Annotated in this window: 54 protein-coding genes (1 of these 54 running past the window's edge); 19 read left to right on the plus strand and 35 right to left on the minus strand. The window is 65.6% G+C overall.

Translation table 11 applies throughout. The annotated features are described in order from the left end of the window. Window position 1: 1 nt before the first annotated feature. The 3 genes from HU738_RS21710 to HU738_RS21720 are packed head-to-tail and all read right to left on the minus strand — an operon-like array spanning window position 2 to window position 2,423. Window positions 2-586: a LysE family translocator gene (locus tag HU738_RS21710; RefSeq protein ID WP_186603977.1), complete on the minus strand. Its 585-nt coding sequence runs from the start codon at window positions 584-586 to the stop codon at window positions 2-4. A 49-nt stretch (window positions 587-635) separates the two neighbouring features. Further along, entirely contained in the window at window positions 636-1,466 is an 831-nt protein-coding gene (locus tag HU738_RS21715; protein ID WP_186603978.1) for an AraC family transcriptional regulator, read from the minus strand. Window positions 1,467-1,523: 57 nt separating this feature from the next. Further along, a complete protein-coding gene (locus HU738_RS21720; protein ID WP_186603979.1) occupies window positions 1,524-2,423 on the minus strand; it encodes a LysR family transcriptional regulator in 900 nt (299 codons plus the stop codon). Between the two features lie 102 nt (window positions 2,424-2,525). Here HU738_RS21720 and nfsB point away from each other — a divergent pair, with 102 nt between their 5' ends. Continuing rightward, complete coding sequence (gene nfsB, locus HU738_RS21725) at window positions 2,526-3,179, plus strand: oxygen-insensitive NAD(P)H nitroreductase (RefSeq protein WP_176508937.1); 654 nt, start codon at window positions 2,526-2,528, stop codon at window positions 3,177-3,179. 269 nt (window positions 3,180-3,448) lie between these two features. Here nfsB and HU738_RS21730 read toward each other — a convergent pair whose 3' ends face one another. Both HU738_RS21730 and HU738_RS21735 read right to left on the minus strand, forming a co-directional pair. After that, the gene (locus HU738_RS21730; protein WP_186603980.1) at window positions 3,449-4,603 is read right to left on the minus strand and encodes a cysteine desulfurase family protein; all 1,155 of its coding nucleotides are present in this window, start codon (window positions 4,601-4,603) and stop codon (window positions 3,449-3,451) included. Window positions 4,604-4,791: 188 nt separating this feature from the next. Beyond that, the gene (locus HU738_RS21735) at window positions 4,792-5,718 is read right to left on the minus strand and encodes a LysR family transcriptional regulator (RefSeq protein WP_176508935.1); all 927 of its coding nucleotides are present in this window, start codon (window positions 5,716-5,718) and stop codon (window positions 4,792-4,794) included. Window positions 5,719-5,856: 138 nt separating this feature from the next. Here HU738_RS21735 and HU738_RS21740 point away from each other — a divergent pair, with 138 nt between their 5' ends. Further along, window positions 5,857-7,086 carry an acyl-CoA dehydrogenase gene (locus HU738_RS21740; protein WP_176508934.1) on the plus strand — a complete coding sequence of 410 codons (1,230 nt, stop codon included), beginning with the start codon at window positions 5,857-5,859 and terminating at the stop codon, window positions 7,084-7,086. 72 nt (window positions 7,087-7,158) lie between these two features. Here the strand turns inward: HU738_RS21740 and HU738_RS21745 are convergent, their stop codons facing one another. The 7 genes from HU738_RS21745 to ribBA form a co-directional block, all read right to left on the minus strand. Then, window positions 7,159-8,193 carry a TerC family protein gene (locus HU738_RS21745; protein WP_186603981.1) on the minus strand — a complete coding sequence of 345 codons (1,035 nt, stop codon included), beginning with the start codon at window positions 8,191-8,193 and terminating at the stop codon, window positions 7,159-7,161. A gap of 159 nt (window positions 8,194-8,352) precedes the next feature. Continuing rightward, window positions 8,353-9,660, minus strand: coding sequence for a substrate-binding domain-containing protein (locus HU738_RS21750; RefSeq protein ID WP_186603982.1), 1,308 nt, complete (start codon window positions 9,658-9,660; stop codon window positions 8,353-8,355). Between the two features lie 84 nt (window positions 9,661-9,744). Then, window positions 9,745-10,893 (minus strand): ABC transporter ATP-binding protein, encoded by a 1,149-nt coding sequence (locus HU738_RS21755; protein WP_186603983.1) that lies wholly within the window; start codon window positions 10,891-10,893, stop codon window positions 9,745-9,747. 19 nt (window positions 10,894-10,912) lie between these two features. Then, window positions 10,913-11,722: an ABC transporter permease gene (locus HU738_RS21760; protein ID WP_027919924.1), complete on the minus strand. Its 810-nt coding sequence runs from the start codon at window positions 11,720-11,722 to the stop codon at window positions 10,913-10,915. A gap of 6 nt (window positions 11,723-11,728) precedes the next feature. Next, the gene (locus HU738_RS21765; RefSeq protein ID WP_186603984.1) at window positions 11,729-12,628 is read right to left on the minus strand and encodes an ABC transporter permease; all 900 of its coding nucleotides are present in this window, start codon (window positions 12,626-12,628) and stop codon (window positions 11,729-11,731) included. Next, complete coding sequence (locus HU738_RS21770) at window positions 12,625-13,650, minus strand: polyamine ABC transporter substrate-binding protein (RefSeq protein ID WP_186603985.1); 1,026 nt, start codon at window positions 13,648-13,650, stop codon at window positions 12,625-12,627. The genes HU738_RS21765 and HU738_RS21770 overlap by 4 nt, the downstream gene beginning before the upstream one ends. 234 nt (window positions 13,651-13,884) lie before the next feature. Beyond that, on the minus strand, window positions 13,885-15,006 hold the full coding sequence (gene ribBA / locus HU738_RS21775; protein ID WP_186603986.1) for a bifunctional 3,4-dihydroxy-2-butanone-4-phosphate synthase/GTP cyclohydrolase II: 1,122 nt from the start codon (window positions 15,004-15,006) through the stop codon (window positions 13,885-13,887). A gap of 78 nt (window positions 15,007-15,084) precedes the next feature. On the opposite strand from ribBA, the gene HU738_RS21780 reads away from it, so the two are divergent. Continuing rightward, window positions 15,085-15,378, plus strand: coding sequence for a DUF1330 domain-containing protein (locus tag HU738_RS21780; RefSeq protein WP_176508927.1), 294 nt, complete (start codon window positions 15,085-15,087; stop codon window positions 15,376-15,378). A gap of 53 nt (window positions 15,379-15,431) precedes the next feature. Here HU738_RS21780 and HU738_RS21785 read toward each other — a convergent pair whose 3' ends face one another. Both HU738_RS21785 and HU738_RS21790 read right to left on the minus strand, forming a co-directional pair. Further along, window positions 15,432-16,154 (minus strand): pirin family protein, encoded by a 723-nt coding sequence (locus HU738_RS21785; protein WP_186603987.1) that lies wholly within the window; start codon window positions 16,152-16,154, stop codon window positions 15,432-15,434. A 55-nt stretch (window positions 16,155-16,209) separates the two neighbouring features. Continuing rightward, window positions 16,210-17,229, minus strand: a complete 1,020-nt coding sequence (locus tag HU738_RS21790; protein WP_186603988.1) for an alpha/beta hydrolase — start codon at window positions 17,227-17,229, stop codon at window positions 16,210-16,212. 146 nt (window positions 17,230-17,375) lie between these two features. On the opposite strand from HU738_RS21790, the gene HU738_RS21795 reads away from it, so the two are divergent. Further along, window positions 17,376-18,260, plus strand: a complete 885-nt coding sequence (locus HU738_RS21795) for a LysR family transcriptional regulator (RefSeq protein WP_186603989.1) — start codon at window positions 17,376-17,378, stop codon at window positions 18,258-18,260. 85 nt (window positions 18,261-18,345) lie between these two features. Here HU738_RS21795 and HU738_RS21800 read toward each other — a convergent pair whose 3' ends face one another. Genes HU738_RS21800 through purU form a run of 6 tightly spaced genes read right to left on the minus strand, consistent with a single transcriptional unit; the run spans window position 18,346 to window position 25,159 of the window. Further along, window positions 18,346-18,939 carry an aminomethyltransferase family protein gene (locus tag HU738_RS21800; RefSeq protein WP_186603990.1) on the minus strand — a complete coding sequence of 198 codons (594 nt, stop codon included), beginning with the start codon at window positions 18,937-18,939 and terminating at the stop codon, window positions 18,346-18,348. 3 nt (window positions 18,940-18,942) lie between these two features. Then, on the minus strand, window positions 18,943-21,846 hold the full coding sequence (locus tag HU738_RS21805) for a 2Fe-2S iron-sulfur cluster-binding protein (protein ID WP_186603991.1): 2,904 nt from the start codon (window positions 21,844-21,846) through the stop codon (window positions 18,943-18,945). Continuing rightward, window positions 21,843-22,148: a sarcosine oxidase subunit delta gene (locus HU738_RS21810; protein WP_186603992.1), complete on the minus strand. Its 306-nt coding sequence runs from the start codon at window positions 22,146-22,148 to the stop codon at window positions 21,843-21,845. Before HU738_RS21810 ends, HU738_RS21805 begins: the two co-directional genes overlap by 4 nt. Before the next feature lie 13 nt (window positions 22,149-22,161). After that, complete coding sequence (locus tag HU738_RS21815) at window positions 22,162-23,403, minus strand: FAD-dependent oxidoreductase (protein WP_186603993.1); 1,242 nt, start codon at window positions 23,401-23,403, stop codon at window positions 22,162-22,164. Beyond that, the gene (gene folD / locus HU738_RS21820) at window positions 23,385-24,296 is read right to left on the minus strand and encodes a bifunctional methylenetetrahydrofolate dehydrogenase/methenyltetrahydrofolate cyclohydrolase FolD (protein ID WP_186603994.1); all 912 of its coding nucleotides are present in this window, start codon (window positions 24,294-24,296) and stop codon (window positions 23,385-23,387) included. The genes HU738_RS21815 and folD overlap by 19 nt, the downstream gene beginning before the upstream one ends. Further along, window positions 24,293-25,159 (minus strand): formyltetrahydrofolate deformylase, encoded by an 867-nt coding sequence (purU, locus tag HU738_RS21825; RefSeq protein ID WP_186603995.1) that lies wholly within the window; start codon window positions 25,157-25,159, stop codon window positions 24,293-24,295. Before purU ends, folD begins: the two co-directional genes overlap by 4 nt. Before the next feature lie 223 nt (window positions 25,160-25,382). On the opposite strand from purU, the gene HU738_RS21830 reads away from it, so the two are divergent. From HU738_RS21830 to HU738_RS21850, 5 genes are all read left to right on the plus strand, one after another. Beyond that, window positions 25,383-25,784 (plus strand): hypothetical protein, encoded by a 402-nt coding sequence (locus HU738_RS21830; protein WP_176508917.1) that lies wholly within the window; start codon window positions 25,383-25,385, stop codon window positions 25,782-25,784. Between the two features lie 88 nt (window positions 25,785-25,872). After that, complete coding sequence (locus HU738_RS21835) at window positions 25,873-26,094, plus strand: MbtH family protein (RefSeq protein ID WP_054887100.1); 222 nt, start codon at window positions 25,873-25,875, stop codon at window positions 26,092-26,094. Then, window positions 26,091-26,810: a thioesterase II family protein gene (locus HU738_RS21840; protein ID WP_186603996.1), complete on the plus strand. Its 720-nt coding sequence runs from the start codon at window positions 26,091-26,093 to the stop codon at window positions 26,808-26,810. Before HU738_RS21835 ends, HU738_RS21840 begins: the two co-directional genes overlap by 4 nt. A gap of 57 nt (window positions 26,811-26,867) precedes the next feature. After that, window positions 26,868-27,419 (plus strand): hydrolase, encoded by a 552-nt coding sequence (locus HU738_RS21845; protein ID WP_176508914.1) that lies wholly within the window; start codon window positions 26,868-26,870, stop codon window positions 27,417-27,419. 26 nt (window positions 27,420-27,445) lie between these two features. Further along, the gene (locus tag HU738_RS21850) at window positions 27,446-28,498 is read left to right on the plus strand and encodes a DUF1615 domain-containing protein (protein WP_186603997.1); all 1,053 of its coding nucleotides are present in this window, start codon (window positions 27,446-27,448) and stop codon (window positions 28,496-28,498) included. A gap of 30 nt (window positions 28,499-28,528) precedes the next feature. On the opposite strand, the gene HU738_RS21855 is transcribed toward HU738_RS21850, so the two are convergent. Beyond that, on the minus strand, window positions 28,529-29,440 hold the full coding sequence (locus HU738_RS21855) for a LysR family transcriptional regulator (protein ID WP_054887096.1): 912 nt from the start codon (window positions 29,438-29,440) through the stop codon (window positions 28,529-28,531). Window positions 29,441-29,534: 94 nt separating this feature from the next. Between HU738_RS21855 and HU738_RS21860 the strand changes: the two genes are divergently transcribed. The 5 genes from HU738_RS21860 to HU738_RS21880 all read left to right on the plus strand — a co-directional run bounded on the left by HU738_RS21860 (window position 29,535) and on the right by HU738_RS21880 (window position 35,113). After that, window positions 29,535-30,701: an MFS transporter gene (locus HU738_RS21860; protein ID WP_186603998.1), complete on the plus strand. Its 1,167-nt coding sequence runs from the start codon at window positions 29,535-29,537 to the stop codon at window positions 30,699-30,701. 65 nt (window positions 30,702-30,766) lie between these two features. Beyond that, a complete protein-coding gene (locus HU738_RS21865; RefSeq protein WP_186603999.1) occupies window positions 30,767-31,129 on the plus strand; it encodes a DUF6508 domain-containing protein in 363 nt (120 codons plus the stop codon). A gap of 77 nt (window positions 31,130-31,206) precedes the next feature. Beyond that, window positions 31,207-31,716, plus strand: coding sequence for a sigma-70 family RNA polymerase sigma factor (locus HU738_RS21870; protein WP_186604000.1), 510 nt, complete (start codon window positions 31,207-31,209; stop codon window positions 31,714-31,716). After that, complete coding sequence (locus HU738_RS21875; protein ID WP_186604001.1) at window positions 31,716-32,660, plus strand: FecR domain-containing protein; 945 nt, start codon at window positions 31,716-31,718, stop codon at window positions 32,658-32,660. The genes HU738_RS21870 and HU738_RS21875 overlap by 1 nt, the downstream gene beginning before the upstream one ends. A 65-nt stretch (window positions 32,661-32,725) precedes the next feature. Next, the gene (locus HU738_RS21880; RefSeq protein ID WP_186604002.1) at window positions 32,726-35,113 is read left to right on the plus strand and encodes a TonB-dependent receptor; all 2,388 of its coding nucleotides are present in this window, start codon (window positions 32,726-32,728) and stop codon (window positions 35,111-35,113) included. 23 nt (window positions 35,114-35,136) lie between these two features. On the opposite strand, the gene HU738_RS21885 is transcribed toward HU738_RS21880, so the two are convergent. Next, complete coding sequence (locus HU738_RS21885) at window positions 35,137-35,760, minus strand: glutathione S-transferase family protein (protein ID WP_186604003.1); 624 nt, start codon at window positions 35,758-35,760, stop codon at window positions 35,137-35,139. Window positions 35,761-35,891: 131 nt separating this feature from the next. On the opposite strand from HU738_RS21885, the gene HU738_RS21890 reads away from it, so the two are divergent. Together HU738_RS21890 and HU738_RS21895 are read left to right on the plus strand one after the other, a co-directional pair. Continuing rightward, a complete protein-coding gene (locus tag HU738_RS21890) occupies window positions 35,892-36,635 on the plus strand; it encodes a sulfite exporter TauE/SafE family protein (RefSeq protein ID WP_176508906.1) in 744 nt (247 codons plus the stop codon). 79 nt (window positions 36,636-36,714) lie between these two features. Then, window positions 36,715-37,440, plus strand: a complete 726-nt coding sequence (locus HU738_RS21895) for a hypothetical protein (RefSeq protein WP_186604004.1) — start codon at window positions 36,715-36,717, stop codon at window positions 37,438-37,440. Window positions 37,441-37,556: 116 nt separating this feature from the next. Here the strand turns inward: HU738_RS21895 and HU738_RS21900 are convergent, their stop codons facing one another. Next, complete coding sequence (locus HU738_RS21900) at window positions 37,557-37,994, minus strand: carboxymuconolactone decarboxylase family protein (RefSeq protein WP_186604005.1); 438 nt, start codon at window positions 37,992-37,994, stop codon at window positions 37,557-37,559. 200 nt (window positions 37,995-38,194) lie between these two features. Here HU738_RS21900 and HU738_RS21905 point away from each other — a divergent pair, with 200 nt between their 5' ends. Then, window positions 38,195-39,388, plus strand: a complete 1,194-nt coding sequence (locus HU738_RS21905; RefSeq protein WP_186604006.1) for a CynX/NimT family MFS transporter — start codon at window positions 38,195-38,197, stop codon at window positions 39,386-39,388. On the opposite strand, the gene pdxR is transcribed toward HU738_RS21905, so the two are convergent. From pdxR to glcD, 7 genes are all read right to left on the minus strand, one after another. Further along, on the minus strand, window positions 39,381-40,814 hold the full coding sequence (gene pdxR / locus HU738_RS21910) for a MocR-like pyridoxine biosynthesis transcription factor PdxR (protein ID WP_186604007.1): 1,434 nt from the start codon (window positions 40,812-40,814) through the stop codon (window positions 39,381-39,383). The two genes, HU738_RS21905 and pdxR, sit on opposite strands and share 8 nt — an antisense overlap. 39 nt (window positions 40,815-40,853) lie before the next feature. Further along, window positions 40,854-41,192, minus strand: a complete 339-nt coding sequence (locus HU738_RS21915; protein WP_186604008.1) for a hypothetical protein — start codon at window positions 41,190-41,192, stop codon at window positions 40,854-40,856. 168 nt (window positions 41,193-41,360) lie between these two features. Further along, window positions 41,361-43,529 carry a malate synthase G gene (locus tag HU738_RS21920; protein ID WP_186604009.1) on the minus strand — a complete coding sequence of 723 codons (2,169 nt, stop codon included), beginning with the start codon at window positions 43,527-43,529 and terminating at the stop codon, window positions 41,361-41,363. A 92-nt stretch (window positions 43,530-43,621) separates the two neighbouring features. Next, entirely contained in the window at window positions 43,622-44,020 is a 399-nt protein-coding gene (locus HU738_RS21925; RefSeq protein ID WP_186604010.1) for a heme-binding protein, read from the minus strand. Next, on the minus strand, window positions 44,013-45,248 hold the full coding sequence (glcF, locus tag HU738_RS21930) for a glycolate oxidase subunit GlcF (protein ID WP_176508898.1): 1,236 nt from the start codon (window positions 45,246-45,248) through the stop codon (window positions 44,013-44,015). Before glcF ends, HU738_RS21925 begins: the two co-directional genes overlap by 8 nt. Before the next feature lie 10 nt (window positions 45,249-45,258). Then, entirely contained in the window at window positions 45,259-46,311 is a 1,053-nt protein-coding gene (glcE, locus tag HU738_RS21935; RefSeq protein ID WP_186604011.1) for a glycolate oxidase subunit GlcE, read from the minus strand. Next, window positions 46,311-47,810, minus strand: coding sequence for a glycolate oxidase subunit GlcD (glcD, locus tag HU738_RS21940; protein ID WP_054887082.1), 1,500 nt, complete (start codon window positions 47,808-47,810; stop codon window positions 46,311-46,313). The genes glcE and glcD overlap by 1 nt, the downstream gene beginning before the upstream one ends. Before the next feature lie 195 nt (window positions 47,811-48,005). On the opposite strand from glcD, the gene glcC reads away from it, so the two are divergent. After that, window positions 48,006-48,770: a transcriptional regulator GlcC gene (gene glcC, locus HU738_RS21945; protein WP_186604012.1), complete on the plus strand. Its 765-nt coding sequence runs from the start codon at window positions 48,006-48,008 to the stop codon at window positions 48,768-48,770. 61 nt (window positions 48,771-48,831) lie between these two features. On the opposite strand, the gene HU738_RS21950 is transcribed toward glcC, so the two are convergent. The 4 genes from HU738_RS21950 to HU738_RS21965 all read right to left on the minus strand — a co-directional run bounded on the left by HU738_RS21950 (window position 48,832) and on the right by HU738_RS21965 (window position 52,221). Then, entirely contained in the window at window positions 48,832-50,064 is a 1,233-nt protein-coding gene (locus HU738_RS21950) for a M20/M25/M40 family metallo-hydrolase (protein WP_176508894.1), read from the minus strand. Window positions 50,065-50,186: 122 nt separating this feature from the next. Next, entirely contained in the window at window positions 50,187-50,504 is a 318-nt protein-coding gene (locus HU738_RS21955; protein WP_176508893.1) for a DUF2388 domain-containing protein, read from the minus strand. A 107-nt stretch (window positions 50,505-50,611) separates the two neighbouring features. Next, window positions 50,612-51,211: an ATPase gene (locus HU738_RS21960; protein ID WP_186604013.1), complete on the minus strand. Its 600-nt coding sequence runs from the start codon at window positions 51,209-51,211 to the stop codon at window positions 50,612-50,614. 101 nt (window positions 51,212-51,312) lie between these two features. Continuing rightward, window positions 51,313-52,221, minus strand: coding sequence for a LysR family transcriptional regulator (locus HU738_RS21965; RefSeq protein ID WP_054887186.1), 909 nt, complete (start codon window positions 52,219-52,221; stop codon window positions 51,313-51,315). Window positions 52,222-52,569: 348 nt separating this feature from the next. Here HU738_RS21965 and katG point away from each other — a divergent pair, with 348 nt between their 5' ends. Continuing rightward, window positions 52,570-54,825, plus strand: a complete 2,256-nt coding sequence (katG, locus tag HU738_RS21970; RefSeq protein ID WP_186604014.1) for a catalase/peroxidase HPI — start codon at window positions 52,570-52,572, stop codon at window positions 54,823-54,825. Window positions 54,826-54,872: 47 nt separating this feature from the next. On the opposite strand, the gene HU738_RS21975 is transcribed toward katG, so the two are convergent. Beyond that, on the minus strand, window positions 54,873-55,199 hold the end of the coding sequence (locus HU738_RS21975) for an AraC family transcriptional regulator (protein WP_186604015.1). Its footprint extends 579 nt past the window's final position; the window shows 327 of its 906 coding nt (coding positions 580-906); the start codon falls outside the window, past its right edge — the gene reads right to left on this strand; the stop codon is at window positions 54,873-54,875.

A 55,199-nucleotide genomic window follows, 5' to 3' on the forward strand; every position in this document is an offset into this window, starting at 1 on the left:
TTCAGTGAAGCACCGCAGCCCAGGCGGAAACCAGCAGCAACCCCGCCAACCCGCGGTTGAACCACAGCAACCGCCCTGGGGCCTGCAACCAGCGCGCACTGCCCACCCCCAACACGGCCCACACCGCCATGCACGGCACGGCTATCAACAGAAACACCAGGGCCAATTGCCACACCGGCAGCGTCGGCGCCGCAAACACGCCAATCACGGCCACCGCCATCATCCACACCTTCGGGTTGATCACCTGCAACGATGCCGCGCTGACTGCGCCGAACGGCTTGCCGCCTGCCGTATCCAGCGGCTCGCCGGCACTGCTCAGCATGCGCCAGGCCAGCCAGCTCAACCACAGCACCCCGGCCCAGCTCATCGCCTGCTGGGCGATTGGATGGCGCACCAGCACCTCACCCAGCCCCAGCCCGACCAGCAACACGATTATTGCCGCCGCACCGCAGGCCGCCAGGATCGGTGCCAGGCTTGCGCGCAGGCCTTGCCGGGCGCCGTGGGCGAGAATCAGCAGGTTGGTCGGCCCCGGGCTGATGCTCGAGACCAGCGCGAAAAGCATGAAAGGTAACAACGATTGCGACATGGGAACGGCTCCGAATGCTCAGGGCCCCATGGTCGCCAGTGACGGCTTGTCAGTCTGGAAGGTTTGAGCAGCGGCGTCGGTAGTCGGCCGGTGTCAGCCGATAGGCACGACGGAACCAGCGACCCAGGTGGCTCTGGTCGGCAAAGCCCAGGGCCATGGCCACCTCGGCAGGTGTCTGGCCGTAGGCAAGCAGGCGCCGGGCACGGGCCAGCCGCAGCTGGACCAGGTAGGCATGGGGCGCCAGGCCGAAAGCGGCCTTGAAGGCGCGGGTCAGGCGGAAACGGTCGACCCCACAGGCCTGGGCAACCTGCTCCAGGCCGATGTCCTGCTCGAAATTGGCATGCAGGAAGTCACGCGCCCGCTGTGCGGTCAGTGGCAAGCGCGGGTCGGGGTTGAGGCGCTTGCGCCAGTGCAGGTGGCTGGTCAGGGTGGCCAGCAGGGTGTCCATGGCCGTCTGGCGCACGATGCGCAACTCCTGGCCATGCACCGCCTGGAACGCCAGGGCGGTGGCATGGGCCAGGCGCTCGTCGTGGCACAAGGTGTCGGCGAAACGCGGCAGGCTGTCGCCGGGGGCCTGTTCGAACAGCGCCCGCAGCTCGGTGTCCAGCCAACTCGGTTCAAGGTACAGGGTCGAGTAGGTGAAGCCTTCGGCAGTCGGGGCGTGGCCGTCGTGAAGGTCGCCGGGTTCGAGCAGGAAGACTTGGCCTGCAGTGCTCTGGTGGCGAACCCGACGGCAGTTGAACTGCTGCACACCCTGCTCGGTGAAGCCGACCAGAAAGCTGTCGTGCCAGTGCGGGTCGTAGGCATGGCCGACAAAATGCGCGCGGACCGACTCGATGCCGGTGTCGGCGTCCTGCTTGAGGTCGATCCAGTTGCTCATGGCGCTGCGCTGCTGACGGGGAGGGCAGTTCACCATAGCGCAGGTGCGCCCGGCGGTTTAGAACAATTGTGCAGGCTGCAGTGCGGCAAAGCGCTCGCGCAGCCACAGGTGCAGTTGGGTCACTGCGGGCGACAACTGTTTGCGGTGCGGGCACACCAGCGTCACGGGCGTGGCTTCGCCCTGGTGGTCTGGCAACAGGACTTCCAGTTCGCCGGCGGCGATGTTGGCGCTGACGTCCAGCCACGACTTGTAGACGATGCCTTCGCCTTCCAGCGCCCAGCGCCGTACCACGTCGGCATCGTCGCTGACCAACGGCCCGCGCACCTGCACGGTGCGGTTGCCCAGCTGCCATTTGTCGTATACGCGGTTGTGCTGCAGGTACAGCAGGCAGTCATGTTGCTCCAGCTCCTCGGCTGTGCGAGGGCGGCCGCGGCGGGCCAGGTAGGCGGGGGATGCCACCACCACGCGACGGTTCCAGGGCGCCAGCGGCAGGGCGATGTAGTTGGCGTCCTGATTGAGGCCATAGCGGATGGCGATGTCCACCGGGTCACGGCTGAAATCGGCCATCTGGTCGGAAAGGAAGAAGCGCAGGCTCAACGCCGGGTGCTCGCGGCGAAACGCACTGAGCCAGGGCAGCAACAGGTTGCGGCCGATGTCCGAAGGCGCGGACACCTGCAACACCCCGCGCAAGGTACTGTGGCTGCCGTGCAGCTGTTCATGGCCCTGGCGCAGGGTGTCGAGCACGCGCTGGGCGGTGGGCAGGTAGAGTTCGCCCTCGGCGGTCAGGCGCAGGCTGCGGGTGGTGCGGGCGAACAGGCGCACATCGAGGTCGCGCTCCAGGCGCTTGATCGCGGCGGCCACTTGCCCGGGCAGCAGGTCCGCCTCATGGGCGGCGGCGGTGAAGCTGCCCAGGGCGCTGCTGCGCACGAACAGTTCGAGGTCGGTGATACGGAGCATTTTCACTCTACAAGGGAAAGTGTTGCTGCATTCTGCCGCTTTTTCTGGTTTGCAGGAAAGATAAGATGCGCGACAAATCCCTTCGTTTACTGGAGTTGCAGCATGGATACCGTCTCCCTGGCCAAGCGCCGTTACACCACCAAGGCCTACGATGCGGCCCGCAAGATTCCCCAGGCCACGGTCGATGCCTTGCTTGAACAGCTGCGTCACAGCCCGTCCTCGGTCAACTCGCAGCCTTGGCATTTCATCGTTGCCGACAGCGCCGAAGGCAAAGCCCGCCTGGCCAAGGCCACCGACGGCCGGTTTGCCTACAACTCGCCGAAGATTCTCGATGCTTCGCATGTGATCGTGTTCTGCACCCGCACCGACATGACCGAGGCGCACCTGAATGCCGTGCTTGAGCAGGAGCAGGCCGATGGCCGCTTCCGTGACGAACAGGCTCGGGCGGGGCAGAACCAGAGCCGTCGTGGCTATGTGGACCTGCACCGGTTTGATCAGAAAGACCTGCAGCATTGGATGGAGAAGCAGACCTATCTGGCTTTGGGCACCGCGCTGCTTGGTGCGGCGGCCCATGGCCTGGATGCCACGCCGATCGAAGGGTTCGACAGCAAGGTGCTGGATGCCGAGCTGGGGCTGCGTGAGCAGGGTTATAGCAGCGTGGTGATCTTGAGCCTCGGGTATCGCAGCGAAACCGACTTCAATGCCGGGTTGAACAAGTCGCGCCTGCCCGCCTCGACGGTGTTCACCTTCCTTTGAGGTCGGGGGCGTTGGGGTGTTCGCCGTGATCTCTGTAGCGCCTGCGAGATCGAGCGCCGCCCGCGCGGCGCATCGCGGATGAATCCGCTCCTACATCTGTTTCGGGCCAATCATTCCTGTGAGGTCACCGCTGTCCGCCTTGTTTGTAGGGCGTCCGTCATGCGCCAAGGCAGACACCTCAAACTGTAGGAGCGGATTTATCCGCGATGCGCCGCGCGGGCGGCGCTCGATTTCACAGGCGCTGAAAAACTTGTGGCATGCTCCAAGCCCTACCACAATGCCGCAGAAGCGGCCGTCAAAACCCGCCCGAACACCGCGATCGCCGTGTCCACCTCGGCTTCGCTGGTAAACCGCCCGATACTTATCCGCACACTCTGGCGTGCCCGCGCTTCATCCAGCCCCAGCGCCAACAGTACATGCGAAGCCGCGTTGCTTGCCGAGTTGCATGCCGAGGTGGTCGACAGCGCCAGCTCGCTGGCCAGGGCCATGCTGTTGAAGCCGTTGGCCTCGATGCACAGGTTGAGGGTGTGCGCAATCCGCTGCTGGGCGCAGCCATTGAGGCTCACTCCCGGCAAGGCCAGCAACCCTTCACGCAGGCGCCTGCCCAACTGCTCGATACGCTGGTGCTCGTTGTCACCCGGCTCACCGGCCAGGGCGAAGGCACTGCCCATGCCGACAATCTGGTGCGTCGGCAAGGTACCCGAGCGCAGCCCCCGTTCATGGCCGCCACCATGGATCTGCGCACGCATCGACTCTCGGGCGCGCGGCCCGACATAGAGTGCGCCGATGCCTTTTGGCCCATACACCTTGTGCGCCGAGAACGACATCAAGTCCACCGCCATCGCCTGCAGGTCGATGGCCAGCTTGCCGACAGCCTGGGCCGCATCCACATGCAGCAGGGCGCCATGGGCGCGCACCCGTTCGCCAATGGCCGCAAAATCGGTGACGGTGCCCAGTTCATTGTTCACGGCCATCAGCGACACCAGGCGGGTGTCGGCACGCAGGGCCGCCTGCACGGCGTAGGGCTGGATCAGGCCGTTGGCGTCCGGTGCCAGGCGCGTAACTGCCCAGCCCTGGCGTTCCAATTCCTTGACCGTATCCAGCACGGCCTTGTGTTCCAGCAGGCTGGTGATCAGATGGCCCGGCTGGGCCATGCCCTGGGCGATGCCCTTGAGCGCCAGGTTGTTGGACTCGGTGGCGCCTGATGTCCAGACGATGTCATCTGCCCGGGCGCCGACCCTTTCGGCCACTTGCCGACGGGCCTGCTCGACCACTTCGCGTGCGGCCTGGCCGTAGACGTGGCCACTCGATGCAGGGTTGCCGAAGTTAACCTGGCGACCGAGGCAGGTGAGCATGGTTTCGATGACCCGGTCATCGACCGGAGTGGTGGCGGCGTAGTCGAAATAGAGCGGGGTGCTAGGCATGGTGCGGGTCCGTGCAGTGTTGCCGTGGTGTCGGCAATCGTTGCATCAAGCCTACCCGCTGGCGTGAAAATGAATTTGCCTTTCATGCCGAATCAGCCGCTTTCAAGAGAATATTTTTCTCTATGCATAGATCATCGGGAAATTATTTTCGCCTGCGGGCCCATCGCGCCCGCACGGGCAGGAGCGCTTCAGGCAGGCTCCAGGGCACGCTCTTCTTCGGCCACCACGCGTTCGCACAGTTCGATGATCTGCTCACGCATCCAGCGGTTGGCCGGGTCCTGGTCAGTGCTTTCGTGCCAGTACAAGTGGGTCTCCAGCGGTGGTACCTCCACAGGCAGCGGCTGGAAACGCAGCTGGTGGCGGCGGGCAAAGCGCTCGGGCACGGTCATGACCATGTCGGTCTGCTGCAGCACCTGCGAAGCCATCAGGTAATGCTGCGAGCGCAGCGCGACCTTGCGTTGCACGCCCATCTTGCCCAGTGCCAGGTCGACGTAGCCCAGGCCGTTGCGGCGGCTGGAGATATGGATATGGGTCATGCCCAGGTAGTGGTCGAGCGTCAGCTTAGCATCGGCCAGCGGGTGGCCCTGGCGCAGCGCGCAGACATAACGGTCCTGCATCAGCTTGACGTGGCGCACCTGTGGGTCGGTGTTCAGCGGCGCGTCGACCGCGAAGTCCAGGCGACCGGCGGCCAGCTCCTTGGTGGTTTCGCGGCGTTTGCACAGGAAGCTTTCGATCAGCACCGCCGGGGCCAGGCGTCGCAGACGCTGGAACAGCGGCGGCAGGATCACGGCCTCGGTCAGGTCGGTCATGCTGATGCGGAACGTCTTGTTCGCCTGCTGCGGGTTGAAGATGCGGCTTTCCTGCACCGAGGTGCGCAGCAACGCCAGGGCATTGCGCACCGGGCCGATGATGTTCTGCGCCATGGGCGTTGGCACCATGCCTTGGGCGGTACGCACGAACAGCGGATCGTTGAAGGTTTCACGCAGCCGTGACAGGGCATTGGACACCGCCGGCTGGGTGATGCCGACGATTTGCCCGGCACGGGTCAGGTTGGCTTCGGTGTAGATCGCGTCGAAGACGATGAACAGGTTGAGGTCGACCTTGCTGAGGTTCATGGCGCCGCCCTTTGTTGGAATTATGGGCCGATCATATATCGGTTATGAATGTTTATACACGCGGAAAATAGACTAGGTAGATCGAGGCCCGCTGCTCTAGGCTCTGCCCATGTCTTTCGAACCGTGAAGGTAACCCCGATGGATTTCGCCTATTCGCCCAAGGTCCAGGCACTGCGTGAGCGCGTCAGCGCCTTCATGGAGGCTTATGTCTATCCCGCCGAGCCGGTGTTCGAGCGCCAGGTCGCCGAGGGCGACCGCTGGCAACCCACCGCGATCATGGAAGAACTCAAGGCCAGGGCCCGGGCCGAGGGTTTGTGGAACCTGTTCCTGCCGGAGTCGGAATATGGCGCCGGGCTGAGCAACCTGGAATACGCACCGCTGGCCGAGATCATGGGCCGTTCGCTGCTGGGCCCGGAACCGTTCAACTGCTCGGCACCCGACACCGGCAACATGGAGGTACTGGTGCGCTACGGCAGCGAGGCACAGAAGCGCCAGTGGCTGGAGCCGCTGTTGCGCGGCGAGATTCGCTCGGCATTCGCCATGACCGAACCGGACGTGGCGTCTTCGGACGCGACCAACATGGCCGCCACCGCCGTGCGTGAGGGCGACGAGTGGGTGATCAACGGGCGCAAGTGGTGGACCTCCGGGGCCTGCGACCCGCGCTGCAAGGTGATGATCTTCATGGGCTTGTCCAACCCTGATGGGCCGCGCCACCAGCAGCATTCGATGGTGCTGGTGCCGACCGATGCCCCGGGGGTGAAGATCGTCCGCCCGTTGCCGGTGTTCGGCTATGACGATGCACCGCATGGCCATGCCGAAGTGCTGTTCGAGAATGTGCGGGTGCCTTATGAAAACGTGGTCCTTGGCGAGGGGCGCGGTTTCGAGATCGCCCAGGGCCGCCTCGGCCCCGGCCGCATTCACCATTGCATGCGCTCGATCGGCATGGCCGAGCGCGCGCTGGAGCTGATGTGCAAGCGCGCGGTCGAGCGCACGGCCTTTGGCCGGCCGTTGGCGCGCCTGGGCGGCAACGTCGACAAGATCGCCGACTCGCGCATGGAGATCGACATGGCGCGGCTGCTGACGCTGAAGGCGGCGTACATGATGGACACCGTCGGCAACAAGGTCGCACGCAGCGAGATCGCGCAGATCAAGGTGGTGGCGCCTAACGTGGCGTTGAAGGTGATCGACCGGGCGATCCAGATGCATGGCGGGGCCGGAGTGAGTGGTGATTTCCCGCTGGCCTACATGTATGCCATGCAGCGGACGCTGCGCCTGGCTGACGGGCCGGATGAGGTACATCGGGCGGCGATTGGCAAGTACGAAATCGGCAAGTATGTGCCGGTGGAGATGTTGCGCGGCGGAAGGTGATGTAACCCTGTACCGGCCTCTTCGCGGCGTCGAACCGCCGTGAAAGGGCCGGTACAGGTAAACCTCGCACTTTCAACCGTGGCTCTCCTCCTGTTTGCTGGCCGCCTCAGGTTCGCTGGCGCTCGGGGCCTGGGCCTGCGCCCGCGTCTTGACCAACGAAACCACCACCCCACCCAGCAGCAACCCGAACGTCACCCCCAGCGACAGCAAGGCCGGCACCTTGCCGACCAGGCCGTGGTAGAAGATCTTGCAGCCAATGAAGATCAGCACCAGCGCCAGCGCATACTTGAGGTAGACGAACCGGTGCATCAGCGCCGACAGGGCGAAGTACAGCGAGCGCAAGCCGAGGATGGCGAAGATGTTCGAGGTGTAGACGATGAACGGGTCCTGGGTGATGGCGAAGATCGCCGGCACGCTGTCGACGGCAAACACCAGGTCGGCCAACTCGATCAGCACCAAGGCCAGGAACAGCGGCGTGGCGTAACGCAGGGCCTGGCTTTCGCCGGGCGGCGTCAGGCGCACGAAGAAGTGCGAACCATGAATTTGGTCGGTCACCCGCATGTGCCGCCGAACGAACCTCAGGATCGGATTGTTCGCCAGGTCCGGGTGGCTGTCCTCCTTCGACAGGGCCATCTTCACCCCGGTGAACAGCAGGAAGGCGCCGAAGATGTAGAGCACCCAGGCAAAATTCTGCACCAGCGCCGCGCCCACGCCGATCATGATCGCCCGCAGCAACACCACCCCGAGAATGCCCCAGAACAGCACCCGGTGCTGGTAACGGCGGGGGATGGCGAAGAAGCCGAAGATCATCGCCATGACGAACACGTTGTCCATCGACAGCGACTGTTCGACCAGGAAACCGGTGTAGAACTCCAGCGCCGACTGCGCGCCCAGCTCATGCCAGACCCACAGCCCGAACAGCACACCGACGCTGAAATAGCCCGAATACAGCAGCAGGCTCTCGCGCATTTCGATCTCGCGGTCCTGGCGGTGCAGCACGCCCAGGTCGAGCACCAGCAAAGCGATGACGATGGCCATGAACACCAGCCATAACCAGGTGCTGGTACCCAGAAACGGGGAGTTGAGGAATGTCTGCAGAGCTGTCATGAGCCCCTCCTTGAATGCCGACGTTGCCAGATGAAGATCGCAACAGTGATCCGACATCACGGCTCGGCAGCCGTCAGAGGGGCCCGGTATCACTTGGGTTTGAGCCTAGACCCGTTTCCCGGCGATGCCGAATGGCGAGCTGTTACATTTCTTTGCCTGTCAGTAGATCCAGACTTCCACCCGCCGGTTACGCAAGCGGCCTTGCTCCATGTCGTTACCGGCGATCGGCAGCTCATCGCCCATGCCGGTCACCTCCAGTACCTCGACGCCACCCCGTGCCAGTTCGCGGCGTACCGCCTGGGCGCGCAGTCGTGACAGCAGGGCGGCACGGCCGGGCGTTTCCTTGGGGTCGCCGAACCCCACCAGCACCGCCTTGCTTTGCAGCTTGCCGGCCTGGCGCAGGTAGTCGGTGACCCGCTGCACATCGCGCAGGGCCTTGTTGTCGAGGCTGGCGCTGCCTTCCTGGAAGCGGAAGTTGACGCTCAAGCGCTGCGCTTGCTGGGCCAGGCTGCGGTAGCGCGGCGGCATGCCGGCCTGCGCGGCTACCGGCTGGGCGATGACCTGCTGCGAGACGAAGCCCTGTTCGGCGACGATGGCCTGGCCGGCCGGGCTCTGGGCGAAATCTGCCAGCGCTCGGGCCTGGGGTTTGGCATTGGCTGGCAAGTAAAAGAACAGGCGGCGCGACAACGGGTAGTCTTCACTGGCCACCAGCTGGCGCTTGGGCAACATGGCTGGGGCATCGCCCTCGGCCACCGCCAGTACCTTGGCCCCGTGCACGGCTGCCAGGCTGCTGAAGCCGATGGCCTGGCGGTCGGCACCGACCCGCTCGGCCAGTGCTTCGCTAGACTCGAACCGCTGCGCCTGGTGAGCCAGTTCGCTCTGGTGCGGCTCCAGGACCAGCGCCTTGAAGGTCTCAAAGGTCCCGGAGCGGTCATCCCGCGCATACAGGTGGATGGCGCCGCCGGCCACGCCCAGTTGCTCCCAGCGCTGGATCTTCCCGGAGAAGATCTGCGCCAGTTGCTGGGTGGTCAGCTGCGGCAGCGGGTTGTCGGGGTGGACGATGACGGCCACGCCATCCAGGCCGATGACCTGCTCGGCGCTGGCCGAGCGCAGATCGCCCAGGGCCTTGAGTTGGCGCACTTCGGCGTCGCTGATGGGGCGCGAGGCCGCGGCCAGGTCGGCGTTGCCCTGGCCCAATGCGGCAAAGCCGGTGCTGGAGCCATGTGCAGCAATGTCGATACGCAGCGCCTGGCCCCGGGCATCGCGCGCGGTGATCACGGTCTCGTTCGGCACTGCGCCCGGCGACTGCTGTATCTGCGTCGCCTGTTGCGCCCACAGTTGCCCCTGTACCAGCGCAGGCAACAGTGCCGCGCCAATGGTATTGGAGCCTTGCACACGCAGATGGCCCGCTTCGGCCAGGGCCGTCAGCGGGAGCAGGGGAAGCAGCAGGAGCAGCAGGCGGAGCATGCCGGGCGACCTTGTGGCATAGCGTTGCCCGGCAGATTACGACAGAGGCGTGACCAAAATGTGACGGTCAGGCCGCCAGCCCGATCAATGCGCCCCGGCCGACTTGCTCAGGTCGCTCTCGGCCCACTCGGTATAGATACAGGCATCCGCCACCGCCCAGCGCACTTTTACCGTGTCGCCCGGCTGCATCGGCATCCCGGCGGCAGACAGTGCCTTCACCGTCAGTTCGGTGCCGCCCGCGGTCAGCACATGGCAGGTCTGGCTCTCACCCAGGAACAGCACCTCACCGACCTTGGCACTGACCTCGTTCCAGCCCGCAGGCAATGGCTCGCGCGCGGCCTGTTCGGCGGTCAGGGCCAAGGCTTTCTCCGGCCGCACCATGATCAATGCATCCTGCTGCGCGCTGAGGCCCGGGGTCAGGCGGATCGCTACCGGCTGGCCTTCGAAACTGCCCGCACCGTTGCTGCTGGCTTTGATGCGCAGGAAGTTGGAATTGCCCAGGAACGAGGCGACAAAGGCATTCGGCGGGTTCTGATAAAGGTCATAACCGGTACCCAGGCCCACGATCTTGCCATGGCTGAAGATGGCGATGCGCTGGGACAGGCGCATCGCCTCTTCCTGGTCATGGGTCACGTAGACGATGGTAATGCCCAGCCGGCGATGCAGCTGGCGCAGTTCGTCCTGCAGGTCTTCACGCAGCTTCTTGTCCAGCGCACCGAGCGGTTCGTCCATCAGCAGGATGCGTGGCTCGTACACCAGCGCCCGGGCAATCGCCACGCGCTGCTGTTGGCCACCGGACATCTGCGACGGCTTGCGATGGGCGAACTGCTCCAGCTGCACCAGCTTGAGCATGGCGTCGACACGCTTGCTGGTCTCGCTGGCGCTGAGCTTGCGGATGGCCAGCGGGAAGCCGATGTTGTCGCGCACGTTCAGGTGCGGGAACAGCGAGTAGCGCTGGAACACCATGCCGATGTCGCGCTTGTGCGGCGGCACATTGACCAGCGACTGGCCATCGACCAGGATTTCGCCGCTGCTCGGCGTTTCGAAGCCGGCCAGCATCGACAGCGTGGTGGACTTGCCGGAGCCACTGGAGCCGAGGAAGGTCAGGAACTCGCCGTCCTGGATCTCCAGGTCGAGGTTGTCCACGGCGGTGAAGTCGCCGTAGTGTTTGTTCAGGCCTCGCAGGCTGACCAGGGTCTTGCCGTGGGCGTTGTCTTTGATGACTGCACTCATTGTTGTTTTCTCCGCACGCTCAGGCGTTGACTTCGGTGCGCCGGCGCAAGGCGGCGGCAATGAACATGACAAGCAGCGACAGGCCGATCAGCAGGGTCGAGGCCACGGCGATCACCGGGCTCAGGTCCTGGCGCAGGGTGGTCCACATCTTCACCGGCAGGGTCTGCAGGTCGGGGCTGGCCATCATCACGCTCAGCACCACCTCGTCCCACGACACCAGGAAGGCGAACAGGCCACCGGCGATCATGCCCGGGCGAATCGCCGGGAAGGTCACCTTGAAGATCGCCTGCAGGCGCGAGGCGCCGCAGATCACGGCGGCATCCTCGATCGACTGGTCGAACAGCTTCAGCGAGTTGATGATCGAGATGATGGTGAAGGGCAGGGCGACGATCACATGGCTGACCACGAAGGCGAACAGCGTGCCGGTGTAGCCGAGCTTGAGGAACAGTGCGTACACCGCCACGGCGATGATCACCAGCGGCACGATCATCGGCATGGTGAACAGCCCGTAGAGCATTTCGCGGCCCGGGAAGCGGCCACGTACCAGGGCGAAGGCGGTGGGGAGGCCCAGCAACACCGCGGCGATGGTGGTCAGCACGGCGACCTTGAGGCTGGCCAGGGCGGCGTCCATCCACTCCGGGTTGGAGAAGAACTGGCCGTACCACTTGAAGGTCCAGCCCGGTGGCGGGAACACCAGCCACTGGGACGAGCCGAACGACAGCAACACGATGAACACCACCGGCAGCAGCAGGAAGGCCGCGATGACCCCGGTGGTCAGGTACAGGCCCGTACGCAGCGGGCGGCCCATGGCATTGGGAGACAGGAGCATGGCGGTTTACCTCGCGTTGCCAACCGGGGACTCCGGCTGCAGCTTCAGGTACAGGTAGAAGAGCACCAGGGTGATCACCACCAGCAATGCGGCGGCGGCGCTGGCCAGGCCCCAGTTGAGGAACGACTGCACCTGCTGGATGATGAATTCCGGCAGCATCATGTTCTGCGCGCCACCGAGCAGGGCTGGGGTGACGTAGTAACCGAGCGACATCACGAACACCATCAACGCCCCGGAGAACAACCCCGAGCGGCATAGCGGCAGGAACACCTTCCAGAAGTTGGTCCAGGGGCTTGCGCCGCAGATCGAGCCTGCCTGCAGCACCATCGGGTCGATGGCGTGCATGGTCGCCTGCAGCGGCAGCACGATGAACGGGATCATGATGTAGCTCATGCCGATCACCACGCCCGTGAGGTTGTGCACCATCTCCAGCGGGGTATCGATGATGCCCAAGGCCATCAACGCCTTGTTGATCACGCCCGAGCTCTGCAGCAGCACCAGCCACGAGTAGGTGCGTGCCAGCAGGCTGGTCCACATCGACAGCAGCACGATGTTCAGCAGCCAGCGGCCCCAGCCCTTGGGCACCAGGGTGATCGCCCAGGCCAGCGGGAAGCCCAGCAGCACGCTGATCAGGGTGACCACGCCGGCCACCGAGAACGTGTTGAACAGCACCCGTGCATAGGCCGAGTTGGCGAACAGCTGCTCGTAGTTGCCCAGCCCCGGCGTTGGCTCAAGCACCCCGCGCAGCAACAGGCCGACCAGCGGGGCGAAGAAGAACAGGCCAAGGAACAGCAAGGCTGGCAGCAGGTTGCGGCTGCCTTTCCAGCGCTGCCCCAGGCTCACGCGGCGAGGCGTCGTTCCCGGGGCACCGTGCGCGTCATGCAGGGCGTTGATGGCGACTTTCATTTGACCAACCACTCATTCCAGCGGGCAGCGATGGCCTGGCCGTTTTTCGCCCAGTAGGCGAAGTCCAGGGTGACCTGGTCCTGGGCATAGGCGGTGGGCAGGTTAGGCGCGAGGTCTTTGTCGAGCTGGGCCACGCTGTCGATGTTCACCGGCGCGTAGGCGGTCTTGTTGGCGAACGCAGCCTGGCCTTCGGCGCTGCTGGCATTGGCCAGGAACTTCATCGCCGCCTCCTTGTTCTTCGAGCCTTTCGGGATGACCAGGAAGTCGGCCATGACCAGGTTCTGCTTCCAGCTCACGCCCACCGGCGCACCGTCCTGCTGCAGGGCATAGACGCGGCCGTTCCAGAACTGGCCGAGCGATGCTTCACCGGAAGCCAGCAACTGTTGCGACTGGGCACCACCGCCCCACCAGACGATGTCCTTCTTGATGGTGTCGAGCTTCTTGAAGGCGCGGTCCAGGTCCAGCGGGTAGAGGTCCTTGGGTGCTACGCCGTCGGCCAGCAGGGCCAGCTCCAGTACGCCGGGGCTCGGCCATTTGTACAGTGCGCGTTTGCCTGGGTAGGTCTTGGTGTCGAACAGCGCGGTCCAGTCGACCGGCTTGTTGGCACCGAGCTTGCCTTCGTTGTAGCCGAGCACGAAGGAGAAGAAGAACGAGCCGACGCCATGGTCGGACACGAAGCGCGGGTCGATCTTGTCGCGTTTGATCTGATTGAAATCGAGCGGTTCGAGCAAGCCTTCGCTGGCGGCACGCAGGGCGAAGTCGGCTTCGACATCGACCACGTCCCATTGCACGTTGCCGCTTTCGACCATGGCCTTGAGCTTGCCGTAGTCGGTCGGGCCGTCCTGGACGACTTTGATGTCGGTGCTTTTGCTGAAGGGGATGGCCCATGCTTCTTTCTGGGCGTCCTGGGTGGTACCGCCCCAACTGACGAAGTTCAGGCTGTCAGCGGCCTGGGCGGCCTGACATGCCAGGGTCAGCAGGCTGGCGGACAGCACTGCGGTTACACGTTTGCTCAACAGCATGGTTACGCCCTCGTTGCTTTTGTTATTCGAGGCGGGCTTCTGGTGCGCCCGCCAACAGTATTCGGGGAGCAGCTAAAACAAAGTGTCTTGTGGCCGTTTGTGATTGTAGGTGCCGGCCTGCAGATTTAAGGTCTACGGGATATCATATTATGGTATTCCAAACTTTTGGCAAGAGGTATGAGGCGACCGGCCATCACTCCGGGTCAGGTTTGGTCGTTCCCACAAGGGCAGGTTTCAACCTGCCATCTCGGGCTCGAACGGAATGCTCTGTACCACTTCCAGCTCATACCCGGCCAACCCGGCATATTTCAGCGGCGGGCCGAGGTGGCGCAGCTTGCCCACGCCCAGGTCCTGCAGAATCTGCGCTCCGGTACCGACTTCCGAGTACACCTTGGACTGCCCTCGCAGATAAGGCCGCACCGGCTGAGTGAGCTGCGGCACCCGTTCGAGCAAGGCCTGAGAGGACTCGTGGTTGGCGAGGATCACCACCACGCCGGCGCCTTCCTCGGCGACCTTCTGCAAGGCCGCCCATAGGGTCCAGTTGGCGGGGCCGGCGTACTCGGCGCCGACCAGGTCGCGCAGCGGGTCGATCACGTGCACCCGCACCAGGGTCGGTTGCTCACGGCGGATATTGCCCATGACCATGGCCATGTGCACGCCGCCTTCGATGCGGTCCTCGTAGGTCACCAGGCGGAACGTGCCGTGCACGGTCGGCAGTTCGCGTTCGCCGATGCGTTTGATGGTCTGTTCGGTGCTCAGGCGGTAGTGGATCAGGTCGGCAATGGTGCCGATCTTGATGCCGTGCTGCGCGGCGAACACTTCCAGGTCCGGGCGGCGTGCCATGGTGCCGTCATCGTTGAGCACCTCGACGATCACCGAGGCCGGGGTGAAACCGGCCAGGCGGGCCAGGTCGCAACCGGCTTCGGTGTGCCCGGCACGGGTCAGCACGCCGCCTTCGCGGGCGCGCAGGGGGAAGATGTGGCCTGGCTGCACCAGGTCTTCGGGGCGGGCATCGGGTGCCATGGCAGCGGCCACGGTGCGCGCCCGGTCGGCGGCGGAAATGCCGGTGGTGACGCCGGTGGCGGCTTCGATCGACACGGTGAAGGCCGTGCTGAACACGCTGCCATTGGCCGGTACCATCTGCTCCAGGCCCAGGCGCTGGCAGTGATCGTCGGTCAAGGTCAGGCAGATCAGGCCACGCGCCTGGCGGGCCATGAAATTGATGGCCTGGGCGTCACAGCGCTCGGCGGCGATCAACAGGTCGCCTTCGTTTTCCCGGTCCTCGTCGTCCACCAGCAGGACCATCTTGCCTTGCCGGTAATCTTCGAGAAGTTCCTCGATGGTGTTGAAAGCCATTTTGCACGCTCACTGGGATGGGGTGATTTTATGGTATACCATCATACACACATATCGTGACTACAGGAGCACCCGCGAATGAAGGCCTATTGGATCGCCCACGTCGACGTCACCGACCCCGAGCAGTATCAGCAATACACCCAGCGCGCGCCCGCAGCCTTCAAGGCATACGGCGGCCGCTTCCTGGCCCGTGGCGGGCGCAGCGAGGCGATGGAGGGGCGGCCCACTCCTCAGCGTAGCGTGGTGATCGAGTTCGATTCGTACGAGCAGGCGCTGGCGTGCTACCGGTCGGCGCTATACCAGGAGGCGTGCAGCCATCGCCAGGGTGTGGCGAAGGCTGAGGTGATCATTGTCGAAGGGTTCGAGCCTTGAGGAGTTGCTGATGGCCTCTTCGCGGGTGAACCCGCGAAGAGGCCGGACCTGCTTTAAGGCATGCCAGGCAATTCATGCGGCCGCAGGTCGAACACCAGTACCTCGGCATCCACCCCATTACCCAGTTCCAGCAGCTGTTCCTGGCGCACCCGCACGCCGTCCCCTTCATTGAGCACCTGGCCATTGAGCTCGATGCTGCCGCGAGCCACATGCACATAAGCATGGCGGTTCTCCGGCAAGCTCAGCGTCGCGCGTTCTGCGCCATCGAAGAGCCCGGCATACACCCGCGCGTTCTGCCGCACCTGCAGCGACCCCTCGGCACCATCCGGCGAGATGATCAGGCGCAACTTGCCGCGCTTCTCCTCGGCACCGAAGTGCTGCTGCTGATACCGCGGCGTTGCCCCTTTCACATTGGGCACGATCCAGATCTGCAGGAAGTGCACCGGCTGCGCCTGGCTGTGGTTGAACTCGCTGTGCGCCACACCATGACCGGCGCTCATCAGCTGCACATCACCCGGGCGGATCACCGAGCCGGTGCCCAAAGTGTCCTTGTGCTCCAGCGCACCTTCGAGCACGTAGGAGAAGATTTCCATGTCGCGGTGCGGGTGCTCGCCAAAGCCCTTGCCCGGAATGACACGGTCGTCGTTGATCACCAGCAGGTCAGAGAAACCCTGCTCCTCGGGGTTGCGGTAATGGCCGAAGGAGAAGGTGTGGAAGGATTTCAGCCAGCCATGGAAGGCCAGGCCGCGGTCTTCTGCGTTACGGACGGTAAGCATGACGAATCTCCAGTAAGGGCAGGGCACGCGGGCCCTGCCACAGGGTTGGCTGGCGTTACTGCAAATGCACGTTCAGTTCGTTTGCGGCCTGACGCATCGCTGCCTTCACCGCCGGCACCTGGCTCAACGGGTTGAGCAGCCCATAGTCATGGATCATCCCGTTGTAGCGCACCGAGGTCACCGTCACGCCTGCCGCATTCAACTTGCGTGCATACGCCTCGCCCTCATCGCGCAGCACATCGAACTCGGCCGTCTGCACCAGCGCTGGCGGCAGGCCCTTGAGTTGCTCGCTGCTGGCGCGCAGCGGCGAGGCGTAGATCTCTGCCCGTGCCTTGGCATCGGTGGTGTAGTTGTCCCAGAACCACTTCATCATCCCGGTGGTCAGGAAGTGCCCTTCGGCAAACTGCTGGTACGAAGCAGTCTCGAAGCTGGCATCGGTCACCGGCCACAGCAGCAGCTGGAAGCGCAGGGCCGGGGTGCCGGCCTGCTTGGCCTTGAGGGCGACCACCGCGGCCATGTTGCCGCCGACGCTGTTGCCGGCCACGGCCAGGCGTTTGCCGTCGACACCGATTTCCTGGCCGTGTTCAGCCACCCACCGGGTCGCGGCGTAGGCCTGGTTGATCGCCGTCGGGTAGTGCGATTCAGGGGATGGGGTGTAGTCCACATAGACGGCCACTGCGCCGGAACCCACCACCAGGTCGCGGATCAGCCGCTGGTGGGTCGGGAAGTCGCCGAGCACCCAGCCGCCACCGTGGAAGAACATGAACACCGGCAGCTCACCTTTGACATTGGCCGGGCGCACCACCTGCAGCTTGATCGACTGGCCGTTGGCCTGGATGGTGCGTTCCTTGACCTCGATACCGGACAGGTCGACCTTCACCGACGCCTGGGCTCCGGTCAGCACGGCGCGGGCGTCTTTCGGGCTGAGCTGTTCGAGCGGCTTGCCGCCGCCTTGCTCCAGCGCTTCGAGGAAGGCCTGGGTGTGCTGCTCGACGCCTGGGCTGCCTGCAGCGAAAGCGCTGGACACGGACAGGGCGAGGAGGGAGGCGGTGAGGGTTTTGTGGACAATGTTCATGAGCGAATCCTTTTCTGTTCAAGTGTTGGTAGTGGGCGTCTTGCCTGGCCTTCAGGGCCATCGCTGCGACCTGTGCGTAGATTAAGCAGGTGCATTGGCGGGAAAAAGCCGCTATAAAGCGTTTGACTGTCACCAAGAGCGAGACAATGAACCCCTACGAAGACATGCGCATCTTTGCCCAGGTCATGGAGGCCGGCAGTTTCACCGCCGCTGCCGACCGCCTGGGCATGTCCAAGCAATCGGTCAGCCGCCGCCTGATGCAGCTCGAAGAGCGCCTCGGCGTGCGCTTGTTGAACCGCTCCACCCGCCGCCTGGACGCTACGCCGCTGGGCCAGCACTACTACCAGTCGGCACTGCGCCTGCTGGGCGAGGTGCAGCAGGTGGAACACGACATCAGCGGCCAGGCCCAGGCCCTGCGCGGCACGTTGCGCCTGAGTGCGCCGCTGTCGTTCGCCATGGCCCACCTGGGCTGCCTGCTGACCGAGTTTCTGCAGTTGCACCCGCAGGTGGATGTGGAGGTGGACCTCAGTGATCGCGCGGTGGACCTGATCGGCGAGGGTTATGACCTGGCGCTGCGTATCGGCGCGCTGGAGGACTCCAGCCTGATTGCCCGGCGCATTGCCGATGTCGAACGGGTGTATTGCGCGAGCCCGGCCTACCTCGACGCACGGGGTGTGCCGACCAGGCCTGAGCAGCTGGCCGAGCATGACTGCCTGCCCTATGGCCATTCACGTCAGGTGCAATGGCAGTTCCGCCAGGGCGGCAAGGCCCAGGCGATCCAGGTCACCGGGCGAATGCGGGCGAACAACGGCGAGTTGCTGCGGGAAGCGGCGGTTGCCGGGATGGGGGTGACCTACCTGCCGACCTTCATTGTCGGGCAGGCGCTGGCGGACGGGCGGCTGGTGACGGTGCTGGATGAATGGATACCGCCGGCGTTGCAGTTGTCGGCAGTGTATCCCCAGCACCGACAGGTGGCGCGACCGGTGCAGGGGTTTGTGAGCTTCCTGCGCGAGCGGTTGACTCAACTCTGAAACCGCGCTGGCTTCTTCGCGGGTACACCACAGTTTTCAAGGTCTGTGGCGGACCTGTGGGAACCCGCGAAGAAGCCCGTGCAGGTCAACGCATCAGCTGATCCACTCCGATCCACCCGCCATGGAACTCATCCATGGCATCCAGCACTGCCTCCTGGAAGTACGCCAGCGATGCCCGATCGAACAGCAGTTGCAATGCCGGCAACCCATCACTGCCGACATTCACCACGATCACATTGATCCGCGCCGCCGATGTCTGCGCCACGGCACCGACGGGAAACGCCTGCAGACGCAAATCGACCCCGCACAACTTGGCCATCACCGCACTGCAATACTCCCCCGACAACTGCAACCAGGCATGGCTGTCCTGACGCGGCAGCAGGTAGTTGCGCCGGGCATCCTGTACCCAGCGCTGTTCTTCGCTGGCAACCCGTGCGCCCTGGTCGGCCAGGCTGCCCAGTAGCAGGTACTCGCTGGCCGACAGGCGCGCCACCCAGCCGCCGTCACCCTGGCGCAAGGCCTGGTTGGGTAGCGAGGGCAGCTGGTAGCCATGCGCTTGCAGGTAGTCAGCAGCGTCACCCCCGCGAAACCCGACCCGCGCCAGTCCGGTCAGGTCGGTCAACGCACAGGCGTGCAAAAGGCTGCGTGGGAGGTAGGCTTCGGCTTTCAGGCTGGTCATGGCTCAGAGTTCCTGGCGCAGGTTGTCGGGATCAAGGAAGGGCAGTGGCACCACCTGGGCACTGACCATCACGCCGCCTTCCACGCGGATCGGGATGTGCATGCCAGGCGTCGCCTGATGGGCTCCGGCGTAGGCCAGGCCGATGATCTGCCCGAGGGTCTGCGAGTACTCGCAGGAGGTGACGTTGCCGCTGATGTCCGGGCCGTCCAGCACCAGGTGGCCCTCCAGCGGCTGCGGGCTGCCCTTGGGCAGGGTGAAGCCGATCAGCTTGCGCTTGAGCGGCTGCGCTTCGAGGATTTCGATCGAGCGCTTGCCGACGAAGAACGGCTTCTTGCGGCCAATCGCCCACTGCATGTCGATCTCTGCCGGGTGGGTCATGCCGTCGGTATCCTGGCTGATGATCACGTGGCCTTTTTCCAGGCGCAGCAGGCGCTGGGTCTCGACCCCGAACGGGCGGATGCCCAGCCCGGCACCGGCCTGCATCAGCGCGTCCCACAGGCGCTCGGCATGGCGCGCCGGCACATGCACTTCATAACCCAGCTCGCCGACGAAGCCGACTCGCAGGATGCGCGCCGGGATGCCGGCCACCGTGCCCAGGCGCACCCCCAGATAAGGGAAGGCTTCGGCGGACAGCTCGACATCGTCGCAGACCTTGGCCAGCACCTGGCGCGACAGCGGCCCGGCCAGGTTGACCGCGGCCAGGGCGGCGGTGACGTTGGCGATGTCCACGTCCAGCCGCCACTGCGCGTTCCACTTGAGCATCTGCTGGTAGATGCGGTCGACGCCGCTGGTGGTGGCGGTGACGTAGAAGTGCTGCTCGGCCAGGTGCGCGCAAACGCCGTCATCGATCACCACGCCGTGCTCGTTGGTCATCAGCGCATAGCGGGTGCGGCCGATGGCCAGCTTGGCAAAGCCGAAGGTGTACAGGCGCTCCAGCAGTTCGGCGGCATCGGGGCCGCGCACATCCAGGCCGCCGAGGGTGGAAACGTCGATCAGGCCGACCTTCTCGCGCACATGGCGGGCTTCTTCCTGCACGCAGCGCTCGCGGTGTTCCGGCTTGCCGTAGAAGGCCGGGCGCTGCCAGCTGCCAGCGGGCATCATCTGCGCGCCCGCTTGCAGGTGTCGGCGGTGCATCGGCGTCTGCCGGTACGGGTCGAACGCACGGCCGGCCACATGCGCAAGTTTCTCGGCCTGGAAGGGTGGGCGGGCAGTGGTCACGCCGGTTTCGCTGATGCTGCGGCCGGTGGCCCGGGCCACCAGGCGGGCGGTGGGCAATGCCGAGTGACGGCCCTGGGACGGGCCCATGCCGACCGTGGAGAAGCGCTTGACCAGCTGTACGTCGCGGTAACCGCTGCGGGTGGCATTGACGATATCGCGCACCTGCAGGTCCTCGTCGAAGTCGACGAAGTCCTTGCCCTTGGGGTGCGGGAAGATCGGCCAGGGGAAGTTGACCTTGGCCTCGGCCACGTACGGCGGTGGCGTGAGGGCTGGCACCCCGAGTGCCGCGAGGGCGTCGGCGGCGCCGCGGCTGGCGTCGGTGAGCACGTTGTCCAGGCGGTGGCGGCCGTTCACCGAACCTGCGATGTCCAGGCCAGCGGGCAGGCTGCTGATGGCGAACTCGTCGCGGTCGACGTCATAGGCCAGCTTGCCACCGGCCTGGCACAGCAACTGATACACCGGCATGTAGCCGGCAGACATGCACAGCAGGTCGCAGGCCACGCGCAGGCCGTGATCGCCAACCTTGCCCTGGCCGGTGATCGGGCGGATTTCTGCGCCCGTGACATGGCGCATGCCCGCTTCGTGCAAGGCCTCGTAGACGGTGCTGCCGAGGTGCAGGGGAATGTCGCGACGCTCCAGCTCGCTGGCCAGCGCGGCATCGGCAGGCGCGGCGCGCATGTCGACCAGGGCGGCGACGGCCACGCCTTGCTCCTGCAGGTCCAGCGCGGCCAGGTAGCCGTCATCGTGGCCGGTGAGCACCACTGCACGTTGCCCCGGCTTGACGGCATACAACTTCATCAGCCGCTGCGCGGCGCTGGTCAGCATCACCCCAGGCAGGTCGTTGTTGCGGAACACCACCGGCTGATCGAACGACCCGGCCGCCACCAGGCAGCGGCTGGCGCGCACCTTGTACAGCCGCTTGTGCTGGATCACCGGCAGGTAGTTGTCGGTGAACCAACCGTTGCAGGTGGCCTCGCACAGCACCTGGATGTTCGGCTGGCCTGCGACGGCAGCCAGCAGTTCCTGGCGCAGGCTGGCGGCGCGGGTGCCGGCGATGTCGAAGCGGGCGTAGGTCAGCGAGCCGCCGAGTACCGGCTGTTGCTCGATCAGCAGCACCTTGGCTCCGGCATTGGCGGCGTCCAGCGCGGCGCGCAGGCCGGCCGGGCCGGCACCGATCACGGCCAGGTCCACGAACAGGTAGGCCTTGTCGTAGTACTGCGGCTTGAAACCGAGGTCGAGTACGCCGAGGCCAGCCTTCTTGCGAATCAGCGGTTCCCACCGCTGCCACATGCCCTTGGGCTTGTAGAACGCGCGGTAGTAGAAACCCACCGGCATGAAGCGCGAGAACTTGCCCAGGTAGGCGTCGCGGTCGCGTTCCAGGCTGCCGTTGAAGTTCTGCCCGGTGACCACCAGGCCGTCACGGGCAGCCTCCATGTCGGCCAGCGCATTGGGCTCTTCGGGGAGCTGCACCAGGGTGTTGGCGTCCTGCCCGGCCATACTCAGCGGGCCACGCGGGCGGTGATATTTGAACGAGCGCGACAGCAGCCAGCGGCCGTTGCCGAGCAGTGCACTGGCGAGGGTGTCGCCGGCAAAGCCCGGGCACGCCTGGCCATCGAATTCGAAACACAAGGGCCGCTCGCGGTCGATCAGCAGGCCCATCGGCGCAGGGAGGCGAGTATGGCTGTTCATCCGGCAATCTCCGGGCTGGCGGTGGGGCTGAAGTCGACGCGGCGGTCGAACACTTCCTTGGGGTCGAAGGTGCGCAGCACCTGGTCGGTGACAGTGTGGCGCTCGGCCAGGAACCAGTAGCTCGAGGCGTTGTGCAGCCACCACTCGGTGACCACGCCGGCCAGGTTGTCGCTGTTGAACACGTAGTCGGCCCACTCGGCGTCCGTGCAGGTGGCCGGGTCGGGCATCTGCCTGAATTCGCCGCCATAGGTGAACTCGCTGATGTTGCGCGGGCCGTTCAAGGGGCAGGTCATGATCTTCATCGTCGTGTGCTCCTTAGTGGCTGGCCGCGGTGGCGCCCATTTCGTTGACTTGCCGGAAGCGGCTGAAGCGTTCCAGGGCGAACGGGGCGATCAATTCAGGTACCTTGCCGCCGCTGGCCACCAGTTCGGCCATGGTCTTGCCGCAGATCGGCGTGGCCTTGAAGCCCCAGGTGCCCCAGCCAGCGTCGAGGTAATAGTTGTCGACTGGCGACAGGCCCATGATCGGGCTGTAGTCCGGGGTCATGTCGGTCATCCCGGCCCACTGGCGCATCAGCTTGGCGTTGGCCATGAACGGGAACATCTCGATGGCGTGGGCCAGCAGGCTTTCCTTGAGGTCGAGGGTGGAGCGGGTGTTGTACAGCGGGTACGGGTCGGAGCCGCCGCCGAAGACGATCTCGCCTCGGCTGGTCTGCTGCACGTAGCAATGCAATGCCGACGAACTCACCAGCGGGTCGAGGAATGGCTTGAATGGCTGGGTGACCATGGCCTGCAGCGGGTAGGTGTGGATCGGCGCACGGATGCCGGCCTTGGCCATCAGCAACGAACTGGCGCCGGCCACCGCCTGCACCACGCAGCCGCACTGCACGGTACCGCGGTTGGTCTTGACCGCTTCGATGCGGCCATTGCGGATCAGCAGGTCCTGCACTTCGGTCAGCTGATGGATTTCCACGCCGCGCTTGGCGGCCTGCCTGGCGTAGCCCCAGGCCACCGCGTCGTGCCGCGCGGTGGCGCCGTCGATGTGCCAGAGGCCGGCGAGCACCGGCAGGTGACCGGGGTCGAGGTTCAGGCTCGGCACCAGCTCGCGGATCTGCTGGCGGTCGATCATTTCGGTGCGCCCGCCGAAGTGCCTGTTGACCTCGGCGCGCTGGCGGAAGGCGCGCACGGTGGCGTCGGTGTGCGCCAGGGTCAGCTGGCCACGCTCGGAGTACATGATGTTGAAGTCGAACTCGTTGGACAGGTTCTGGAACATCCGCACGGATTCGGCGTAGAAGCGCACGCCCTCGCTGGTGAGGTAGTTGGAGCGGATCACCGCGGTGTTGCGTGCGGTGTTGCCGCCGCCCAGGTAGGCCTTTTCCAGCACGGCAACGTTGGTCACGCCGTGGTACTTGGCCAGGTGATAGGCGATGGCCAGGCCGTGGCCGCCGCCGCCGATGATCACCACGTCGTAGCGCGGCTTGAGTTCGCACGGTGGCGGCAGGTCGACCTCCACCGGGTAGTCGGCGCTCAGGCCGTATTTCAGCAGGGCGAAAGGCATGGGGTGCGCTCCTGGAGGGCGGCCTGTTGCTGCAGGTCGAGGGCGAGCAGGGTGTTTTTCATCAGGTAGGCGATGGTCATCGGGCCGACGCCGCCGGGCACCGGGGTGATGGCGGCAACCTGGGGCAGGGCGGCCGCGAAGTCGACATCGCCGACCAGGCGGCTATGGCCGCCTTCTTCGATGCGGTTGATGCCGACATCGATCACCACCGCACCGGGCTTGAGCCACTCGGCGCCGACCAGGCGTGGCTTGCCGACCGCCGCGACGACGATGTCGGCCTGGCGGCACAGTGTCGGCAGACCGCGACTGCGTGAGTGCACCACGGTCACCGTGCAGTCGGCCTGCAGCAGCAACGCGGCCATCGGTTTGCCGACGATGTTCGAGCGGCCGATCACCACGGCATGCTTGCCGCGCAGCTCGCCGCAGGCATCGCGCAGCAGGCGCATGCAGCCGCTGGGAGTGCAGGGCGTGAGCACATCGCGCCCCTGGGCCAGGCCGCCGACATTTTCACTGTGAAAACCATCGACGTCCTTCAGTGGGTCGATCGCCTGGAGGATGCGTTGTTCGTCGACGTGTCCTGGCAACGGCAGCTGCACCAGGATGCCGTTCACCCCGCTGTCACGGTTGAGCCGGTCGATCAGGGTCAGCAGTTGCGCCTGGGTGGTGTCGGCCGGCAGCCGGTGTTCCTGCGAACGAATGCCCACTTCCTCGGCGCGTAGCACCTTGTTGCGTACATACACCTGGCTGGCCGCGTCGGCCCCGACCAGGACCACTGCCAGGCCTGGTTGCACACCGCCCTGGCGCAAGGTCTGCACCTGCTCGCGAACCTCGGCCAGCACCCGCGCTGCGGTGGCCTTGCCGTCGATCAGCTTGATGCTGGGGATGGCGCTCATTTGAAGATCACCGTGCGGTCGTGGTTGAGGAACACCCGGTGCTCAAGGTGGTATTTGACTGCGCGGGACAGGGCGATGGTCTCGGTGTCGCGGCCGATCGCCACCAGGTCGTCGGGGCTATAGGCGTGGTCCACGCGCTGCACTTCCTGTTCGATGATCGGGCCCTCGTCGAGGTCGCTGGTGACGTAGTGGGCGGTGGCGCCGATCAGCTTGACGCCGCGCTGGTAGGCCTGGTGATAAGGCTTGGCGCCCTTGAAACCGGGCAGGAACGAGTGGTGGATATTGATCGCCCGGCCCGACAGCTGGCGGCACAGGTCGTCGGAGAGGATCTGCATGTAGCGCGCCAGCACCACCAGTTCGGTGCCGGTGTCCTCGACGATGCGCATCAATGCGGCTTCCTGCTCGGCCTTGGTGTCCTTGCTCAGCGGCAGGTAGACGAAGCGAATGCCCTGGCGCTCGGCCATTGGCCGCAAGTCGAGGTGGTTGGAGACCACGGCGGTGATGTGCATGTCCAGTTCGCCCTTGGCGTGGCGGTAGAGCAGGTCGGCCAGGCAGTGGTCGAACCTGCTCACCATCAGCAAGACGCGCAGGGGTCTGGCGCTGCTGTGCAGGCTCCAGTCCATGTCGAAACGCTGGGCGACATCGGCGAAACCTGCTTCCAGTTGTGGCGTGTCACCGCTGACACCGGCGTTGTAGCGGAACACAGCGCGCATGAAGAAGCGGCCATTGTCCTCGTCGTCGAACTGCGCCATCTCGCTGATGTAGCAACCATGCTCGGCCAGGTAGGTGGTCACCGCAGCGACGATGCCGGACACGGCCGGGCAGCTGACGCGCAGGATGAAGTGATCGGGAGCGGGGGGCATGTCGGGTAGGCCTCGTGATCGGGTGGGGCAGGTCGGCACAAGGGCAAAAGGCGCTTCGCGGCGAGCGAAGGATTGTTTCTTCATGGGAATATAAATTTCCCTTGGGCGATTTATAGGCGAAGCGAGGGGGTGCGGTCCAGCGGTTTGTGAAATTTTTTATCCTGTCAGGAAAGTTGCTGCCGGGCGTTTACTTCCCGCTGCCCGGTGAGGCTATGCTTGCTCCATGAGCACCCCACTTCCACTTCGCCAACCGTGCCCCCCTGGCGCCTGTGACTGCGGCCGCGAACACTTGGCCGAGCATCCGTCAGCGGCCCAGCGCATCCTCCTGCTCACCCGCCAGGAAGAAAAGCGCCTGCTCGAACGCCTGGAAAACCTCAAGGACCTGGAAGACCTGCAGCGCCTGCAGCAGCGGCTGTACGAAAACCTTGGCATCCGCGTGCACATCAGCCCCGGCTTCAACGAAGTGCGCACCATGCGCGGCATCGTCATCGAACTCGACGAGCAGCCCGGCCTGTGCCGCAAGACCCGCCAGTCGATCCCGGCCGCGATCCGCCGGGGCCTGGAGCGCAACCCGCAGGTGGCGTTCCGCCTGCTCGACGCGCATGACTTGCTCAGAGACGCCTGAGGCTAATTTTTCCGAAGCGCCCTACGTCTACCTGAGAACCTCCCTGCGCCAGGTGTGCAGCGGTATTCATCACTCAAGGAGACAGGCAATGACTTCCGTATTCGACCGCGACGATATCCAGTTCCAGGTAGTGGTCAACCACGAAGAGCAATACTCCATCTGGCCGGACTACAAGGCCATTCCCGAAGGCTGGCGCGCCGTGGGCAAGAGCGGCCTGAAGAAGGATTGCCTGGCCTACATCGATGAAGTCTGGACCGACATGCGGCCCTTGAGCCTGCGCCAGCAGATGGCCGCAGCTGCTGCCCAGTGACCCCGCTCAACCTGCTGTGCCTGCCGTATTCCGGGGCCAGTGCCATGGTCTACAGCCGCTGGCGGCGCAAGCTGCCGGCCTGGCTGCAGGTGCGCCCGGTCGAACTGCCTGGGCGGGGGGCGCGCATGGGCGAGCCGCTGCAGACCGACATGCAGGCGCTGGCCCGGCAGTTGGCCAGTGAGCAACGCCTGGCCGTCAACGCACCTTATGCGTTGCTCGGCCATAGCCTTGGCGCACTGCTGGCCTTCGAACTGGCCCACGAACTGCGCGCACTGGGCTGCCCAGCTCCGCTGGCGCTGTTCGCTTGCGGCACGGCGGCGCCCACCCGGCGCGAGGATTACGATGGGCGCAACTGGCGCGAGCCCAAGACCGATGACCAGCTCAAGTCCGAACTGCGCGAACTCAATGGCACGCCGGAGGAGGTGCTGGCCAATGCCGAGCTGATGAGCCTGACCTTGCCCACCCTGCGCGCCGATTTCCTGCTCTGCGGTCGATATCTCTACCGTCAGCGGCCTGCCTTGCAGTGCCCGCTGCACGTGCTCGGTGGCGAAGCGGACCGGGCCAGCGCAGAGCAACTGCAGGCCTGGCGCAGGGAAACCCTCGGTGCCTTTTCGCTGCAGATGTTCCCCGGCGGCCACTTCTTCATCCACGAGCACGAGGACCGGGTGCTCGCCGCGTTGACTCAGGCCCTTGAGGCGTATCGGCTTTCTGCCTGATTGACGGCGCCGCCTGCCTGGGGGAGGCTAGGCCTTTTTCCAGGCAAGAGGCGGACAATGCTGATCGAACATCACAAGGCCACGTTGCTGGTGGTCGACATCCAGGAAAAGCTCATCGGCGCCATGAGCGACCCTCGAGGCACTCGCGCCCGAGCGCGCTGGTTGCTCTCGGCCTGCCATGACCTGGAACTGCCGATCGTGATGTCCGAGCAGTACCCCAAAGGCCTGGGTCATACCTTGTCGGAACTGATCGCGGTGGCCCCGGCGGCAGAGGTGGTGGAAAAGACCCATTTCTCCTGCGTGGCCGCCCAATGCTTGCCGGCCGGCCTGATGGCCCGTGAGCAGGTGATCGTCTGCGGCATGGAAACCCACGTCTGCGTGCTGCAGACCGTGCTTGGCCTGCTGGCGCTGGGCAAGCAGGTGCTGGTGGTCGAGGATGCCTGCGACAGCCGTACCCCGGCCAACAAGGCCGCAGGCCTTGCGCGCATGCGCCAGGCCGGGGCGCAGGTGGTGACCGGGGAGATGGTGCTGTTCGAGCTCATGGGCAGCGCCAGCCACCCGCAGTTCCGCCACATCAGCAAGACCTACCTGGTCGGTGAACAGCCCTGAACGGCCGTCTGTTGGCGGCCGGGCTGATGGCCCTGGCGCTGTTGCAGGGGTGCGCCGGGCGGCGCGAGGAAGAGCCGGAGGCCGACCCGGCCAAGGTGCGTGCCCAGCTGATGCGCCTGCTGCCGGCCCAGGCCAAGGACCGCGAAGGCTGGGCCAGGGATATCCAGGTGGCGTTCGAGGCCCAGCGCATTGCGCCGAGCAAGCGCAACCTGTGCGCGGTGCTGGCGGTGACCGAGCAGGAGTCGACCTTCAATGCTGACCCGCAGGTGCCCGGCCTCGGGCGCATCGCCCGTGCGGAAATCGACCGCCGGGCGGCGCGCCTGCATATTCCCAAGCTGCTGGTCGATGCTGCACTGAAGACGCCTTCAGGCAATGGCCAGAGCTATCAGCAGCGCCTGCTGGCAGTGCGCAGCGAGAAGCAGCTGAGCGCGCTGTACGACGAGTTCATCGCTCGCTTGCCGTTGGGCAAGACCTTGCTGGACGGCTTGAACCCCGTGCATACCGGCGGGCCGATGCAGGTCAGCATCGATTTCGCCGAGAAGCACGCCAAGGATTATCCCTACACCTATGACGGCACCATTCGCCAGGAAGTCTTCAGCCGCCGTGGCGGCATGTACTTCGGTATTGCCCATCTGCTCGGCTATCCGGTGCATTACGAGCGCCAGCTGTACCGCTTCGCCGATTTCAACGCAGGGTGGTACGCCAGCCGCAATGCCGCGTTCCAGGCTGCCTTGAGCAAGGTCACGGGGGCAGCCCTGGCGCTGGATGGCGACCTGGTCGCCCCCGGGTCGATCATGCCCGGCAGCACTGAGCAGGCGGCGCGCAAGCTCGGGGTCAAGCTGGGGCTGCGCAACACGCAGATCCGCAACCAGCTGGAGCTCGGTGACAGCCTGGCGTTCGAGGACAGCAAGCTGTACAGCGGGGTGTTTGCCCTGGCCGATGCGGCGTCAGGCAAGCCGCTGCCGCGGGCCGTGCTGCCGGGGATCGAGCTGAAGAGCCCGAAGATCACCCGTAAACTGACGACCGCCTGGTTTGCCGGGCGGGTGGACGAGCGTTATGAGCGGTGCATGAATCGATAGCGCATGGCCAAGGCCCGGCACGCAGCCTGTTCAGGCCGACAGCAACGGCCAGCCTTGGTGATGCTCCACCAGAAAATCCACGAACACCCGCACCCGTGCCGGCATCGCCGGCCCGCCGACGAACACCGCATGCAGCGGTTCGCGGTCGCCTGGGTTGTAGTCTTCCAGTAGCGCCACCAGTTGACCGTTTTTCAGCTCATCGGCTACGGTAAAGGTCCCGATCCGGGCAATGCCCGCCCCCAGCCTGGCCAGTTGCGCCAACGCCTCGCCACTGCTGCACTCGATATTCCCCGTCACCTTCAGTGAAAAATCCTCCCCCGCCCGGCGAAACGGCCAATCCGGTGCAGCACGCCGGAAGTTGAAGCGCAGGCAGTTGTGCTGCGCCAGGTCCTCCGGCACCTGCGGCGCGCCACAGCGTGACAGGTAGTCGGGCGAAGCGACCACCACCTGGCCTGTATGACCGATGCAGCGTGCACTGAGCGAGCTGTCTGGCAGCTGGCCGAAGCGCAGCGCCACGTCGGCCTGACCGCCATGGATATCGGCGATTTCATCGCTCAGCGTCAGGTCCACCAGCACCTGCGGATACAACGCGCTGAACGCCGTCAGCAACGGCACTACCGTCTGCCGCCCGTGCCCCAGCGCGGCGCTGACCCGCAAGCGCCCGCGCGGCACGCCCTGATCGGTGATCGCCTCTTCGACTTCCAGCAGGTCGGCCAGGATGCGCCGCGCCCCGCGCAGGTAAGCCTCGCCCTCGGTGGTGAGGGTGATGGCCCGGGTGGTGCGCAGCAGCAGGCGGGTACCCAGGCGCTGCTCGGCGCGGGCGATGATGCGGCTCACCGCCGAGGGTGTCAGGCCCAGCTCGCGGGCCGCGGCAGACAGGCTACCCGCATCCACCACCTTGGCAAAAACCTCCATCTCCCCGGATCGCCCGTTGAAGTCCATCTGTGCCTCCAGCGCAAAGGTGGTTAGCTCAAAACCGGTCTAGTGCATTCAAAAGTCTGATCGTAGCATTCCCGTCATAGATAAGGAGCCTTGTATGCGTATCAATCCCCCTCTCGTGGCGCTCGCCATCGGTGCCTTCGGCATCGGTGTCACCGAGTTCGCCCCCATGGGCATGCTGCCCGGCATTGCCAGCGACCTCGGCGTGTCGATCCCGGCGGCAGGCCTGCTGGTCAGTGCCTACGCGTTAGGCGTGCTGATCGGTGCCCCGTTGATGACCCTGGCCACCGGCAGAGTGCCGCGGCGCTACCTGCTGATCGGCCTGATGGCCATCTTTACCCTGGGCAACCTGCTGTCGGCCCTGGCCACCGATTACCAGAGCCTGCTCATTGCACGGGTGGTGACCTCGCTCAACCACGGCGCCTTCTTTGGCGTCGGCTCGGTGGTGGCGGCCAGCGTGGTGCCGCCCGAGAAGCGGGCAGGGGCGGTGGCCGCCATGTTCATGGGCCTCACCCTTGCCACCATCGGCGGTGTGCCGCTGGCCACCTGGTTCGGTGAGTTGCTCGGCTGGCGCACGGCGTTCTGGGGCATTGCCGGCCTGGGCCTGGTGGCGATGGCTTCGCTGTGGTTTGCACTGCCCAGTGTGCCGCTGCCCAAGAGCGCGGGTGTGATGGCCGAAATCCGTGTGCTGGGGCGTGGGCCGGTGCTGGCGGCGCTGGCCCTGACCGTGGTCGGCTCCAGCGCGATGTTCACCGTGTTCACCTACATTGCACCGATCCTGCACAGCCAGGCGCAGGCTTCCACGACCTTCATCACCGCCATGCTGGTGCTGTTCGGCATTGGCCTGACCCTGGGCAACGTGTGGGGCGGCAAGGCCGCGGATCGCTCGGTCGAGCGCACCTTGATCGTGTCGTTGCTGGTGTTGATTGCCGTGCTGCTGGTGTTCCCGGCGATGCTTGGCTGGTCGCTGCCGACGGCGCTGGCAATCCTGGTCTGGGGCATTGCCAGTTTCGCCCTGGTGCCGCCGCTGCAGATGCGCGTGATGGATGCCGCCAAGGACGCGCCCAACCTGGCTTCGGCGGTGAACATTGGCGCGTTCAACCTGGGCAACGCGATAGGTGCGGCGCTGGGGGGCGCGGTGATCAACGCAGGGTTGGGCTATCCGGCGGTGTCGTATGCCGGGGCAGGGATGGCGCTGCTGGGGCTGCTGCTGACCATCGCCTGGCGGACGCGGCCGGTAGTGCCGGTGCAGCAGGCGGCGTAACGGACGGTGGGCTGCAAAGCAGCCCCGTTTGTGTAGACTTGCCAGGTGCCGATAAGGAAATCACCATGCATCCCACCCAAGCCGACGTCGAAGCTTTGCTGTCCTACCAGTCCCGGCTCTACCCCAATGGCGTAGCGATCAAGACCTACACCCTCAAGGAAGGCAGCCGTTGGCCCGACTATGAAGCAGTGGTCAGTGCCTTTTACAAGGAGGCCGGCAGGGACTGCTGGACCGACGTCAATTACCGGCCCGCCGCCGACCACCTGCTCAGTGCCCCCGACACCATCGCCCAAGCCACCTTGCCCCAACTGCAGAGCCTGCTGACCTACTGCGTGCGCGGTGAACGTTTCTGTGACGGCCATTGGGCGGCCATGATCGAACGGGGCCACGTGCAGCGCATCCTCTCGCGTTTGGCCGCGTTTGCCTGAGGGCACATAAATAGCTTGGCTTGATACGCTGGTGCAAATTAGAATCGGTCGCATTCAAGCCTTGCCAGAGCCGACCCATGACCGATCTCGCTCCGCCTCCGGAGCCCAGCCTGCCTGCCCTCTACCGCGACCACCGCGGCTGGCTGGAAGCCTGGCTGCGGCGGCGCCTGGGCAACGCCTGGGATGCCGCCGACCTCAGCCAGGACACCTTCCTGCGGGTGCTCACCAGCGCCCAGCCGCTGGCGGACATTCGCCAGCCGCGTGCTTACCTGCTGACGGTGGGCAAGCGCCTGCTAAGCAACTTCCACCAACGCCGCAGCCTGGAACAGGCCTACCTCGACGCCTTGGCGCAACTGCCCGAGCAGAGCCTGCCGTCGCCGGAGCACCGCTGGATCCTGCTGGAAACCTTGCATGCACTGGATGAGCTGCTCGACGGCCTCAAGGCCCCGGTGCGCAAGGCCTTCCTCTGGAACCAGGTGGAAGGCCTGGGCTACCGCGCAATCGCCGAACGCCTCGATGTCTCTGAACGCACGGTAAAACGCTACATGGCGCAGGCCTACGAGCATTGCCTGCTGGCAGAACTGTAATGGCCGCGCCTGCCACCAACGCCCGCGAAGTGGTGCGTGCTGCCGCCCGCTGGCTGGCGCTGCTGGAGTCCGGCCAGGCCAGCCAGCGCGACCTCCAGCGCCTGGCGCAATGGCGGGCCAGCGACAGCCAGCACGAGAACGCCTGGCAGAAGGCGCAGCTGCTGCGCCAGCGCTTCTCGCAACTGCCTGGCGAGTTGGCCATGGCAACGCTCGATCGGCCGGACGCTGGCCGCCGTGCCTTGCTCAAGCAGGCTCTAGGCGTTGCCGCGCTGGTACCGACGGCCTGGCTGCTGAGCCGGCAGTTGCCCCTGGATGCCTGGACCGCCGACCTGCATACCGCGGTCGGCGAACGCAGGCAGCGGGTATTGAACGACGGAACGACCTTGCAGCTGAACACTGACAGCGCCGTCGATGTCGACCTCGCGGCCCGGCGCGTGAAACTGCTGCGGGGCGAGGTGGCGGTCGCGGTCCCCGATGCGGTCGAACTGGTAGTGCAGGTGCCGTTTGGCCAGGTCCAGGTCAGGGGAGGCGAGGTCTGCGTGCGGCTTTTCGATCAGGCTTGCCGGGTGTCGGTGGTAAATGGCTTCGCGACTCTGCAGCCGCTGCGCGGCGGTGCCGTGGTGCTGCAGGCCGGCCAGCAGGCCAGCTTGCGTGCCAGCGGGCCAGGCCCGGTCATGGCCGTGGATGATCTGCTGTTGGGCTGGCGCGACGGCGTGCTGCGCCTGGAAGACCGCCCGCTGGGCGACCTGCTGCACGAGCTGCGCAGGTACCGTCCGGGCCTGCTGCGTTGGGCAGTGGAGCTTGAACGGCTGCGGGTCACCGGCACCTTTCGCCTCGACGACACCGACCGAGTGCTGGCGCTGCTCGCCGCCAGCCTGCCGCTGGAGGTGCATGCGCGCACCCGTTACTGGGTGACGCTGGTCCCCCGAGAAAATCGTGCCTGAGGCTGTCCCCTTTTTTTCCCTCGTCGGTCATTACCGATAAGAGAACGCAAAGGGAGCCTGTTTCAATGCCAGCTGTTACGCCATACCGCCTCATCCCGCTGGGGTTCGCCATGAGCCTGTTGCTGAACGTGCCTGCCTGGGCCGACGAGCAAGCCCGCCGCAGCTACCAGGTGCCTGCCGGCAGCCTGGGCGCGGCGCTGACCCGCTTCGCCGACCAGGCCGGTGTCAGCCTGTCGGTGGACCCGGCGCTGGTCAGTGGCCGCCAGAGCGACGGGCTGGCTGGCAGCTACAGTGTCGACGAAGGCTTTGTCCAACTGCTGCGCGGCAGCGGCCTGCAATTGCAGCCGGCAGGCGAGGGCGCCTTCACCCTGGTGCCGGCCCCGCAAGGTGCTGCTGCCCTGGAGATCGCCCCGACCACCATTGTCGGCGGCCAGGCCTCGCCCGGCGATGCCCAGCCGTATGCCGGCGGCCAAGTGGCGCGCAAGGGCTCGCAGGGCCTGCTCGGTGCGCGTGACTTCATGGACACGCCGTTCAGCATGACCACCTACACCCACGCACTGGTAAAAAACCAGCAGGCCCGGACCCTTGGCGACCTGGTGGCCAGCGACCCGTCGGTGCGCGCCACCAACCCGGCAGGCGGGCGTTTCGAGCAGTTCACCATTCGCGGCTTCAGCCTGTTCAACAGCGATGTGTCCTACAACGGCCTGTATGGCATCCTGCCGACCTATTCGATCGACATGGAAATGGCCGACCGCGTCGACATCCTCAAGGGCCCGAGCCAGCTGATCAATGGCATCTCACCGCGGGGCAGCGTGGGTGGCGCCATCAACGTGGTGCCCAAGCGCGCTGGTGACCAGCCGCTCACCGAGTTCACCGGCAGCTACGCCTCCGGCAGCCAGGCCGGCGGCGCGGTGGACGTCGGCCGCCGCTTCGGTGAAGGCGAGCAGTTCGGCGTGCGTTTCAACGGCGTGAAGCAGGCCGGCGATACCGAGTGGGAGCACCAGAGCGTCGACCGCGAAATGGCGGTGCTGGGCCTGGACTTTCTTGGCGAGCGCCTGCGCCTGTCGGCCGACCTGGGCCACACCGAGCGCGACACCGACGCGCCGCAGGAGCGCGTGCTGGTCGGCGCCAACGCCAAGGTGCCGGATGCCAGCGACGTGCACCATAACTATGCCCAGGCCTGGAGCAAGGCGCGCACCCACGACACCTTCGGCGCGCTGAATGCCGAGTACGATCTCAGTGATTCTCTCATGGCCTATGCTGCGGTCGGCGCACGCAAGAGCAACCATGACTTTCTCCGCCACAACGTGTCCATCGTCAACGATGCCGGTGACTTCACTGTGCAGCCGCGCGATTTCACCCGCGACGAGTCGGTGCGCACGGCCATGGCCGGGTTGCGCAGCTGGTTCCACACTGGCCCGGTCAGTCATGAAGTCAACCTGGCTGCCAGCTACTTCTACATGGATTTCACCAACGGCGGCGCGCGCTATGCCTCGGCACCGAGCAACCTGTACAACCCGGTCGCCACCCCCACCCCGGGCACGCCCACGCGCATCGACCCTGAGGCGTACACCGAAAACCGTTTCTCTGGCGTTGCCCTGGCCGACACCCTCGGCTTCTTCGACGAGCGCCTGTTACTGACCCTGGGTGCCCGCTGGCAGCGGGTGCAGGTGGACGACTGGAGCGATGGCGTGAAGGGCGACACGGCCTACGACGAAGAAAAAGTCTCGCCTTCGGGCGGCGTGCTGCTCAAGGTCACCGACCAGCTGTCGCTTTACGCCAACTACATGGAGGGCCTGAGCCAGGGCAAGATCGCCCCGTCGACTTCGGTCAACGAAGACCAGATCTTCCCGCCATTCATCAGCCGCCAGGTCGAGGTCGGCGCCAAGTATGACCTGGGCCGGGTCGCCTTGACTGCCAGCGCCTTCCGCATTCGCCAGCCGGCCTACGAGACCAACGCCACATCACGCGTGTTCGGCCGCAACGGCACACGCGATAACCGCGGTATCGAGCTCAGCGTGTTCGGTGAACCGCTCGACGGCGTGCGGGTACTGGGCGGGGTGATGTACATCGACAGCGAACTGACCGGTACCGTGAACGGCGCGTTCGACGGCAACCGTGCCCCGGCCACGCCGGCGTACAACGTCAACCTCGGCGCGGAATGGGACGTGCCTGGGGCGAACGGGTTGACGCTGACGGCGCGGGGCATTCATTCCAGCTCGCAGTACCTGGACCAGAACAACAGCAAGCAGATCGACGGCTGGGAGCGCTTCGACCTGGGCGCGCGCTATGCCTTCAAGGTCGACGCCACCAAGGTCACCTTGCGCGCCAGTGTCGAGAACGTGATGGATGAGCGTTACTGGGCTTCGGCGGGAGCGTCGGATGACAGTGAGCCGGGGCTGACGCTCTCCACGCCGCGCACCTACCTGCTCTCTGCCACCCTCGGTTTCTGAACGCGTGGGCAGCAGTCGCCTGCTCAAGGCAGGCCGTTGCGCCCATGGGCAAGGTAGCCAGGCCGCTGGCTCAGGCGTTCGTAATAGTCACTCACGGCGGGCAGTTGGGGATGATCGATCGGTGTGGCGAACCAGCGCTGCACCGACAGGCCGATGGGGATGTCGGCCAGGGTGAAGTGCTCGCCAGCGACGAACGCGCCGGTCGCAGCCAGTTGCCGATCGAGGATGCCCATGTAGCGCGCCCACTCTGCGCAACCGGCCGCCAGCGCCTGGGTATCCTGATGCGCAGGCGAGTGGCGCACCCGCGACATGAACGGGTAGCTCCACGCCCGGTTCAGGTCCGAGGCCTGCCAGTCGATCCACTGGTCGATGCGCGCCCGTGCCTGTGCTTCGCTTGGGTAGCAGGCCGCATCGCCATAGCGGTTGGCCAGGTAGCGGATGATGCTGTTGGATTCCCACAGCGTGAAATCGCCGTCCTGGATCACCGGGACCATGGCGTTGGGGTTGAGCGTGAGGAATTCGGGCGCATCGGTGGGCCGGAAGCCGTTGCCCCAGTCTTCGCGGGTGAAGGGGATGCTGAATTCGGCACAGGCCCACAGCACCTTGCGCACGTTGATCGATGAGGCCCTGCCCAGTATCCGTAACATAGCTTCGTCCTTGATGGGGGGAGTGCTGATCGTCAACGACCGCATTGTTTGGGTCAAGCGGGATCTGAAGCAGACATTCACCTGCGGCTCTGGCAAGGTGGAACGCCGATCACGTCAGGCTTGAATCGCCCATGGATGCCTTCTACCTCATCGCCCTCGGTGCCATCGTCGCCGGTTTCGTCCAGGGCCTTTCCGGCTTTGCCTTCGGCATGGTCGCGATGTCGTTCTGGGCCTGGGGCCTGGAACCACGGCTGGCGGCGTCGCTGACCGTGTTCGGCAGCCTCACCGGCCAGCTGATTGCCGTGTTCAGCGTGCGACGCGGTTTCAGCTGGGCGCTGTTGTGGCCGTTCGTGCTTGGCGGCCTGGCCGGCATCCCGCTAGGGGTGTGGGTATTGCCGTACCTGGACATGCTCTGGTTCAAGGCGGTGTTCGGCACCTTGCTGGTGCTGTGGTGCCCGCTGATGCTGCTGGCGCCGCGCCTGCCACGGCTGCCGGGCAACCGCCTGGCCGATGGTGCGGTGGGCCTGGTGGGCGGGGCGCTCGGCGGAATCGGTGGCTTTACCGGCACAGTGCCTACACTGTGGTGTACCTTGCGCGGCTTCGAGCGTGATACCCAGCGTGCGGTGATCCAGAACTTCAACCTGTCGATGCTGCTGGTGACCATGCTCACCTACCTGGGCACCGGCGTGGTGACCCGCGACATGCTGCCCGCGTTCGCTGTGGTGCTGCTGGCCATGGCGCTGCCGGCGCTGCTGGGCACGCGGGTGTACCTGGGGATCAGCGAACTGGCGTTTCGCCGGGTGGTGCTGGGGTTGTTGACCGCCTCGGGAGTGGCCATGCTCATGGCATCGCTGCCGCAGTTGTTGAGCCGTTGAGTGCTTGCCTGTTGGCACTGAACTTGGCACCCTTTGCGCCGCTTCGATCTTCCGTGCCGTAACAGAAGGAACCGCACCGTTGAGTTGGGACAAAGTCGGCAAACGCCTGGTCGCCATGCTGCTTGGCCTGATGGTCATCCTGGTGGCTTATATGCTGCTCAAGCCCCAGTCACGGCTCGAGGCGACCTTGACCTACGCTTACCTGACCTATCCCAGCCAGTTCAGCGAGCGCATCAGCAGGGCCAACGCGCAGCTCAAGTACGAGGAGTTGCAGCCGCGCATCAACACCATCAGCGACGGCGCGTTGAACCCGTATCAGGTCGACAAGCTGATCGAACTGGCCCAGGCGCCTTATGCGCAGCTGTTCGCCAAACCCTTCGAAGCCGGGTTGGTCGACCACCGTACTGGCTTGCTCATCGACCTGCACACCCGTGGCGACAGTGATGTGCGTGAGGTGAAGATCCGGCTGCCGGCCAAGGGCCTGGTGCAGGTACGCGATGGGGCGGGTAACGACACCCTGTACGAGGCGGCGACGGCGCAGGTAGAGATACCGGCCATCAAGAAGGGCAGCGAGTGCCGGGTCTGGGTATATTTCGACGCCGACTACGCACAGATTCGCCAGGGTGGCATCGGTGTCAGTTTTGCGGGTGGCGAGGCCAATGTGCGGGTCTACCGAGCATTCACTGGGTTCCCGGCGCTGGTGGCACGCTACAGCCGCGAGTTGGTGGGGTTGCTCGCGGCATTGATGCTCAGCGTGCTGGGGATGGGGTACGCCTGCCTGGCCCGGCGGCGGAATGTGGTTTGAAGGGACCGTCTTTGCTCTTGTAATGCCTGTGAGATCGAGCGCCACTGCAAATTCCAGGCGCATACGGCGCTCGGTCTCACAGGCGCCAAAATTCTTCGATCCGGATCATCCACCGATCACGCCGGAACCATGGCAAAGCCCACGCCAAAGCGGTTCCAGGCGTTGATGGTGGCGATGGCCAAGGTCAGGTTGGCCAGCTCGGTCGGCTCGAAGTGCTGCTGCAGCGCTTCGTATTCCGCTTGCGGGGCGCCACGCTCGGGCAGACGGGTCAGGCATTCCACCCAGGCCAGCGCGGCACGTTCACGCGGGGTGAAATAGTTCGTTTCCTGCCAGGCGCACAGGGTCTGCAAGCGCGCCTCGGTCTCGCCGGCCTTGCGCGCGTCATTGGCATGCATGTTCACGCAGTAGGCGCAGCCGTTGATCTGCGAAGCCCGCAGGCGCACCAGCTCCAGCAGTGAGTTTTCCAGGCCACTCTTGGCCAGGGCCTGTTCCAGGCCGACCATGGCCTTGTAGGCTTCCGGCGCGTGTTTGGCCCATTCGATACGGTTGTGCATGGCGTGCTCCAGGGAGGGGTTGTGGACATGGCGCTACCTTAGCGCCGGGCGGTGATTGGCCCGATAGCCAATCGCGCGCTTTGCCGGGAGGCCAATCGGGCCATTAAGGTGGCCACTGACCTGTATCCAATCTCTTCATTTCTTCCCTGACTGCCTGGACAGGATAATGGCTGGGTCTTGCTTGGGAGTTTCGATACGTGATGAGAGGGGCGTTGAACCTGGTGCTGGTAATCCTGCTGGCACTGAACCTGAGACCGATCCTGACCAGTATTGGCCCGTTGCTCGAGCCGATGCGCGCCAGCACCGGGCTGGGCTACCAACAGGCGGCATTGCTGACGGCGTTGCCGGTACTGTGCATGGGCCTGGTGCCGTTGTTGCAGCCCTGGCTGCGGCGCTGGGTCAGCGAACATGGCGGCATGCTCGCCGGCCTTGGCGCCATTGCCCTGGCCTGCCTGTGGCGGCTGCAACTGGACAGCGCCTGGGCGCTGATCGCCAGCGCGGTACTGGCCGGGTTGGGCGTGGCGCTGGTGCAGGGCATGATGCCGGGCTTGGTCAATCGCTGGTTCCCCGGCCGCCTGGCCGGGACCATGGGCCTGTACTCGGCGGCGCTGATGTGTGGCGGCGGCCTGGCTGCGGTGCTCGGCCCGCCTGTCAGCGGGCACTTCGGCCACTGGCAGGCCGGGCTGGGCTTGTGGGCGATCCCGGCGCTGCTGGCGGTGCTGGCCTGGGCCGTGCTGCGGCCCCGGGCACACGCACCGAAGCTGGCCGGCGCCGCTGGCGGGCACTGGTTCGGCACGCGGCGGGCCTGGCTGCTGGCGCTGTACTTCGGCCTGATCAATGGCGGCTATACCAGCATGGTCGCCTGGCTACCGGCCTACCACCTGGAGCACGGTGGCACGGCGCAGGGCGGTGGCGGCCTGGTCGGCCTGATGACCATTTTCCAGGTGTGCGGTGCCCTGGGCCTGCCGCTGTTGCTACGCGGCGTTGCTGACCGACGCCCGGGCTTGTGGCTGGCACTGTCGATCCAGCTGGCGGGCTTCCTTGGCTTGCTGCTGGCACCGGCGCTGGCCATGGGCCTGTGGGTAGCGCTGATCGGCTTTGGCTTGGGCGCTTGCTTCAGCCTGAGCCTGACCTTGACCCTGGAGCACCTCAAGACGCCCGCTGAAGCCGGCAGCCTGGCGGCCTTCGTGCAGGGCGTCGGCTTCATCATCACCGGCATCATCCCGTACATCACCGGTTGGTTGCGGGATGTCAGCGGTGATTTCCAGGCATCGTGGACGCTGCTGACCGTCACCGTGCTGGCGATGCTGCTGGTGACCGCCTGTTTCGCCCCGCGCGGCTATGCCGCGGCCATCGCCCGGCCGCGGCAGGCTGGCGAGGCGGCGCTCAACTGAGACGTTGCAGGGTATCGCGGACCCGGTCCAGTGCCGGGTCGATGTCCAGCAGCTCGATGGCGCCGAAGCCCAGCAGCAACCCTTGGCGCACGGGCGCTTCGCTGAAGAACGGCGCCAGCGAGTACAGGCCCACCTCCACCTTGCGGGCGAGGTTGGTCAGCAGCTCGACATCCACCCCAGGCCGCGCCAGCGCGCTCAGGTGGAACCCTGCATTGGCGGGCACGGCGCTGAACCAGGGCGCCAGGTCGCCGTCCAGCCGCGCCAGGATGCGTTCGCGGCGGCCGCTGTAGATGTCATGGCAGCGGCGGATATGCTTGTTCAGGTGGCCCTCGCCAATGAAACGGGCCAGGGCCCACTGCAGCAAGGTCGGGCTGTGCCAGTCGCTCAGGTGCTTGGCCACGCAGGCGGCGCTGAGCACTGCCGGGGGCAGCACCGCGTAACCCAGGCGCAGCTCCGGCAGCAAGGTCTTGGAAAAGGTCCCGACATACGCCACCAGCCCTTGCCGGTCGAGGCGCTGCAGCGCATCGGCGGCCTGGCCCTGGTAGCGGAATTCGCAGTCGTAGTCGTCCTCGATGATCAACGCGCCTAGCTCGGCGGCCCGCACCAGCAAGGCATGACGGCGGGCCCCGCTCATCGGCATGCCGAGCGGAAACTGGTGCGAAGGCGTCACGTAGATCAGCCGAGTGCCCTCGGCGATGTGAGCAACGCACAGTCCCTCATCGTCCACCGGCACGGATTGCAGCTTTGCCCCCAGGGCCAGGAACAGCTGGCGTGCGGGCGGGTAGCCGGGGTCTTCCATGGCCACCTGGCAGCCGGGCTCGACCAGTACCCGGGCGATCAGGTCCAGGGCCTGTTGGGCGCCATTGCACACCATTACATCTGCCCCACTGCAATGCACGCCACGGGCGTAGGCGATATGGTGGGCAATGGCCTCGCGCAGTTCGGGCAAGCCCTGGGCGGCAAACTGCCGTTCGGGGTGTCGCTGGCTGCGGCGCAGCGCGTAGTTCAGGCAGCTGCGCCACTGGTCGAAGGGGAACTGCGCCTTGTTCGAGGCACCGCCGATGAAGTCATAGCGCGACGGGGCTTCCTGGGTGCGCCTGGCAAGTACCGTGGCGCGTTGCTGCCAGCGCTCCAGGGCGGCGGCAGCGGCCAGGGGCACGGTGGAGGGTTCATGGGGGCGTATTGGTTGGCGCGGGGTAATGAAGGTGCCGCGGCCGACCACGCCGCTGAGCAGGTTGTCGTAGGTCAACCGCGAATAGGCCTCGGCCACGGTCTTGCGTGACACGCCCAGTTGCTCGGCCAGCAGTCGGGTCGGCGGCAGTTGCGTGCCGGCGGCCAGGTGGCCGCTGTCGATGCCGGCGCGCAGTTGCTGGTAGAGCTGGTCGGCCAGGCCTTTGCGGCCGTCCAGGCGGATATGCAGTTCCATGATCGCTGTCCCAAGCACGAGAGTGCTGAGGATAGCGGATCAGAACCTTGCGGTGCTCACCGTGATGTAGCCCTTGTCGTTGAGGTCGATGCATATCACCGTTTCATCCGCCGAAGCCTTGCGTTTCTGCTTGATGCGCACGCCCTTGACGCCGATGGCGCGCATCCGGTGGTGGAGGGCTCGCCCGCAGGGATCGAAGAAGATCTCGCTGGCCAGCAGTTCGATGCGCTCGACCAGTTGCCGGGTGTACTCGTCGGTTGCGCAAAAGAACAGCACGCCTGACAGGTGCGGGTCGTCGTCCGGGTTGTTGATGTCGTGGGCCAGCAGCTCGCGCAGGGCACTGCGCAGTTCGGCCTGGGTGCGGGGATCTGGGTGCATGCGCAGGGTCCTGTGGGGCGAAGCCGTCGATCATCTTTTGACCCACCCAAGGGCGGCAAGTAAGGCACTTCGGAATGCGCTGTGGGAATTTTCTGTGAATACCCGGAAGGTGAAAATGCCGACCCGCAGCCTGCACTACGCAGCGGGTGGGCATTTCCATGAAGGTTGTTACTGCTCAACCTCCTGCTTGAACTTCAAGCGCCACCCATGCAGCAACGGCTCGGTATACCCGCCAGGTTGCTCACGCCCCTTGAACACCAGCTCCTGCGCGGCACGGTACGCATGCGAGCCCGCGAAATTCCCGGCCATCGGCCGGTACGCCGGATCCCCGGCATTTTGCTGGTCCACCACCTTGGCCATGCGCTGCAAGGTCGTCTCGACCTGATTACTGCCGACCACCCCATGATGCAGCCAGTTGGCGATGTGCTGGGCCGAGATGCGCAAGGTGGCACGGTCTTCCATCAACCCCACGTCGTGGATGTCCGGCACCTTCGAGCAACCGATGCCTTGCTCCACCCAGCGCACGACATAACCCAGGATGCCCTGGCAGTTGTTGTCCAGCTCGGCCTGGATATCCTCGGCATTCCAGGGCCGGTCCGGGCTGACCGGGATGCTCAGCAGGTCATGCAGCAGCTGTTCGCGCTCGGCGCTCAGGTCGACGCTTTCCAGTTGCGCCTGTACAGCCGGCACGTCCACCTGGTGATAATGCAGCGCATGCAAGGTCGCGGCAGTCGGTGAGGGCACCCAGGCGGTGTTGGCGCCGGCGCGGGGCTGGGCGATCTTCTGCTCGAGCATGGCCGCCATCAGGTCAGGCATGGCCCACATGCCCTTGCCGATCTGCGCCTTGCCGCGCAGGCCGCAGGCCAGGCCCACCAGCACGTTGCTGCGTTCGTAGGCCTGGATCCAGGCGCTGCCTTTCATGTCGCCCTTGCGCAGCATGGAGCCGGCTTCCATCGCGCTGTGCATCTCGTCGCCGGTGCGGTCGAGGAACCCGGTGTTGATGAACACCACCCGCGCTGCCGCGCTGGCGATGCAGGCCGCGAGGTTGACGCTGGTGCGCCGCTCTTCGTCCATGATGCCCATCTTCAAGGTGTGCCGGGGCAGGCCCAGCAGGTCCTCGACACGGCCGAACAGTTGGTCGGCGAAGGCCACTTCGGCGGGGCCATGCATCTTCGGCTTGACGATGTACAGGCTGCCTTCGCGGGAGTTGCCGCGACGCTTGAGGTCGTGCAGGCCGATCAGGCTGGTGACCACGGCGTCAAGGATGCCCTCGGGGATCTCCCGGCCATCGCGGTCGTGGATCGCCGGGTTGGTCATCAGGTGGCCGACGTTACGGATGAACAGCAGCGAGCGGCCGGGCAGGGTCAGTGGCTGGCCATCCGCACCCTGGTAGTCGCGGTCCTTGGCCAGCATTCGGGTGAAGGTCTTGTCACCCTTGCTGACCTGCTCGCTGAGGTCGCCCTTCATCAGCCCCAGCCAGTTGCGGTAGACATTCACCTTGTCCTCGGCATCCACTGCCGCCACCGAGTCTTCGCAGTCGATGATGGTGGTCAACGCCGCTTCGATGAGGATGTCCTTGACTCCGGCGGGGTCGGCTTTGCCGATGGTGCTGGTTGGGTCGACCTGGATTTCGACATGCAGGCGATGGTGTTGCAGCAGGATGGCCGTTGGTTGGCCGGGTTCGCCTTGATAGCCGCGCAATTGCGCAGGCTCCGCGAGACCGACCTGGCGGCCATCGCGCAAGGTCACCGACAGCTTGCCCTGATCGACCGCATAGGCCTGGGCGTCTGTGTGGGAAGCACCTGCGAGCGGTGCCGAGCGGTCGAGAAATTCCCGGCCGAAAGCAATGACCTTGGCGCCGCGCACCGGGTTGTAGCCCTGGCTGCGCCCGGCGCCGTCCCTGTCGGGGATGGCGTCGGTACCGTACAGGGCGTCATACAGCGAGCCCCAACGGGCGTTGGCGGCGTTCAGCGCGTAGCGGGCATTGCTCAGCGGCACTACCAGTTGCGGGCCGGCCTGCTCGGCGATTTCACGGTCGACCTGGGTGGTGCTGATCCGCACCGGTTGCGAGGGGTCGACTAGGTAGCCGATGCGGCGCAGGAACGCCTGGTAGGCAGCCATGTCACGAATCGGGCCCGGGTGCTGGCGGTGCCAGCTGTCCAGTTCGTACTGCAGGCGCTCGCGTTCGGCGAGCAGCTCGCGGTTGCGTGGGGCGAGGTCGTGGACCAGGGTGCTGAAGCCTTGCCAGAAGCTGGCGGCGTCGATGCCGGTGCCAGGCAGCACTTCATCCTCGATGAAGCGCTGCAGGGTCGGGGCGACCTTGAGGGGATGGGTCATTGTCTTCTCGCTTGGGGTTCAGGTTTCAGAAAATGTGCCGCTTGTGCCGGCCTCTCGCGGCTGAAGCCGCTCCTACAGGTACTGGGCAGTTTTCACAGGGCTGCCACGCCCGCCTTGGCTACTTCGGCGTCTTGCTCGGGCCTGACCCCGGACACGCCGACGGCGCCCACCACCTGGCCGTCCACCAGCACAGGCACGCCGCCTTCCAGGCTGGTCAGCAGTGGCGCGGTGACAAAGGCGGTACGCCCGCCATTGACCATTTGCTCGAAGTCGCGGGTTTCCTTGCGCCCCAGAGCGGCAGTGCGGGCTTTTTCCATGGCGATGTAGGCGCTGGACGGGGCGCAGCCGTCCATACGCTCCAGGGCCAGCGGGTGGCCGCCGTCGTCGACCACCGCGATGGTCACCTTCCACTGTTGCGCCTGGGCTTGCTGGCGGGCGGCGGCGAGCAGGCGGCTCACCTCCGCCTGGCCGATCACGGGCTTGCTATGCATGGCTGTTCTCCTGGCTCAAGGCTGCTTCGACGATTTCGATCCAGTGCCGCACCGGCGTGCGTCCGGCCCCGTCGAGGTGGGTCTGGCAGCCGATGTTGGCGGTGGCGATGACCTGTGGTTTGCCGCTTTCCAGCGCGTTCAGGCGGTTGTCGCGCAATTGCCGCGACAGCGCCGGTTGGGTCAGCGAATAGGTGCCGGCCGAGCCGCAGCACAGGTGGCCGTCCGGCACTGCGGTAAGGGTGAAGCCCAGGCGTGTCAGCAGGCTTTCGACCTGGCCGCCGAGCTTGAGTGCATGTTGCAGGGTGCAAGGGCAATGGAAGGCCAGGCGCTGGTCGGCGCACAGGCCGAGTTGTTCGACCGGTTCGTCGCGCAGCACTTCGACCAGGTCCCGCGACAGGGCACTGACCCGTGCAGCTTTGGTGGCGTAACGCGGGTCGTGTGCCAGCAGGTGACCATAGTCACGCACGAAGGCACCGCAGCCACTGGCGGTCTGCACGATGGCTTCGGCGCCGGCCTCGATGGCCGGCCACCAGGCATCGATGTTGCGCCGGGCGCGCTCCAGGCCTTGCTCCTGGGCATTGAGGTGGTAGTCCACCGCACCGCAGCAGCCGGCTTCAGCCGCCGGCTCCACGCTGATCCCCAGGCGGTCCAGCAGGCGCGCGGTGGCGGCGTTGGTGTTGGGCGACAAGGCGGCCTGCACGCAACCTTCGAGCAGCAGGATGCGCCGCGCATGGCGGGGCACGGGCCGTTCGCCGGGGGGCGTCACCTGGGCCGGCAGCTTGCTCTTCAGCTCGGCCGGGAGCAACGGCCGCAAGGCTTGGCCAGTACGCGTCAGGGCCTTGAACAGCGCCGGGCGTGGCACCACGGCGCGCAGGCCCTGGCGCAGCAGGCGCTGGCCGAGCGGGCGCGGTACCTGCTGCTCGACCACGGCGCGGCCGATGTCCAGCAGGTCGTGGTACTTCACCCCCGACGGGCAGGTGGTTTCGCAGTTGCGGCAGGTCAGGCAACGGTCCAGGTGCAGTTGCGTGCTGGCGGTGACCGGCGCGCCTTCGAGCACCTGCTTGATCAGGTAGATACGCCCCCGTGGCCCGTCCAGTTCGTCGCCGAGCAACTGGTAGGTCGGGCAGGTGGCCGTGCAGAAACCGCAGTGCACGCAGGTGCGCAGAATGCTTTCGGCTTCCTCGCCGCGGGGCAGGCGCTTGGCGCTTTCGCTCAGGTTGGTTTGCATGGGCGTAGCCTCACAGGTCCGGATACAGGCGGCCAGGGTTGAAGATGCCCTGGGGATCGAGTTGCTGCTTGAGCGCGTGGTGGTAGCGCATCAGCGCCGCTGACAGCGGCGCGCTGCTGTCGTCGCCGGGGGCATAGAGGGTGGCGTGGCCGCCGGCCTTGGCCGCTTGTTCGCGGATCAACTGTACCGGTGCCGTTGACTTCAGCCAGCGTTGCGCGCCGCCCCAGTCGATGAGCTGCTGCCCCGGCAAGTCGAGTTCGCCGCTGGCGGTCGGGACCGACAGCCGCCACAGCGGCGCCGGGTCGCAGAAGAAGGCCAGGCGCTGTTCGCGCAGGTCGCTCCAGAAGCGGCTGTCGAGCACTTCGCCACCCAGGCGCTGACGGGCCGACTGGACCGAGCCTTCACCCCCTTCCAGGCGCAGGTGCAGTGCTTCGCCATCGTGGCAGGCGGCGCTGATCGGCAACGGCTGCTGGCCCCATTCAGCCAGCTCGGCCAAAGCCTGGTGGCGGTCCATCGGCAGGCGCAGGCTGAGGCATTCGCGTGGGCGTGGCAGTACCTTCAGCGACACTTCGGTCAACACCCCGAGGCAGCCAAAGCTGCCGGCCATCAGCCGCGAGACGTCATAGCCGGCAACGTTCTTCATCACTTCGCCACCAAAACGCAGCAGCTTGCCGTGCCCGGTGATGACCCGCGTGCCGAGTACGTAGTCACGTACCGACCCGGCCCATGGCCGGCGCGGGCCGGACAACCCGGCCGCGACCATGCCGCCCAGGGTCGCCTCGGCGCCCAGGTGCGGCGGTTCGCAGGGCAGCATCTGCCCGGCCTCGTGCAGCGCCGCCTCGATCTCCAGCAACGGCGTGCCAGCCCGGGCGGTGAGCACCAGCTCGGTCGGGTCGTAGCTGACGATGCCCCGGTGGTTGCGGGTATCGAGGATTTCGCCGGCCACCGGGCGGCCGAGCATGGCCTTGCTGTTGCCACCCTGGATGCGCAGCGGCGTGCCCTGGTTGAGGGCCTGGTTGACCTGTTCGAGCAGGTCCGGGCTCATGTCGCGGTCCATGCTCATCAGAAGCGCTCCAGTTCGGGGAAGGGCAATTGCCCGTGGTGCACGTGCAGCGCGCCGAACTCGGCGCAGCGGTGCAGGGTGGGGATGTTCTTGCCCGGGTTGAGCAGCCCTTGCGGGTCGAATGCTGCCTTGACGGCATGGAACAGGGTGATTTCGTCGCTGTTGAACTGCGCGCACATCTGGTTGATCTTCTCGCGGCCCACGCCGTGCTCGCCGGTGATGCTGCCGCCCACCGCCACGCACAGTTCGAGGATGCGTCCACCGATGGCCTCTGCGCGCTCCAGTTCGCCAGGCAGGTTGGCATCGAACAGGATCAGCGGGTGCATGTTGCCATCGCCGGCATGGAACACGTTGGCGACGCGCAGGCCATATTCCTCGCTCAGTTCACTGATGCCCTTGAGCACCCGTGGCAGTTCGCGGCGCGGGATGGTGCCGTCCATGCAGTAGTAGTCCGGGGAAATCCGCCCCACCGCCGGGAAGGCATTCTTGCGCCCGGCCCAGAAGCGCACACGCTCGGCTTCGTCGCAGGCCAGGCGCACTTCACGGGCACCGGCTTGCTTGAGCACGTCGGCCACCCGCGCGCAGTCATCCTGGACGTCGGCTTCGACACCATCCAGCTCGCACAAGAGGATGGCGGCCGCGTCCACCGGGTAGCCGGCGTGGATGAAATCCTCGGCGGCGCGGATCGCCAGGTTGTCCATCATCTCCAGGCCACCGGGGATGATGCCGGCGGCGATGATCTCGGCCACGGCGCGGCCGGCGTCCTCGACGCTATCGAAGCTGGCCAGCAGAACCCGCGCCACCTGGGGTTTGGGCAGGAGTTTGACGGTCACTTCGGTGACGATGCCGAGCATGCCCTCGGACCCGGTGAACAGCGCCAGCAGGTCGAAGCCCGGGCTGTCGAGGGCGTCGCTGCCCAAGGTCAGGCGTTCGCCCTCGACGGTGAGGATTTCGACCTTGAGCAGGTTGTGCACGGTCAGGCCGTATTTCAGGCAGTGCACGCCACCGGCGTTTTCGGCAACGTTGCCGCCGATCGAACAGGCGATTTGCGAAGAGGGGTCGGGGGCGTAGTACAGGCCATGGGGCGCAGCCGCCTGGGAAATGGCCAGGTTGCGTACACCGGGCTGTACCCGGGCGAAGCGCCCTTGCGGGTTGACTTCGAGAATGCGGTTGAAGCGTGCCATCACCAGCAGGATGCCCTTGGCCAGCGGCAGCGCACCGCCCGACAGGCCGGTACCGGCGCCGCGCGCCACCACCGGCACGCCACGCAGGTGGCAGAGCCTGAGCAAGGTCTGCACCTGTTCCAGGCGTTCGGGCAGCACCACCAGCAGCGGCACGGTGCGGTAGGCCGAGAGGCCGTCGCATTCATACGGCTTGAGGTCTTCCGCGCGGTGCAGGATTTCCAGGTCGGGGAGGGCATCGCGCAACGCCTGTAGCAGCGCGGGCTGATCCACGGCGGGCAGCGCGCCGTCGACACGTTCGTCGTAGAGGATGTTCATGAGGCTCACTCAGCGGCAATTTTTGTTGTTGTGGGCAAACCGGACGCTTTGCAGCCTGCGCGTTTGGCCGCGAGCGGTCGAGGACATAGGGCACTGGTCCTACCAGTTTTTCCGTTGAAGACTGGTTATCCATGGCTTCGACCGGCTAGATTGGGATCTGCGCAGGGCAGTGGTCCTACCAGTTGGAGTGTGCTTATGGGGATTGAAAGCAAGGCCAAGGTCGCAGACCAGGTGGCCGAGCGGGTGGAGCGGCTGATCGTCGAAGGTGTGCTCAAGGTTGGCCAGGCCTTGCCATCGGAACGGCGGCTGGTGGAAAAGCTCGGTTGCTCGCGGTCGGCGTTGCGTGAGGGCCTGCGCATCTTGCGTGGGCGCGGCATCATCGATACCGAGCAGGGGCGCGGCTCGTTCGTTGCCGACCTGGCCGGGCAGGCGGGCGGCACACCGTTGATGCACCTGTTCAGCTCACAGCCGCGCACACTGTTCGACCTGCTGGAAGTGCGCGCCTTGCTGGAGGCGGAATCGGCACGCCTGGCGGCGTTGCGCGCCACCGATGTCGACCGCCTGCTGATCCGCAGGCGCTATGAAGACATGCTCGATGCCCATGCGGCTGCCGAAGCGCTCGACCCACGCGAGCATGCCCGGCGTGACCATGCCTTCCATCGGGCGATCAGCGAGGCGTCACACAACCCGGTGCTGGTGCATACCTTGCAGTCATTGAGCGACCTGACCTTGAGCACGGTGTTCGCCTCGGTCAACAACCTCTATTGCCGGCCTGCGCAAAAGCGCCAGATCGACCGCCAGCATGCGCGGTTGTATCACGCGGTGATGGAGCAATTGCCTGAGCAGGCGCAGCGGGCGGCGCGCGAACATATCCACGGGATTCGCGACAGCTTGCGTGAAATCGAGCAGGAGGAGCAGCGCCTGGTCCGGGCGACGATGCGCATGGATGGTTGGGGCTGAGTTTTGCCTGTACCGGCCTGTCCGCGGGCGTGCTCGCGAACAGGCCGGTACGGTTAGCCGATCACTTTGACAGATGCCTGATCATCGCCACGGTAAGGTAAAGGCGCGGTGCGATGCTGCCCAGTTCGATGTATTCATCGTCCCCATGCAACCCGGCCCCGACCACCCCCAGCGTTTCCAGCACCGCCGGCTTTTCGCTGCCGGGCACGTAGGCATACCCGGCATCGGTGCCGAAGCGCATGGCGATCGGTTCGATCTTGTAGCCCGCTTCCCCATATAACTGCTGTGCCGTCTCGGCCAATTGTGTCGAAGCCGGGTTACGCGCCAGCGGCGGTCGCCCCTTCTCGACCACGACACTGGCCTGGGTATCGACCACCAGCTGCTTTTTCACGATGCGCTGGGCGTCTGCCTGCACACGGTCAGTTTCGCCCAGGTCGGAATAGCGCATGTCCGCTTCGGCGGTGGCCAGGGCCGGAATGATATTGGCCTTTTCGCCGGCCTTGGCCAACGTCCAGTTCACCGTGGTGCCTTTGCTCGCATCGCCGAGGTCCTTGAGCTGGAGTAACTGGTGGGCCAGTTCGGTGAGTGCGTTGCGGCCCTCTTCGGGCGCAGAGCCTGCATGTGATGCACGGCCTTTGACTTCAAGCTTGAGGCGGTTGATGCCGTTGGTGGCGACAGTCACTGCATCCTTGTCCGGCGGCTCGTAAGAGAACACATAGTCATGCTTGCGGGCCAGTTCGGCAATGATCTGCTTCGACCCGGCAGAGCCCATTTCTTCGTCCGGGTTGAACAGCACGGTGAGCGTGCGGTAGCCCTTGAACTGCTGATCGTTCAGCAACTTCAGCGCGTGCAGGATCATCGCCACACCCCCCTTGGCATCGGCGACGCCCGGGCCGTATGCGCGCGGGCCATCGACCCGGAACGGGCGTTTGGCAGCGGTGCCGGGGACGAACACGGTGTCGTAGTGCACCATCAGCAGGAAGTCCTTGCTGCCACTACCTTTGAAGGTACCGACGATATTGTCGCCGACCGACGGCGTGGCAGGGTGAGTCTGCACCTCGGCGCCCAGGGCCTTGAGGCGCTTCACCAGCTCGGCACTGACTTGCGTCAGGCCCGCTTCGGTACCGGTGCCGGTGTCTACCGAGACCAGGCTCTTGAGGGTTTGCAGGTACGCCGGCTGTTCGCTTTCGGCCTGCTTGAGCAGGTCCTTGGGGTTGGGTTCAGCGGCAGTGGCCTGGGTACAGGCGATCAGCAGCGCCAAGGCGATGGCGTGGGGAGGGCTGGGCAACGGCATGGGGGCTTCCTTGTTGTAGTGAGTCCTTGAGCCTGGCCACTAAGCTCGATGTCGCTCGGGTAAACCCGTGCGCACATCAACTCCACCGCTGTTCGAGCCGGTGGAGTCTGTGCGGCAAAAGTTCAATGATGGGCGACCGGACCATCCTGCGAGAGGATTGCCTTGGCCAGCTCTTCGTCACTGGCCTGCAAGCCAGGATTATCCTTGCGAGCCTGTTCCAGCGCCGACTCCACATAGGCGCCACGAATGGTCCCGCCACTGGCGACGAAGGCCGACAGCTCGTCCTGTGCGGGGATGATGCGTTTGTCGTCCTTGAAGGTCGAATACAGCGAGGCGGAAACACCGGCCGAGGTGGCGACGTCGCCTGCGTCGACGTCAGCCAGGGCCGCACCGGCAGGCAACAGGAGCAGCAGCGCAGGGGCGAGGAGTAGGTGGCGCATGTTGTGTTCTCCAGTAACGTGAAGCACAAGGAAATAAACCACTCACTGTTTAAGAGGGCGGGCGAGTGGCAGGAGTTCCCTGGGTTCTGCCGGAGCGTCTTCGTGGCTCACACCTTGCTGCCCAGCAAGCGCTGCAGCGAAGCATCGAAATCGCGCAGGGCATCGGCCTTGGCGGCCTGCTCATCTTCCAGCATCCGCGCTACATTGCTGACATCCTTGTGCGCACGCCCTTCGGCGCGGCCAATGTAGGTCAGCTGGCTGTCGAAGAACCGCGCCACCACCCGGCTCTCGACGTCTGCCGTGGCCAGGCGGCTTTCGCTGTCCAGCAGCACGATCACGTCCGGGTGGTCGGCAAGCAGGCTGTCCAGGTCTTCGTAGAAGGTCACTTCGGCGAACTGCTGGGCCAGCGAATGCGCCAGCCAGTCGTAGGCCTGGCTGCCCCCGCGCAAGGTGGCTACCGGAATGCTGCGCGGCTGTGCTTTGGTCACTGCCTCGTCACGGTGCTGCTGCAGGTAGCTGAGGGTGCTGTCGGCATTGCGCCCGAGCAGCACGGCCACATGTTGCCCCGGCGCCAGTGCGACGTTGGAAATGGCCGTGGCCGAGTAGAAGTGCCCGTAGGGCTGGGCAGCCTGTTGGCCAGCCGGCGCGGCACAACCGCCAAGGGCAGCGAACAGGGCGAGCAGGGCAGCGAGCATGCCGGTTTTCATGGGTAGCGCCTCATCGATCAGTGAATGCCGCCATCTTCCGCCCGTCGCGGCTGCGGCGGAACTTGATGGCATTCATGGTGGCTATCGATGGGGTCGATGAATCAGCTCGGGCGGGCCATGTACTGCAGAATGCGCTCGCGCAGCCAGCGCTCGGCGGGGTCGTTATCGTGGGCGCCGCTCCAGACCATCGACAGCTCGGCCTCGGTGATCTCGAACGGCGCGGGATCGGCGCGCAGGCTGCCATCGTCTGCCAGGGCGCAGGCGGCATAGTCCGGCACGGTGGCGATCATTTCGGTATTGCGCAGCAGTGCACGCAGGCTGCCGAACTGCGGCACGGCCAGCACCACTTTGCGGCAGCGGCCGATGCGTGCGAGGTCGAGATCGATGTTGCCGCTCATGTCACCTGAGAACGACACCATCACATGGGGCCGGGCACAGTACTCGTCGAGGGTCAGCGGGCCGGGGCGGTCGTCGGCGCGCAGCACACGCACGCCGATATCGCGCAGCTTGCGGCGTTTGGCGGTGGCGGGCAGGTCGGTGGTGTAGCTTACCCCCACAGAGATCTCGCCGCTGGCCAGCAGGCCTGGCATCAGCAGGAAATTGGCCCGGCGCACCACCACGCTGATGTCAGGCGCTTCCTCGCGCAGGGCTTGCAGCAAGGCCGGGAACAGGCCGAACTCGGCATCGTCCGACAGGCCCAGGCGGAACTGGTTGCAACTGCTGGCCGGGTCGAAGTCACGGGCGCGGCTGATCGCGGACGAAATCACGTCCATGGCCGGGCCCAGTTCGGCGAAGATCTGCATGGCCCGCGGAGTGGGCTCCATGGCGCGGCCGCTGCGGATCAGCAGCGGGTCGTCGAACAGCTCGCGCAGGCGGGCGAGGGCGGCGCTGACGGTGGACTGGGTGATGAACAGCTTTTCGCCGACCCGGGTCAGGTTGCGTTCGATCATCAGGGCCTCGAAAAGCACCAGCAGGTTCATGTCGACGCGGCGCAGGTCGTTGCGGTTCATGGGGCTTGGCTCACCGGGTTGGAGGGGTTGGCGGCATATTGAAGCACGACACAGGGCGTTGTGCCTTGTATGGATGTGCCGGGGCTATCAGCCTTGAAGAGCCACTCTATTAGAAGTCTGCCCAAGCTCGGCTAGTCTTTCCCCTGGCCCTGCGAAATCCACCTGCGCGCGGCGTGGCAGCACGTGCGTGCAAGACCGCGCCGCACGTGACGTGGGAGCTTCGCCAGCCCCGTGTCGGCACCTCGCCGACCAGACCTGACGAGGGGTAGGCACGAGCCCACGTGCTCGGCTGAAAGAACACCTGGCAGAGACCGGAAATCTGGATAACCGACCCAAAGGTAACAGCAGATGTCGAACGAATCGAAATGCCCGTTCCATCAAACCGCAGGTGGCGGCACCACCAACCGTGACTGGTGGCCTGACCAGCTCAACCTCAGGATCCTCCATCAACACTCGTCGAAATCCAACCCTGACCCGGATTTCGACTATGCCAAGGCGTTCAAGAGCCTCGATTTCCAGGCCCTGAAAAAAGACCTGACCGCCTTGATGACCGACTCACAGGACTGGTGGCCAGCCGACTTCGGCCACTACGGCCCGCTGTTCATTCGCATGGCCTGGCACAGCGCCGGTACCTACCGCATCGGCGATGGCCGTGGCGGTGCCGGCTCCGGCCAGCAGCGTTTCGCGCCGCTCAACAGCTGGCCGGACAACGTCAGCCTGGACAAGGCCCGGCGCCTGCTGTGGCCGATCAAGCAGAAGTATGGCAACAAGATCTCCTGGGCCGACCTGATCGTGCTCACGGGTAACGTCGCCCTCGAATCCATGGGCTTCAAGACCTTTGGTTTCTCTGGCGGCCGCGCCGATGTGTGGGAGCCGGACGAAGACGTGTACTGGGGTTCTGAAAAGGTCTGGCTCGGTGGTGACACCCGTTATGGCAAGGAGCAGGTCAAGGCTCAGCCGCCAGGCCAGGGTGACCTGGTCGCCGAGCCGCAGAAACATCCCGAGGAACAGAGCCGTGACCTCAGCGGCGAACGCAACCTGGAAAACCCGCTGGCGGCGGTGCAGATGGGCTTGATCTACGTCAACCCGGAAGGCCCGGAAGGCAACCCGGACCCCGTCGCATCAGGCCGGGATATTCGCGAAACGTTCGGCCGGATGGCGATGAACGACGAAGAAACCGTGGCGCTGATCGCGGGCGGCCATGCCTTCGGCAAGACCCACGGTGCCGGCCCGGCCGACAACGTAGGCCCTGAACCGGAAGCGGCGAGCCTCGAACTGCAGGGCCTCGGCTGGGCCAACCGTTTTGGCACTGGCAAAGGCGGGGATACCATTACCAGCGGCCTGGAGGTGACCTGGACGTCGACGCCGACGCGTTGGAGCAACGAGTACCTCAACAACCTGTTCAACTTCGAGTGGGAACTGACCAAGAGCCCGGCCGGTGCGCACCAGTGGCGACCGAAGGATGGCAAAGGCGCAGGCACCGTGCCGGATGCCCACGATCCGGGCAAGAAGCATGCACCGTCCATGCTCACCTCTGACCTGGCCCTGCGCTTCGACCCGATCTACGGGCCGATCGCCAAGCGCTTCAAGGACAACCCCGACCAGCTGGCCGACGCCTTCGCCCGCGCCTGGTACAAGCTGATCCACCGTGACATGGGGCCGCTGGCGCGCTACCTGGGCCCGGAAATGCCCAACGAAGAGCTGCTGTGGCAAGACCCGCTGCCCAAAGCCGACCACCCGCTGGTGGACGAACAGGACATCGCCGGGCTCAAGGCCAGGATTCTTGCGTCGGGCCTGAGCGTTGCCGAACTGGTGTCCACCGCCTGGGCGGCTGCCTCGACCTTCCGTGGCTCGGACAAGCGCGGGGGGGCCAACGGTGGCCGCCTGCGCCTGGCACCGCAGAAGGACTGGGCGGCGAACCAGGGCACTGGCAAGGTGCTGGCGGCGCTGGAGAAGATCCAGGGCGAGTTCAACGCCGGCGGCAAGAAGATCTCCCTGGCCGACCTGATCGTCCTCGCCGGTTCTGCCGCCGTGGAAAAGGCGGCCAAGGATGCCGGGCACAACGTCAGCGTGGGCTTCCGCCCGGGCCGTGTCGATGCCTCGCAGGCGCAGACCGACGTCGAGTCGTTTGCCGTGCTTGAGCCGCTGGCCGATGGATTCCGCAACTTCAGCAAGGCCCGCTACAGCGTCAAGGCCGAGAAGCTGTTGCTGGACAAGGCCCAGTTGCTGACCCTGACCGCGCCTGAACTGACCGTGCTGATCGGTGGCCTGCGTGTGCTGGGTGCCAACCATGGCGGCAGCAAGGACGGTGTGTTCACCGACAAGCCTGGCACCCTGAGCAACGACTTCTTCCGCAACCTGCTGGACATGGGCGTGGAATGGAAGCCGACTTCGGCGGACAACGAGCGCTTCGAAGGCCGTGATCGCAAGACCGGGCAGGTGAAGTGGACGGGCAGCCGGGTCGACCTGGTGTTCGGCTCGCACGCGCAGTTGCGGGCGCTGAGCGAGGTGTATGGCAGCAGCGATGGCAATGACAAGTTCGTCAAGGACTTCGTGGCGGCCTGGGTAAAAGTGATGGAACTCGATCGCTTCGACCTGAAATAGCGTTCTCGCTGGCAGCCAGGGGGCGCTTTGCGCCCCCTTTCAGCAGGTCAGCGCTGCTCGTGCTGGCGTCGATACGCCCCCGGTTGCACACCCACGGTCTTGGCAAACGCCCGGGTAAACGCCGCCACCGACTGATACCCGACCTGCGCCCCCACTTGCTCCACGGTATTGCCCGCCTGCAACAACCGGCTGGCATGGCGCATGCGCAGTGCCAGCAGCACCTGCCCCGGCGACTGCCCGGCCAGTTCATTGAACCGCTTGAAGAACGCCGAGCGCGACAACCCGGTGCAGGCGGCCATGTTCTCCAGTGTCCAGGCCTGGCCAGGCTGTTCGATCAATTGCTCCAGCAACCCGGCGAACGCCGGCTGACGGGC

Origin of the sequence: Pseudomonas vlassakiae, from assembly GCF_014269035.2 — a bacterium.
GTDB lineage: Bacteria > Pseudomonadota > Gammaproteobacteria > Pseudomonadales > Pseudomonadaceae > Aquipseudomonas > Aquipseudomonas vlassakiae.

Excerpts from the sequence above, each read along its gene's own strand:
- HU738_RS21890 (WP_176508906.1), top strand. The coding sequence starts at position 35,892 with ATGGATGCCTTCTACCTCATCGCCCTCGGTGCCATCGTCGCCGGTTTC.
- HU738_RS21740 (WP_176508934.1), top strand. The coding sequence starts at position 5,857 with ATGGATTTCGCCTATTCGCCCAAGGTCCAGGCACTGCGTGAGCGCGTC.
- HU738_RS21870 (WP_186604000.1), top strand. The coding sequence starts at position 31,207 with ATGACCGATCTCGCTCCGCCTCCGGAGCCCAGCCTGCCTGCCCTCTAC.
- HU738_RS21875 (WP_186604001.1), top strand. The coding sequence starts at position 31,716 with ATGGCCGCGCCTGCCACCAACGCCCGCGAAGTGGTGCGTGCTGCCGCC.
- HU738_RS21850 (WP_186603997.1), top strand. The coding sequence starts at position 27,446 with ATGGCCCTGGCGCTGTTGCAGGGGTGCGCCGGGCGGCGCGAGGAAGAG.
- HU738_RS21780 (WP_176508927.1), top strand. The coding sequence starts at position 15,085 with ATGAAGGCCTATTGGATCGCCCACGTCGACGTCACCGACCCCGAGCAG.
- HU738_RS21710 (WP_186603977.1), bottom strand. The coding sequence starts at position 586 with ATGTCGCAATCGTTGTTACCTTTCATGCTTTTCGCGCTGGTCTCGAGC.
- folD (WP_186603994.1), bottom strand. The coding sequence starts at position 24,296 with ATGAGCGCCATCCCCAGCATCAAGCTGATCGACGGCAAGGCCACCGCA.
- glcF (WP_176508898.1), bottom strand. The coding sequence starts at position 45,248 with ATGCAAACCAACCTGAGCGAAAGCGCCAAGCGCCTGCCCCGCGGCGAG.
- HU738_RS21955 (WP_176508893.1), bottom strand. The coding sequence starts at position 50,504 with ATGCGCCACCTACTCCTCGCCCCTGCGCTGCTGCTCCTGTTGCCTGCC.
- HU738_RS21855 (WP_054887096.1), bottom strand. The coding sequence starts at position 29,440 with ATGGACTTCAACGGGCGATCCGGGGAGATGGAGGTTTTTGCCAAGGTG.
- HU738_RS21745 (WP_186603981.1), bottom strand. The coding sequence starts at position 8,193 with ATGACAGCTCTGCAGACATTCCTCAACTCCCCGTTTCTGGGTACCAGC.
- HU738_RS21730 (WP_186603980.1), bottom strand. The coding sequence starts at position 4,603 with ATGCCTAGCACCCCGCTCTATTTCGACTACGCCGCCACCACTCCGGTC.
- HU738_RS21800 (WP_186603990.1), bottom strand. The coding sequence starts at position 18,939 with ATGACCAGCCTGAAAGCCGAAGCCTACCTCCCACGCAGCCTTTTGCAC.
- HU738_RS21885 (WP_186604003.1), bottom strand. The coding sequence starts at position 35,760 with ATGTTACGGATACTGGGCAGGGCCTCATCGATCAACGTGCGCAAGGTG.
- HU738_RS21815 (WP_186603993.1), bottom strand. The coding sequence starts at position 23,403 with ATGCCTTTCGCCCTGCTGAAATACGGCCTGAGCGCCGACTACCCGGTG.
- HU738_RS21950 (WP_176508894.1), bottom strand. The coding sequence starts at position 50,064 with ATGCCGTTGCCCAGCCCTCCCCACGCCATCGCCTTGGCGCTGCTGATC.
- HU738_RS21830 (WP_176508917.1), top strand. The coding sequence starts at position 25,383 with ATGAGCACCCCACTTCCACTTCGCCAACCGTGCCCCCCTGGCGCCTGT.
- HU738_RS21795 (WP_186603989.1), top strand. The coding sequence starts at position 17,376 with ATGAACCCCTACGAAGACATGCGCATCTTTGCCCAGGTCATGGAGGCC.
- HU738_RS21785 (WP_186603987.1), bottom strand. The coding sequence starts at position 16,154 with ATGCTTACCGTCCGTAACGCAGAAGACCGCGGCCTGGCCTTCCATGGC.
- HU738_RS21960 (WP_186604013.1), bottom strand. The coding sequence starts at position 51,211 with ATGAAAACCGGCATGCTCGCTGCCCTGCTCGCCCTGTTCGCTGCCCTT.
- HU738_RS21860 (WP_186603998.1), top strand. The coding sequence starts at position 29,535 with ATGCGTATCAATCCCCCTCTCGTGGCGCTCGCCATCGGTGCCTTCGGC.
- glcD (WP_054887082.1), bottom strand. The coding sequence starts at position 47,810 with ATGAACATCCTCTACGACGAACGTGTCGACGGCGCGCTGCCCGCCGTG.
- HU738_RS21765 (WP_186603984.1), bottom strand. The coding sequence starts at position 12,628 with ATGAAAGTCGCCATCAACGCCCTGCATGACGCGCACGGTGCCCCGGGA.
- HU738_RS21965 (WP_054887186.1), bottom strand. The coding sequence starts at position 52,221 with ATGAACCGCAACGACCTGCGCCGCGTCGACATGAACCTGCTGGTGCTT.
- HU738_RS21760 (WP_027919924.1), bottom strand. The coding sequence starts at position 11,722 with ATGCTCCTGTCTCCCAATGCCATGGGCCGCCCGCTGCGTACGGGCCTG.
- glcC (WP_186604012.1), top strand. The coding sequence starts at position 48,006 with ATGGGGATTGAAAGCAAGGCCAAGGTCGCAGACCAGGTGGCCGAGCGG.
- HU738_RS21900 (WP_186604005.1), bottom strand. The coding sequence starts at position 37,994 with ATGCACAACCGTATCGAATGGGCCAAACACGCGCCGGAAGCCTACAAG.
- HU738_RS21845 (WP_176508914.1), top strand. The coding sequence starts at position 26,868 with ATGCTGATCGAACATCACAAGGCCACGTTGCTGGTGGTCGACATCCAG.
- HU738_RS21735 (WP_176508935.1), bottom strand. The coding sequence starts at position 5,718 with ATGAACCTCAGCAAGGTCGACCTCAACCTGTTCATCGTCTTCGACGCG.
- HU738_RS21790 (WP_186603988.1), bottom strand. The coding sequence starts at position 17,229 with ATGAACATTGTCCACAAAACCCTCACCGCCTCCCTCCTCGCCCTGTCC.
- HU738_RS21915 (WP_186604008.1), bottom strand. The coding sequence starts at position 41,192 with ATGCACCCAGATCCCCGCACCCAGGCCGAACTGCGCAGTGCCCTGCGC.
- HU738_RS21755 (WP_186603983.1), bottom strand. The coding sequence starts at position 10,893 with ATGAGTGCAGTCATCAAAGACAACGCCCACGGCAAGACCCTGGTCAGC.
- purU (WP_186603995.1), bottom strand. The coding sequence starts at position 25,159 with ATGCCCCCCGCTCCCGATCACTTCATCCTGCGCGTCAGCTGCCCGGCC.
- ribBA (WP_186603986.1), bottom strand. The coding sequence starts at position 15,006 with ATGGCTTTCAACACCATCGAGGAACTTCTCGAAGATTACCGGCAAGGC.
- HU738_RS21835 (WP_054887100.1), top strand. The coding sequence starts at position 25,873 with ATGACTTCCGTATTCGACCGCGACGATATCCAGTTCCAGGTAGTGGTC.
- HU738_RS21865 (WP_186603999.1), top strand. The coding sequence starts at position 30,767 with ATGCATCCCACCCAAGCCGACGTCGAAGCTTTGCTGTCCTACCAGTCC.
- HU738_RS21925 (WP_186604010.1), bottom strand. The coding sequence starts at position 44,020 with ATGCATAGCAAGCCCGTGATCGGCCAGGCGGAGGTGAGCCGCCTGCTC.
- HU738_RS21880 (WP_186604002.1), top strand. The coding sequence starts at position 32,726 with ATGCCAGCTGTTACGCCATACCGCCTCATCCCGCTGGGGTTCGCCATG.
- HU738_RS21920 (WP_186604009.1), bottom strand. The coding sequence starts at position 43,529 with ATGACCCATCCCCTCAAGGTCGCCCCGACCCTGCAGCGCTTCATCGAG.
- HU738_RS21905 (WP_186604006.1), top strand. The coding sequence starts at position 38,195 with ATGAGAGGGGCGTTGAACCTGGTGCTGGTAATCCTGCTGGCACTGAAC.
- HU738_RS21750 (WP_186603982.1), bottom strand. The coding sequence starts at position 9,660 with ATGCTCCGCCTGCTGCTCCTGCTGCTTCCCCTGCTCCCGCTGACGGCC.
- HU738_RS21810 (WP_186603992.1), bottom strand. The coding sequence starts at position 22,148 with ATGAAGATCATGACCTGCCCCTTGAACGGCCCGCGCAACATCAGCGAG.
- katG (WP_186604014.1), top strand. The coding sequence starts at position 52,570 with ATGTCGAACGAATCGAAATGCCCGTTCCATCAAACCGCAGGTGGCGGC.
- nfsB (WP_176508937.1), top strand. The coding sequence starts at position 2,526 with ATGGATACCGTCTCCCTGGCCAAGCGCCGTTACACCACCAAGGCCTAC.
- HU738_RS21805 (WP_186603991.1), bottom strand. The coding sequence starts at position 21,846 with ATGAACAGCCATACTCGCCTCCCTGCGCCGATGGGCCTGCTGATCGAC.
- HU738_RS21720 (WP_186603979.1), bottom strand. The coding sequence starts at position 2,423 with ATGCTCCGTATCACCGACCTCGAACTGTTCGTGCGCAGCAGCGCCCTG.
- pdxR (WP_186604007.1), bottom strand. The coding sequence starts at position 40,814 with ATGGAACTGCATATCCGCCTGGACGGCCGCAAAGGCCTGGCCGACCAG.
- HU738_RS21770 (WP_186603985.1), bottom strand. The coding sequence starts at position 13,650 with ATGCTGTTGAGCAAACGTGTAACCGCAGTGCTGTCCGCCAGCCTGCTG.
- glcE (WP_186604011.1), bottom strand. The coding sequence starts at position 46,311 with ATGAGCATGGACCGCGACATGAGCCCGGACCTGCTCGAACAGGTCAAC.
- HU738_RS21715 (WP_186603978.1), bottom strand. The coding sequence starts at position 1,466 with ATGAGCAACTGGATCGACCTCAAGCAGGACGCCGACACCGGCATCGAG.